The organism is Paenibacillus sp. CCS19 (genome assembly GCF_033239625.1).
Lineage (GTDB): Bacteria > Bacillota > Bacilli > Paenibacillales > Paenibacillaceae > Paenibacillus_T.
Genome location: NZ_BTCK01000037.1, coordinates 1 through 57,671, shown reverse-complemented (window position 1 = coordinate 57,671; position 57,671 = coordinate 1). Strand labels below are relative to the sequence as shown.

The following is a 57,671-nucleotide window of genomic DNA, read 5'->3' as shown; positions in this document are numbered from 1 at the left end:
GCCGTTCACGCACACGCTGTAGAACTGGTGCTCCATTGCTTCTTCGCACAGCTTATCGATGTCTGCGCTCGTGGCACCCGGCTTCAGCAGCGTATGGTCGATGAATCGAGCGATGCTTTTCTCCGGCGACCATAACTCAAGCATGACTCTCTGCCTCCAAGCCAAGCAGCCTCAAGGCGCCGGCAACAATACGGTCATTGTTGTCGTAACCCGAAGTGCGCTGCTTCCGCCAAGCCTCTTCCGGAGAGAACCAATCGACCCCGCGAATTTCTTCGACTTGAGGCTGAAGCGTTCCCCCTACCGCTTCGACGAGGTAGTAGTGCACTTCTTTGTCCACGATTCCTTTGGACTCATGCTTATATTGATATTTTATCTGATCGATTGGTGAAATGATTGTACCGATCATGCCCGTCTCTTCGACGATTTCACGAAGTGCCGTCTCCTCGACCGTCTCGCCTGGTTCCATCTTGCCTTTCGGAAGCGACACTTTGCCATAACGATCCTGAATCAACTGAATTTGCAGCACATTGTCCTCGGTGCGACGGAATACGACGCCTCCGGCCGATATTTCTTTCATGCTCGGCACTCCTCTCACGGTTATCGATTGATCTACAGCGCCTTCGCTTCCAGAGCAGGTGCGCTCGCTTCGTGGCGAACCGACGATGTGTCGGTGCCCAGTACGCGAACGAGCTGACCACGGCATTCGTTCACGCCCGCCTCGGTGATCTTCACGCGGCACAGCTGGCCAATGAGCTCTTCAGATCCTTCAAATACGATTTGCAAGTAGTTATCGGAGTAACCCATCACAAGACCTGTGCCCGGTGCACCTTTGTAGTCCCGTTCAGGAATTACGTCTACAACCTCGCCAACCCATTTCTTCGCATAATCAAGCTGCATGCTCTCAGACAGTTCGATCAGTTTGTGGACGCGTTCGTTCTTAACCTCTTCATCCACTTGATCGTCCATGCGGGCAGCCGGCGTGCCTGTACGCTTCGAATAAGGGAACACATGCATCTCGGAGAATGCGATATCCTGCATGAATCGGAAGCCTTCTTCGAACATCTCTTCCGTCTCGCCAGGGAAACCAACGATGACGTCCGTCGTAATCGCAACGCCTGGCAGCGCTTCGTGCAGACGCTTAATCTTGGCCGCGAACTCCTCGGTCGTGTACTTGCGGCGCATCCGCTTTAATACGGAGTTTTCGCCCGCTTGCAGCGGGATATGCAAATGACGGCACATTTTGCTCGAACGATTAAGCACGTCGATCATTTTCTCGTCGATTTGGCTTGCTTCGATGGAGCTGATCCGGATACGCTCCAGACCTTCCACTTTCTCCAGCTCCATGATCAGATCTGCAAGATCGAAGTTCTCCATATCGTCGCCGTATCCGCCCGTATGGATGCCCGTCAGAACGATTTCCTTGTAACCAGCCGCAACAAGCTGCTCTGCCTGCGAGATGACGCTCTTCGGATCACGGCTGCGGGACAAACCGCGGGACCATGGAATAATGCAGAAGGTGCAGAAGTTGTTGCAGCCCTCTTGAATCTTCAAGAAAGCACGCGTACGATCGGCAAAATCAGGCACGTCGAGCTCTTCGAACTCGCGCGTCTTCATAATGTTGCGCACGGCATTGACCGGAGTACGGTCTGTCTGAATCTGACCAACGAAATCAAGCAGCTTCTCGCGATCCTGTGTGCCAACGACAAGGTCGACACCTGGAATCGCCATAATCTCCGCAGGCGACGTCTGCGCGTAGCAGCCGGTTACCGCGATAACGGCATCCGGGTTGCGGCGTACAGCGCGGCGAATGATCTGGCGGCTTTTCTTGTCGCCCGTATTCGTAACGGTGCATGTATTAATGATATAGACGTCAGCTGTCTTCTCTTCGAAATCAACCTGCTCGTAGCCGGCGTTCTTGAACAGCTGCCACATCGCTTCCGTATCGTAAAAGTTAACTTTGCAGCCCAAGGTGTAAAATGCGACTGATGGCATTTCTTATAGTCCTCCCATTTCTCCGGATTCGTACAGCAGTGCCGTCAGTGCGACAATACCCGCTGTTTCCGTACGCAATATGCGCTTGCCTAACCCAACAAGTACGGCGCCGGCAGCCTGCGCCTGTGACGCCTCCTGTTCGGTGAAGCCGCCTTCCGGCCCGACGATGACGAGCGCCCGCAGGTCGCGGCGCGTAGCGAATGGCTCCACCGCACCGCGCAGACCAGTGTCGGCTCCGCTTCGTCCTTCTTCCTCATAGCAAAACAGCACCAAGTCGTATTCCTTCATGCTGCCGACGAGCTGCTTCCAGCTCAGCGGCTTGGCGATGTCAGGTATACGACTGCGATGCGCCTGTTCTGCTGCTTCTTTGGCGATTTTCTCCCAGCGCTCCAGACGCTTTGCTTCCTTCTTGGCATCATATTGAACAATCATCCGCTCGGATTCGAACGGGACGAACGCATACGCGCCAATCTCCGTTCCCTTCTGGATAATAAGCTCCATCTTGTCGCCCTTCGGCAAGCTCTGAGCGATCGTAATCTGCCAAGCCGGCTCACGATCGGAAGCAAGCAGCTCCTCGATCGTGGCATCAACGCGTCCTGCTGCGATGTCGGTAACCTTCGCGATTGCCTCGCGTCCCGCTCCATCGCTTACAATGAATGAATCGCCGACGCGCATTCGCATGACGCGTGAAGCATGATGGGCATCATCGCCCAGCAATGCGACCGCGTCATCTGCGAACTGCTCCGACGGCACAAAATATCTCTGCATATGTCATACCACTCTTTTTACTAAAGATCCAAAATACTAACCCTCATCATACCATGGAACGGTTGTGTAATCCATGTTGAACTCGTTGCCAGCTAGAGGAACCACGGCTGAATGATATCATTGAATGCAAGCATAATATCGTCAATCAAGCCGAATAACGGTCCAATCGTAATATCATGAAGCGGAGGAATGAACACTAGCAGCAAGAAGAAGATCATGCCCCAATGCAAGTTTTGCTCCAGCTTCATCTGCACGCGCAGCGGCAGCAGGTTCGCAATAATCCGGTAGCCGTCAAGCGGCGGCAACGGGATAAGATTGAACAGGAACAACAAAATGTTGATCCAGACGAAATATTTGATCAGGAAAATATATAAAGCCTTTTGCACCCCGATGGAGCTTGAATCCAGCACACCTGTGCTAAACAGAAGATGAAACACTACCAACCCGATAAACGCCATGATCAAATTACTGATCGGACCCGCTGCCGTCACGATAATGCTCATCAGCCTTGGCCGTTTGAATCGGTTCGGGTTGACTGGAACAGGCTTCGCCCAACCGAAGCCTGCCAGCAGAATAAGTATCGTACCGAGCACATCCAGATGGACGCGCGGGTTAAGCGTGACGCGGCCGGCGTTGTAAGCCGTCATGTCACCGAATTTGTATGCCGAGTAGGCATGCGCGAACTCATGCACGGTGAAAGCAATAACGAACGTCAGGACGACAAAAGGAAACTCGTCAAGCGGAAACCAGAGAAGACTCTCCATTCCGGCCTATTCACCTGCTTTCGGTTTGCTCGCGACGAAGGCGATCCAATCATCTTCGCGGCGGCGATCTACAATCTCAAAGCCTGCCTGCAGCAGACCCTGCTCCACGACTTCCTCTTTGTTCTTCCAAATGCCCGAAGCGATGTAGAACCCACCAGGTTTAAGCGCATCGTAAACATCACCGATAAACAGCATAATGATTTCTGCAAGAATGTTCGCCACGACGACGTCTACCGGTACGTTGACGTTGATCGGGCCTGCATCCGCGCCGCTCTCATCCTTCGTCTCGCCCTTCAGTACGCCGAGCAGATCGCTCAGACGAACGTCAATTTGCTCGGACAAGCCATTCAGACGCGTGTTTTCCTTCGCGCTTGATACCGCAACAGGATCAAGGTCAACGGCGAGGACTGCTTTTGCTCCCAGTTTCATAGCGCCGATGGCAAGAATGCCTGAGCCCGTACCAACGTCGATGACTTCTTCGCCGCCTCGGATAACCGAATCGAGCGTACGCAGGCACAAAGCCGTAGTTGGGTGCGTGCCGGTACCGAATGCCATGCCTGGATCGAGATCGATCACACGCTCGTTAGGACCCGCTTCGTACTCCTCCCACGTCGGACGTATCGTCAAACGTTCGGATACGCGAATCGGTTTGAAATATTTCTTCCACGAATCCGCCCAGTCCTCTTCGTCCACCATCTTGTAAGACAGTTTGAAGTCGCCAGGATCCAGATCAAATTCACGCAGACCCGCGATAAACGGCTCGATTGCTGCAATGAGCGGCTCCATTTCGGTTTCTTCTGCAAAATAGCCTTGTATAACCGCATCGCCAAGCGGAATGTTATTCAGCGGCCGATCATACCACTGGCCAAGCTTCGTGTCGCGAGGACGCTCCAACGAGCCTGACTCTTCAATCGCAACGCCGCCCGCGCCTGCTTCATGCAAATAATCCGAGATCGCCTCGACGACTTCCTCGCGTGTCGAGATCGTTAGTTCATGCCATTTCAATGTCTTTATCCTCCTAGAACTTCTTGTACTACTACTTAAGAATGCGCTTTAACCCAATATCGGAAGCATGCGCTTCCTTGTACTGCCTGATAGCGACTATTGTAGCATAAATCAGCCCATAAAATCTTCCTGACCCCTCTCAACCGGCAATCCAAGCCCAAATTCATAAAGAGACAAGCCCCGCCTATTGACACTCAGGTTCATCGGTTGTATGGTTAGTTACATGAGTAATTAACCAACACGGTGGTGAACGCAAATGGGTCCTGCAATGGACGATACAAGGCCGATTTTCTTGCAGATTGCGGAACGGATCGAAGACGACATTATCGAAGGCGTGCTTGAGGAAGAAACGCAGGCGCCATCTACAACACAAATTGCGGCCTTCTACCACATCAACCCTGCAACGGCGGCGAAAGGCGTCAATCTGCTCGTTGACGAAGGGATTTTGTACAAGAAAAGAGGGATTGGCATGTTCGTGGCGACAGGCGCACGCGAAATTGCACTGACGAAACGCAAGGAGCTTTTCTACGAGCAGTACATTGTCAACTTGGTGAGAGAAGCTAGCCGGCTTGGCATTACGGCCGAGCAATTGAACGACATGATAAAGAAAGGGGCTGCGCAGCAATGACCTACGTAGTAGAAGTGAACGGTTTAACGAAAGCCTACGGCGATGTGAAAGCTGTCAATAACGTTAGCTTCAAGCTTGAACCCGACAAAATCTACGGCCTGCTCGGCAGCAACGGCGCCGGCAAAACGACGATCATGCACATGCTGACGGCTCAACAATTCGAAACGAGCGGAACGCTTCGCGTATTTGGCGAGCACCCCTATGAGAATAACCATGTCCTTCAGCAGGTTTGCTTCATTAAAGAAAGCCAGAAGTATCCGGATAACTATAACGTTCGCGATGTGCTGGAAATAGCAGCTGACTTATACCCGAACTGGAGCCGGGAATCTGCGATGTCGCTCGCGGAGGATTTTCAGCTGCCGCTTAAGCGGAACATGAAGAAGCTGTCGCGCGGCATGCTCTCCTCTGTCGGCATATTGATTGGCTTAGCAAGCCGGGCGCCGCTAACCATATTCGACGAGCCTTATCTCGGACTTGATGCGGAGAAACGCCAACTGTTCTACGACCGTCTGCTGGAGGATTATGCCGAGCATCCAAGAACGATCCTGCTGTCCACTCACCTGATCGACGAAGTAGGAACCATGCTCGAGCACGTGCTGCTTATCAATCGCGGGCAGCTGCTGCTCGATGAAGAAACGGATTCGCTTCGCGGACGTGCATTCTCCGTATCGGGCCCTGCAGCAGTCGTCGACCGCTTCGCGACGGGTCGTACCGTTATCGATCGCCAGCAGCTTGGAGGACTAGTGACCGCATCGATTCTGAATGACGCAAGCTCGTCGTCGGGTCAATCCGAAGCGGAAACGCTTGGTCTCACAGTCGCGCCTGTCACCCTGCAGCAACTGACGGTCTACTACACACGCCTGCAGAATCGTGACGCAAGTAAGCATAAGGGGGCAAAATAATGAATCGTACATCTGCTGTCGTGCGCTTGCATTTGCGTAAAAAGCTGCACTGGCTTCTCGTTCCGGTTGCCGTTCTTATGTCTAGCTTTATCATTAACGTGCTCATCGGCGCATTCGCCGAGGATCCTATCTACACAGGCGGCCTATCCTCGATCTTTGTCTACATGATGGCCATGGGAATTGTCACGTTCACCCAAACGTTTCCGTTCTCGCTCGGCATGGGCATTCGGAGACTGGACTATTATAGAGGAACCTTCGCTACAGGCCTTCTAACCGTTTTCGTCTTCGCTGTATTCCTGTTCCTCATGTCGATGACAGAAAGCAAGTGGACGGATTACTGGGGCGTACGACTTCATTTCTTCGAGCTGCCATACTGGAGCGATGGTCCGATTATTAACCGGCTGTGGATCCCTTTCTTGCTGTTGCTCAACATGTTCGCTTCTGGCTTTCTGATCGGCACGTACTACCGTCGATTTAACAAGACCGGTCTGCTCATCGGGGCGCTTGTCATCGTTCTTCTCGGTACGGTCGTCTCGTTCGTTATTGGTTTAAATGACTATTGGGCGAATATCTTCAACTGGCTGCAAGATCAAACGATGGCTGGCCTTGCACTCTGGACGCTGCCGATTACGCTGCTGTTCGCAGTAGTCTCTTACCTACTGCTTCGCCGCTGCACCTAATCAATGTCTTCTTTATAAGAAGGAAAAGCGCCTCATCGACCTGATTGACAGGTTGACGAGGCGCTTTGTTGTCGAAGAGTCAGTCGACTCGAGTTATAGCGGATGGATCGTAAACGAAAACGACAACGATTGGTTCGCCTTAATCAGATACTCGTCATGAACCGGAGCACCCCAGCTGTCATCGCCGCCGACGCCCATCTGACGTCCAGCCACGGTAACAACCGTATAGTGCACCTTCGGCAGCTCATAATGATGAGCGGCATTCTCCAGCTCAAACGCTGTGTATGGAGAGATATTGCATTCTACAGGCTGCTTCGCAGGCGCAGTAATCCGGATGCCGCGATGGTGCTCATCCGCGATGTCAACACGACGGACGCCGGTACGATTACCCGATTCCTGCGGCACTACATAGGCCGCTACGTTGTCGGACGCCTGATTGCGGAACACGCCAAGACGAGCGCCGAATGCGCGGTCAATGTAGTTCTCATCCGGTCCCAATGCGTAATATTCAAGGTTCGAATAGTCTGCCGGAACTTTGAACGACAAGGCGAAGATCGGCAGATCCGGAAGCCCCTCTGTACCGTCGTAACGGGTCTGAACGTTCACGCTGCCATCTGCATAGACCGTGTAGCTGACCGTAACCTCAATATCCTTGCTGATGCTAAGCGCATAGCGATAAGATACCGTTACGCTGCCAGGCTGCTCGTCAAGATCGATAGCAATGCACTTCCGCGTCAAGCTTGCCGCGTACCAGCCAGCCGCTTCGAAGCCTTGTGCATATCCTTTATCGTTGTCCGTCGTCGCACGCCAGAACAATGGCGCCGGAGGTGCAGCGATCATCTCGCGAGCGCCGTAGCGCAGCGAGGTCAAGCTGCCAGCCTGCTTCGAGAACATGACGGTGAAATCGCGTCCATGTACGCCAATGTTGACGTCGCCATTCGCAACGCGCAGCGGCCCTGCCGGCAGCGCTGCTTGCTGCTTGCTCTCGACTACGAATACGTATTGTCCGAATGCAACCTCATGGCCAGCATCCGCCCACACTTCCGCCTGCTTCAGCGCGAGCGATACATGAAGCGCATATTCGCCGGCTTGCTGGGCCGTATCTGGCAGCTGCAGCGGGATATAAGCTTCCGATTGCGCTGCTACCTGAATATCGAGTGCACCAGCGAACACTTGGACGCCTTCGAGATAAAGCGTGTACTTCAGCGCGTAACCGTCCGTACCGATGAACAGGTTCTCGTTGCTGACATGGACGCCTTGCGCATCCGGCCGCAGCTTGATGTTCTGATACAGGTATTTCACTTCCTGCATCTTCGGAGAGACACGGCGATCCGCATATACAATGCCATCTGTACAGAAGTTGTAATCTGTTGCGCGATCATCGAAGTCGCCGCCGTACGCGAGGAACGTTTCCCCATAACGGTTCTGCTTCGCAAGCACCTGGTCTATGAAGTCCCAGATGAAGCCGCCTTGATACTTCGGATACTTGTTCTCCAGCTCTGTATACTTGTGCATGCCGCCAACCGAGTTGCCCATCGCGTGCATATATTCGCAGCTGATGTATGGCTTCTGCGGGTTGTCGTTCAAGTACTCCTCGATCGTCGCCGGTCTAGCGTACATCCGGCTCTCCATGTCGCTCGTAGCATCATAATCGCGATTGTGGAACACGCCTTCATAATGAACAAGGCGGCTGCTATCCCGCTCGCGGAAGTAGTTGGATACGCTGAGGATGACCTCGCCCGCATACGACTCATTGCCGCATGACCAGATGAGAATCGATGGATGGTTTTTATCGCGCTCCACCATCGAGACGGCGCGATCCATCACGATATCATGCCATTCCGGCTTGTTACCTGGAATGTTCCAAGAAGGCTCGACCGCCCCCATCTTCTGCCAGGAACCGTGCGTCTCCAGATTCATTTCATCAATAAGATAGATGCCATACTCGTCGCACAACTCGTACCATCTCGTCTGGTTCGGATAGTGGGACGTGCGAACGGCGTTCATGTTGTTCTGCTTGATCGTCTTAATGTCCCAAAGCATATCCGCTTCCGTAATGACTCTGCCGCTGCGGTGATTAAACTCGTGGCGATTTACGCCCTTGAATACGATGCGCTCGCCATTGATCTTCATAATGCCATCAACCATTGCGAAGCGGCGGAAGCCAACCTTCTGCGGTACAACAGCAACGAGAGCACCGGATGCATCAAATACCTGTATATACAATGTGTAGAGATAAGGACGCTCCGCGCTCCACAGCTGCACAGCACCTGCATCTACGGACACCGAAGCTTGCTCGCCTGGCGATTGCACTTCACCGACCGCCGCTTGCTGCCCCGATGCATCCTGCAGTTCGAATACGATCTTGCTTGCTGCAGCGCCGATCAGCTTCGCGTCTACATGCAGCGTACCTTGGCTGAACGAATCATCCAGCTCCGTGCGCACGAACAGATCACGGACATGAACATCCGGTATCGTATACAGATAGACGTCGCGGAAAATGCCCGAGAACCGCCAGAAATCCTGGTCCTCCAGCCAGCCGCCCGTACTGCGCTGATACACTTCGACTGCAAGCTTGTTCTCGCCAGCCTGCACGTAAGGCGTCAGATCGAACTCGGATGGCGTGAAGCTGTCCTCGGCATAACCGACGAATTGTCCGTTCAGCCATACATAGAAGGCGGATTCGACGCCTTGGAACGAAATAAACACTGGACGACCTTCCATCGCTTGCGGAAGGTCGAACACTTTGACATAGCTGCCGACTGGATTGTCGTTCTCGGGAATAGCCGGCGGACGCAAATCATGGTGTCCATCCCACGGGTACATCGTGTTAACGTATTGAGGTTTGCCATAGCCCTGCAGCTGAATATGGCCTGGCACTTCGATAATGTCCCAGCCGCCGCAATCGTAGTCGAGTTGATAGAACGACTGCGCTCTCGCTGCCGGATGAACAGCGTAGCTGAACTTCCAGCTGCCGCCTAGGCTGTGACGCATCGCCATCGGCGCAAGCGCCTTTGCCTCGTCCATCGTTCCATAGTAACGATGATCCGAATGAGCGGGAAGCCGGTTTACAGCGAACACGGTTGGATCGGCGAGCCAATGAAGACTCGGTTTTGTTACGTTAGTCATTGCACTTTCTCCTGCCTTCCTATTTCAAAACCGTTATTTCACGGAACCTGTCATACCGGCTACAAAATGTTTCTGCATCAAGAAGAACACGAGCGCAGTCGGAATCGTCGAGATGACGACTGCCGTCATAATGACGCCGTAGTCAGGCGAATAGCTGGAGCCTAAGTTCGAGATCAGCAGCGGAATCGTCTTTTTCTCTGGCGTTTGAAGTACGATCAGCGGCCACAGGTAGCTGTTCCAGCTCGACATGAATGTAATGATGCCGGCTGCTGCATATGTGGTCTTCATCGTCGGCATGTAAATGCGGAAGAACAAACCAAGCTCGCGGAGACCGTCGATACGGCCTGCCTCGAGAAGCTCCCTCGGAAACATCTTCGTGCTCTGACGGAAGAAGAAAATCAGGAACGCCGTCGTGAACGTCGGCAGAATGACCGCAGGCAGCGTATTCACGCCAAGACCAGGGAAGGTGCCCGCGATCGATGCGAACATTTTGAACAATGGAACCATCAATGCCGCGAACGGGATCATCATCGACATGAGCAGAATATTGAACACGATATCCTTCGACTTGGTGCGGAAAATTTCAAAACCATAACCTGCAAGCGAAGCAACCAGCAATGCCAGAACCGTCGTAATAATCGAGATCTTCGCCGAGTTCCAGAAAGCCGTTCCCAGATCGATCGTATCGCTCAACTTCTTGAAGTTATCAATCAAATACGTACCGAACGTCAGCTTGCCCTTCGTGACATCGACGGATTTGTTCGTCGCGCTGACGAGCATCCATAGAAACGGGAAAATCGAGACGAGCGATACAACGCTCAAGAATACATAAGTAAACGTTCGTTTCAGCTTGCCCATTATTTATCACCTGCCGCTTTAAACTGAACGATCGACAAGATGACGATCATGATGACGATGGAATACGAGACAGTCGCCGCATAGCCGAAGTCCGGCGAATATTTGAACGACAAGTTATAAATGTACTGGGAAATCGACATCGTTGCGTTGCCCGGTCCGCCCTTCGTAATGTTCACGATTTCATCGAACAACTGAAGCGTACCGATCGTCGACGTAATGGACGTAAACAGGATAATAGGCTTGAGCAGCGGAACCGTAATGCTGAAAAATTGTCTAACAGCTGAAGCGCCATCGATCCGTGCAGCCTCGTAGATCGAGTTATCGATATTTTGAAGCGCGGAGAGGTAGAAAATCATGTTATAGCCCGTCCAACGCCATGTGATCGCGATAATAATGGTAACCTTCGCCCAGAAGGGATCCGTAATCCATTGAATCGGCGCTGAAATCAAATGCAGCTTCGTGAGCAGCATGTTGACAAGGCCGTCTGCACCAAACAAATATTTGAATACAATCGAATAAGCAACTAACGATGTAACGCATGGAAGGAAAATCGCTGTACGGAAGAAACCTTTGAATTTCAGCTTGCTGTCGTTAAGTAATACCGAGATGAACATGGCGAGCACGATCATTACCGGCACTTGAATAATTAGGTAAATAAAGGTGTTCTTAACTGCCGTCAGAAATGTCTTATCGCTGAAAAGCCGCTTATAGTTGTCAAGACCCGTGAAATGCAGATTTGCACCTTTGCCTGTCTTGAACGACAAGAGCAGCGCTTGAATCATCGGGTAGAAATAAAAGGCTGCAATCATGATGACTGCGATTGCGATGAACCACCAACCGGTAAGTCGGCCTTTGTTCATGAGATTAATGCCGGGCTTTGCCGTTTTCACGTCAGTAACCCCTTTCTGTCTTGAAATTCGTGTACCTCGGGAAAATAAAAACCTTGGGCTCGCTGCACCGCCATGTATGAATCGGCAGGCGGAGCTGCGAATTGCCCAAGGTTTCATGCCGTATTACTGGATTTGCGTTTCTGCCTGCGACTGCGCGTCAGCCAGCACCTTATCCAGCGCTTTGCCGTTCAAGTAGTTTTGCACTTCCACGGCAAGAAGGTCTTCGATCTCATACGTATGCATGCCGTAGTTAACGCGCGGGATTTGCTCCGTCCATTTTGCGAAATCCGAAGTAATCTTCTGACCGCCGAAGAATTCGTCCGCCGCGCTGTAAGCTTCGCCGTTTGCAGCTGCCTTCAGCGTTCCGATTGCACCAATCTCCTTGTTTAAGGTCTGGTACAGATCCGCATTCGATCCGAACGTTTGCTTCAGGAAATCGGCTGCTGCTTCTTTGCCGTCAATGTTAAGCACGTACCACGAGCTGCCGCCAAGGTTCGAGGCATGAACCGAGCTAGGCGTATTCGGCAGCGTTGGGAACGGTACAACTGCCCATTGGCCGGATTGCGAAGCTTCTGCTTTGACCGATGCCGTGATCCAGTTACCCGTCGGTACCGTTGCAACGTCGCCGCTGTTGAACGCGCCAACGAATTGGCTCCAGTCGGACGTTACTTTTACGATGTCGGATTCCATCAGCTTCTTGTACGTTTCAAGCGCTTGTTTCAGAGCTGCGTTATCTTTCAGGTCAGGTGTCGTGCCATCCTCTTTCGTGTACCAAGAACCAGCCGTTTGAATCATCATGCGGATCAGGCCAAGATCGTTAGGGTCCTGCGTCAGAAGCGCTTTACCCGTTTTCGCCTTCACTGCTTTACCGATTTCAATGATTTTGTCCCAGTCAACGTTTTGAAGATCTTCTACTTTGTAGCCTGCTTGCTCGAGCAAGTCTTTACGAACATACAAGCCTGCTACACCGGAGTCGAACGGAACGCCGTATTGTTTGCCGTCCAAGCTCGTTGGCCCGATTTTGTAATCCGCAAAGTCGGAAGCGTTGATTACGCTCGACAGATCATAGAACGCATCCGGGTAAGCTTGCAAGAAGCTTTGTGCGCGGTAGTCTTCGATAAGAACGATGTTCGGCAGACCTTTCGTCGTGCCGGAGTTGAGTCCCGTGTTCAGCTTCTGAACAATGTCGGCTTGCGCGTTTTCCTGAACATCGATTTTTACATCAGCATTTTGAGTTGCGTACACATCCTTCGCAATATTGAGAGCTTTGACATTGAAATTAGCGTCCCAAGCCCAAGCGGTCAATTGCTTCGTTCCTGTCGAAGTGTTGTTCGTACCTTCAGAAGTCGATGTGTCGTTGTCTGATTTGCTCGAGCATGCCGTCAGCAGAACGAAGCTGGCAAGTAGCAATACGAGTAATTTTTTCAAGCGTAACAACCCCTTTTCTTCATACGATGCTTATGTTTGGTGTACCTATGAAACCTGATTTGAAAGCGTTTGCCGGCTAACAACATCATCATAGCATTCTGCGAAAACCGGTCGTTAGCAATAAATTTGCCTTCCGCTTGTCATTCTGTTGTCCTTTGTAAAGCGCTTTAATTCTATCTTTGTAAACGTTTTAGCTTTTGGTACTTTTGTTAGATCGCTTGCCAATCGTTCTGCTACAGAAGCGGCATTCGAATTCTAACCTTCGTTCCTTCGCCAGGCTTACCGTCGATCTCTACCCCATAGGCTTCCCCATACAACAAAACGATACGATCATGGACATTGCGGATGCCGATGCCGGAGAACAGCTGTCTGCCGCCTTTGGGATCAGGCAGCCTGCCGCTATTCGACAGCCCCTCGATCCCGGAGCCGTTGTCGACGATTTCGCATAGCAATGCGCCTGCCTCTGCCGACACGAGCACGTAAATATAACCATCGGGCTTATCGTTGAAGGCGTGGAAGAACGCATTCTCCATGAAAGGCTGCAAGATCAGCTTAGGTACACGAACGTCCATGCAATCCGGCGCGACAAAATAACTCACCTTGATTCGCTCGCCGTAGCGCATGTGGTTGATGAACACATAATGCTTCAGGTTCTCAATCTCATCGCTGACCGTGACGGTCTCGCTGACGTTGCCGATCGTATTTTGCAGAAGCGAAATTAACGCATTGATCGTATCCGACGCCTTTTCCTTGCTTCCCTGCTGTACTAGTATTTTGATGGAGGCCAGTGTGTTATACAGGAAATGCGGATTAATTTGCATCTGCAAAGCGGCAAGTTCTGCATTATGCTGCTCCCGCTGCGTTTCCACTAGGCGTTTGACGTAATCGTTAAGCTCATCCAGCATGTAGTTATAAGCATGGCCTAGCTCCTTCACTTCGAAGCTGCCTTTGACGCTTATATAGTTATGGAAATTTTTCTTCGTGACATTGGACATTTGCCTGACGAGCAGGGACAACGAACGCGTCAGTCTTTTCGAAATGACGAATACGATCAAGAGAGCTACCACAACGATTGCAGCACAAATGAGCGCAACCGCCCGCGTATTGACAAGCTGCTTCAGCGCTGTCTCTTTATCGATCAAGTTGACAAGATAAAAGTCGTATGTAGGCAAATATTCGGCCAGCAGCACATAATCGCCGCTCATGACCGATGCGTTCTTATACGGCAGACCGTCCTCCACAATCTCCTTCGCATCGCCCAGCAGCCCGACATTCAGCTTCCCGATCAGATCGTCGCGATTGCTCGATACGATGACGCCTGATCGATCTAGAATGACAACGTCGTTCCCGTCGCTCGTGAAATTCGTATAGAAGCGCTTGAAGGCCGTCTCGCGTATCGCGATATACAGGTCGCCGTACAAGTTGCCGGACGTCCGTTCATACAACGCTTTGGTCGCCACTATAACCGGATTCAGCGAATCCGGCGTTCCTCCGCTGTATTGATACATGACCCGTTTGGGCTCTGCATTCGTATTGATGGTGATGGGATGCGTGCGAAGCTGGTTTTTCGGAATGGGCCAAATCGTGTTATCGCTCGTATAGCTTCTCCCATTGGCACCTGTAATGGTCATTCCGACATCATAAACATCCAAATTGGCTTGATACTGCTTCATCAGCTGAATAGCGGTGAAGTATATTTTGTTCGTTGCGATTGTGCCGCTGTCCCCGTCCCCTTGGGAGAGGAAGCCCTTGATTGAACCACTCTGGAGAACGTTGTTTGCAGCGGTAATAATCGCGTAATTGAATGACTCGAAATTCGTCTTAATCTGTGTAATAACCTTCGAGTTCGTGATGCTGAACGTATTCATGAACAAACGCTCGGACATCCGAATCGTCACCCAAGACGTTAAGATCGTCACCGAGATGATGCTTACGACCATGATGACGAACATTTTGACGAACAGCCCGTTATATTTTAACCGCTCGAGAATCGCACGCATCGCATTAGTCCTTTCGCTGCTTCTGCAGCTGCTGTACTCGGTATTGGCTTGGCGACAGACCGGTCCGTTTCTTGAACACCTTCGTGAAATAGCTGTGGTCCGAATAGCCGACCATTCCGCTTATTTCCGAGATCGATGCCTCTCCGTCCCGAAGCAGCTCGCTCGCCTTCTCCACTCGGATTTTGTTGAGATACTCATTGAACCCTTCCGGATTATGCGATGCGAAGAACGTCGACAAGTAGGAGGGGTTAAAATGGAATACTTTCGCGACCTCCGTGAGCGTCAACGATTCGGTGAAATGGGTATGGATATAGTCCAGCAGCAGCTGCATATTCGGATTTGCTGTCTGGTGCTTCGCTCCTATCAGTTCTTCCGCTTCGCCAATAAATGCATTAAGCTGCCGGGCCACATCAGCAGCGTACCTCGCCTCCTCGATCGATTTGAAATACGCATACTTGTGCTCTTCTAGAGTTTTCACTTCGACTTCCATATTGCCGAGCAGCACAATCATATTGAATATGATGTTGCTCAGGAACGATTTGAATTCGAATATGTCCATTCGGTAGTCGCCGCTCATCGCAGTCACATGCTCACGCAAATAGTCGATGGCATGTCCGAATTGTTTGCGGCGAAGCTGATCGGCAAAGTCATTCAACTGGAACTGGCCGACTGGCTTAACGGGAGCCGGCAGGCGGTCCATCGCCAATAGATGCTGCTCAGGCAAGTAGAACCGATAGCCAAGCAGCTTATGCAGCTCGCTTCGGTAGATTTCGCCCAGAAGGTTGAAATCATCAAATGCACGGCTGAGCATCCAGCCCAGCTCGTAGGCAGTCGTGCTGCTGGCCATCGCTTCTGCTGCCAAATCGATCGTGGTTCTCGCATTGATGGACGCGTTCAACACCATGATCCAATGTTGATTCTCGGTCACCGTAATTCGGAATGCGATAGGGTGCTCCTTCAGCAGCCGTTCGGCCTGCTCTTGCAGCATCGTTGCAATTCCTTCGAACTGCTGCGCAGCATGCCTCAAATCCGCTCCAAGCAGCCAATAATGATCATAGGGAAATGCTTCTTGCACCGTGCCATCGGACTCGACCGTATCGTAGCCCGAGAGCAGCTTGTTCATCTTCGTCTCTATGGATGACGGAGCGCTCCTACTGGATTGCTCTAATTGCAGCGTCGGAATTCGGCTAGCCGTCTTCCGCAGAATCGCCAGCAGCTCCTGCGCATCAAGCTTTGGCTTCAGAATGTAATCGGCCACCCCGCTCTGAAAGGTAGAACGCACGTAATGAAACTCACTGAAACTGCTTAGCACAATCACTTCAATCTCAGGATGACTCGCTTTGAGCATTCGGATCATTTCCTCGCCATCCATGATCGGCATGACAATATCCGTTAATACGATATGCGGTTTGGTCTGCTCGATCAACTCAAGCGCTTCCTTTCCGTTGGAAGCTTCACCAACGATCTGAAACCCTTCCTGCTCCCAATTCAAATAATGCTTGATTCCCTGCCGAATCAATATTTCATCGTCAACGATGACGACACGGCATAGCAACGTACCAGTCATTCTCGGATTCCCCATTCGCCATTCGAAGTTAATTCGTTCTATTATACCCGATTCCATATTGCGGGCAATACAACAAACGGGCATTCCTCATCGGCGTCGATTGCGCTTCGCCGAAGGGGATGCCCGTTTCTATTCAAAAAAAATATGGATGATTTAAACTTACGCACGATCGCTAAGCCACTGTTCGAACCCAACTGTCGATAACCATTGTTCAGCCAGCAAAGTATGTCCAGCCGTTGTTGGATGAACGCCGTCCCACATCCAATAGGACGCGTCTGCGCGCTTGCAGGCATCGTTGAAAATTTGCTGCAGCGGTACGAAGCTCGCTCCGTATTCCTCAGCTATCGCACGAGCTGTACGCTGCTTCTCGATCAGCCTTGGCTCCCAGTCCTGCTCCCACCGTTCGGCCGTCATTCCGGTACGCAGCGCGAACGGCTCGCACACGACGAGCGTAACGGAAGGATCGTTCTCTCTCGCCTCTTCCAGCAGTCTGCGCAGCGAGCGCTCGTAACGATCGAAGTGAGCCTCGCCTTCGCCGATGCCGCGAAGAACATCGTTGATGCCGACCAGAATGCTGATTAAGTTAGGACGGTATGCGAGCGCTTCGGACTCCCATCTTGCGTATAGATCAACCGCCCGATTGCCGCTGATTCCTCGATTGATGAATTCTAGTCCCTGTTCGGGGTACTTGGCACCCATGCGGCTGGCAATAAGATAAACATAACCATGGCCATGAATATGATTAGGGTCTTCGCTGCGTCCCCGATTGCCGTCTGTAATCGAGTCCCCTTGGAACAGAATCGTGCATTTGTCGTCGCTCATAATGACCTCTCACCTTCTATATGTAAATGATGTTGAATGAATTCTCCGATCTGACGAATGGATTCGACGCCCTCCGGCATAACGCCAGCCATCAGTTGAAATGCACACCACATATGGTCCCAAACCACGAGTTCTGCAGCTCCCCCGGCTGTCTGTATGTTATGTGCGAGCTGTTGACACTCCCCGAGTAATACCTCATCGCTGCCGACATGCACAAGAAGTGGCGGCAGTCCTTGCAAATCCGCCTCGACAGGACAAAGCTGCGGATCATTCGAACGTTCCATTCCCGTATATATTGCTGCACATAGACGAGAAGATTCGCGGCTGCCAAGCGGATCAACAGCTGCGTTCAACTCGTAAGTCGCGTTATCAAAATGGAGGAGATCAGTATGCGGCGACAGTAAGAAAGCTGCAGCCGGCAAAGGTTCATTCGCATCCCGCAGCGATAGCAGAGTAGCGATAGCCAGATAGCCGCCTACCGATTCGCCTCCCAGCACAATGTGCTCAGAGGTAATGCCTTCCTGCAGCAGCCACCGATATGCAGCTAGACAGTCTTCATTCGCAGCGGGGAAAAGATGCTCCGGCGCCAGCCGATATTCGAAAATAAGCACCCGTTTGCCCGATGCTTGTGCGATGCGAGCAGCCAGATCGCGATGCGTCTCGCATGATCCGGTCATGAAGGCACCACCATGCATATAGAGCACCACGCCAGGCTCATCGGCTGACACATTAGGCATACTGACCCATTCCGCGCGCATGCCGGCAGCATGAACGGGTTGGACGATCGTTTCCTTGAGTCTCGGCAGTGAGGCTAATGCAGCTGCTTGCTGCTCCCGTGCTTCTTCGACACTCGCGGGTTGAACAGACCCCATCTGGCGAAGAAACTGTTTAACGCCTTCGATATGCTCCATGGTTGAACGCTGCATGCGAATTCATCTCCTCTAATGGAATTGGATGATCGCGGCGACTTATGTCTGCTGCTGCCCACCGCGGGCGAGATGATAACTGCTATGAGCGGATGAGAATATGTCCATGAACAGCTTATCGAACATGTTACGGTCCATGTCATAACTGCGAGTCCACGAGTCAGCGAAACAAATATAACCGAACAATGGAAGGACGCCGGTGAAAAATTCGCCAATCATCCGCTCCTTCCGATTCGCATCGTCCGCAGCTGTCTCGGAATCAACAAGCACCTCTACTACCCGATACATAATCGGTTTGTCCGTGTTCTTCTTAAGCGACTCCATGAACATGACACGAATCAAATCCGCATTCGCCATTGCAAAAGAATAATAATGGCTCATCCGCTGCTTTGTTGCATGCTCATCACTGTGATTCTGCGCGGCCGAACCGGAATGAAGCAGCGATTCATAGGCTGTTATGAATTCGCTGAGAAGCACGTCAAGCATCTCGTCCTTGCTTTTAAAGTGGTAATAGATCAGCGACTTCGGTACGTTCGCCTCCTTCGCAATATCATCGATCCTCGCACCTTCAAAGCTCTTCTCTGCAAACATGCGCACGGACGTCTGCAAAATCCGTTCACGTGCATTGGGTACGTTCGTCTTCCCCATGGCCGACCTCTCCCCTTATTTAGTACTGAATGGTCAGTTTTAATCATAACTGCGCAACCCACATTTTGTAAACTGTTTTCTAACAAAAAAAAAGCATAAGCCGCTCGTCATGAGCTGCTTATGCTTTCCTATTGTTGAGAAATTCGAGTCACCCAAGCGCATCCGCCACGGGCTCGCCGCCGGTCTGACGAATCAGATGGAGCGCGCGATCAAGAACATCAGGGTTCACTGTCGCAGACAGGAAGCCGCCGTCGCCGGTGACCCCTTCGGCCCGAAGTAGCAGGAGCTTCATCGCTGCTTCACGGGCGCCTGCTTCGTCCGCGTAAGAGGCTTGTATGGCGATGCCTTCAGCCTCTTCAGACGAACCCTCCATCATGACTGTTCGCCTTTAGCCCGCTTGTCAGCAGCCGCCGCGCGCTGCTGTGCCACACGGTCCGCTTCGTCTGCGAGCTCTTCGGAAAACTCGACGTCTTCGTTCTCTGCAATCGGCAAATCACCGAAGTTCACTTTTTCCATATCGGATTTCTTCAAGTTCACCATGCCAATACGCCTCCTAGAAAGTAATTTGCTTACTTCTGCGTACTTACTGCCTGCAAGCAAATTGCTTGCTTCGTAAGCATTCGCTTCGTAATTTGCTTACTTTTCGCTTTATCGGTCCTGTAACCGATAATAGGATGAGCGCTCGGACCGTAAACTATGCATGCGTTGCGGGCGAGTAATGCTTCCTACTCACCGCGGAACGCCTTCTTCATCCGTTCGAAGATCGACTCATGATGCTCCTGCTCAGGCTCCTGCTGCGTACCGCCGGACAAGCCTCCTAGCTGGCGGAGAAGGTCCTTCTGCTCATCGGTCAGCTTCGTCGGCGTAACGATTGTCACCTTAACGTGCTGATCGCCAGAGCCGCTGCCGCGCAGACGCGGAACGCCCTTGCCTTTCAAGCGGAACGATGTGCCCGTCTGCGTGCCTGCCGGCACCTTCAGCTTCACTTTCTCCGTCAGCGTCGGCACCTCGATCTCGTCGCCAAGCGCAGCCTGCGCGAACGTTAGCGGCACCTCGCAGAAGATATCGTCGTTCACACGCTCGAAGAATTCATGACGTTTGACGCGGAGAACGATATATAGATCGCCTGCAGGACCGCCGCGAAGACCGCCTTCGCCTTCGCCAGACAAACGAATTTGAGCGCCGTCGTCCACACCCGCCGGGATGCGAACGTTTATTTTGCGCTGCTTCTTCACTTTGCCCGCGCCATGGCATGTACCGCATTTTTCTTTAATGATTTTACCTTGACCGCCGCAAGTCGAACATGCTCTGCGGTTAACCATTCGACCGAACGGCGTATTCTGTACAACCTCTTGCTGACCTGTGCCTCGGCAAGTCGAGCAAGTTTCCGGCTTCGTGCCTGCCTTCGCGCCGGAACCATGACACGTATCGCAAGATTCCGTACGAGGAATCGTAATTTCCGTTTCTTTACCAAACACAGCTTCTTTGAACTCAATGGTCATCGAGTACTGCAGGTCGTTGCCGCGTTGTGGTGCGTTCGGATCACGACGACCGCCGCCTCCACCGCCGAAGAACATATCGAAGATGTCGCCGAAACCGCCGAAATCTCCTGCTCCTCCGCCCATACCGCCGAATTGGTTCGGATCGACATGACCATGACGGTCATACGTATCACGTTTGCCGGCATCGCTGAGTACGTCATACGCTTCCTTTACTTCCTTGAACTTGGCTTCTGCATCAGACGCCTTGTTCACGTCTGGATGGTATTGACGCGCCATCTTGCGGTACGCCTTCTTAATCTCTTCATCGTTAGCGTTCTTCTCAACGCCAAGCACTTCATAATAATCGCGCTTATCAGCCAATTCCTCTCACCCCCACGTTGTTCCCATCCGCGAACGCATAGACACAAGGATAGGTCAAAGCCAGGCCACGCCTGACTTTGACCTATCTTCTGCATTCGCAAACGGTCGATTCTTAAAATTTATTTCTTGTCGTCGACAACTTCGTAATCAGCGTCTACAACATTATCTTTGGAAGGGCCTGCATCGCCAGCTGCGCCTTCTGGACCTTCTGGGCCGCCTTGTGCGCCAGCTTGCTCATACAGCTTCACGGAAAGTGCTTGAACGACTTGCGTAAGCTCTTCAACTGCAGCATTGATTTGCTCCAGATCTTCGCTTTCAAGCGCCTGTTTCACTTTCTCTTTCGCTTCTTCGGCTTTCGCGATTTCACCTGCATCGACTTTGTCGCCAAGATCTTTCAGCGTTTTGTCTACCGAGTAAACGAGCTGGTCTGCATTGTTCTTCGCTTCGACGAGGTCGCGGCGCTTTTTGTCTTCTTCCGCATGCAGTTCAGCATCTTTCATCATACGTTCAACTTCCTCATCGCTCAAGCCGCTCGACGATGTGATCGTAATCTTCTGGCTCTTGCCCGTACCTTTGTCGAGCGCGGATACGTTAACGATACCGTTGGCATCGATGTCGAACGTAACTTCGATTTGCGGCACCCCGCGTGGAGCAAGCGGAATGTCACCCAGCGTGAAGCGGCCGAGCGTTTTGTTGCCAGCAGCCATTTGACGCTCGCCTTGCAGAACGTGGATTTCTACGCTTGGCTGGCTGTCTGCATACGTCGAGAACACTTGCGATTTGCTCGTAGGAATCGTCGTGTTGCGGTCGATCATCTTCGTGAATACGCCGCCAGCCGTCTCGATTCCGAGCGACAATGGTGTTACGTCGAGCAGGACAACGTCTTTAACGTCACCTGTCAGTACGCCTGCTTGAACAGCAGCTCCGAGTGCAACAACTTCGTCTGGGTTAACGCCTTTGTGCGGCTCTTTGCCGATCAGCTTCTTGATCGCTTCTTGAACGGCTGGAATACGCGTCGAACCACCCACGAGTACAACTTTATCGATGCCAGCGGCCGTGAGGCCTGCGTCGCTGAGTGCTTGGCGTGTAGGTGCCAGCGTACGCTCAACGAGGTTAGCCGAGATTTCTTCGAATTTCGCACGAGTAAGGTTAAGCTCCAAGTGCTGCGGAACGCCGTCAACCATCGTGATGAACGGAAGCGAGATCGTCGTCGTCAGAACGCCGGAGAGCTCTTTCTTCGCTTTCTCAGCAGCATCTTTCAGACGTTGTACAGCGCCTTTGTCCTTGGACAGGTCCGTACCGTGCTCTTTGCGGAATTCCGCTACGAGATAATCGATGATGACTTGGTCGAAGTCGTCGCCGCCGAGCTTGTTGTCGCCGCTCGTTGCTTTAACTTCGAAGAAACCGTCGCCAAGCTCGAGAATCGATACGTCGAACGTACCGCCGCCGAGGTCATAGACGAGAATCGTTTGGTCTTCTGTTTTCTCAAGGCCGTATGCAAGCGCGGCAGCCGTCGGCTCGTTCACGATACGAAGAACTTCGAGACCTGCGATTTTGCCTGCATCCTTCGTCGCTTGACGTTGGCTGTCGTTGAAGTAAGCGGGAACCGTAATGACGGCTTGCGTTACCGATTGGCCAAGGTATGCTTCAGCGTCGGATTTCAGCTTCTGCAGAATGATCGCCGAAATTTCTTGTGCCGTATATTCTTTGCCTTCGATTACTTCTTTATGGTTCGTACCCATGTGGCGCTTGATCGACATGATCGTACGGTCCGGGTTCGTGATTGCTTGACGTTTAGCCGTTTCGCCGACGATACGCTCGCCGTCTTTCTTGAAGCCGACGACCGAAGGCGTCGTGCGGTTGCCTTCCGGGTTAGGGATAACGACGGCTTCGCCGCCCTCCATTACCGCTACGCAGGAGTTTGTCGTACCAAGGTCAATACCGATTACTTTACTCATCGAAATAGCCTCCTCATTATTCTTATCCATATATTCAAGCTTATCGCCGCCGATGACAAACAAGCATTAGCCGCTTACTTTCACCATTGCTGGACGAAGCACTTTATCTTTCAGCATGTAGCCCTTCTGCAGCTCTTCGAGAACGATGCCCTCTTCATGATCCGCAGATTGCTCTTGCATGACAGCTTGATGATACTCGGGATTGAATGGTTCTCCAACCGATACCATTGGCTTCAGGCCCTCTTGCTCGAGAATTTGGTTGAACTGGCGCGATACCATATCGACGCCCTTGGACAATGCCTCGAAGTCGTTGTTCTGCTTCGCAGCAGAGGTCGCACGCTCGAAGTTGTCGACAACCGGCAGAAGCTGTGTAATGAGCTTCATTGTTGCATATTGTGCAAGCTCTTCGCGTTCTTTCGTCGTCCGACGACGGAAGTTGTCAAAGTCTGCTTGAGCTCTTAAGTATCGTTGTTGGTGCTCCTCAACCTGACGTTCGAGCTCCGCGATGCGCGCATCGCTGGCCGATTGTGCTGCCTGCTCTTGGCCTGCTTGCTCAGAAGCAGATTCTGTCGTATGTGATTGCTGTTCTTCATTATCGATGTTCGTCACAGTTGGTTGTTCCTCCATCGTTTGATCGTTCGCACTCATCTTGCTCACCTCCTTAAAGCAACACTTAACAATTTGTTTCTTCTTCGAAGTAACTACTTATTAGCCTACGCTTAACTTGCCCGTCTCGGATAAATCGATGTGCACCTAGGCTGACCGCAGATCATCGATCATAAGTACCAGCGGGACAGCAATGCCGCCATATCTCTCGACACAACATCCAGCAATCCGATAACCTTCGCATAGTCCATACGAGTCGGACCTAGGATTCCTATGGTGCCTAATGATTGTCCGTTCACGGCATAAGTAGCTGTAATGACGCTGCAATCATTAATCGCAGCATGCTCGTTCTCCGTACCGATTCGCACCTGAATGCCTGACTGTGTGGACGACAGCATCTTGGACAGCGTTGGCGTCTCATCCAATAGATCAAGAATCGTCTTCACTTTATCGACGTCCTTGAACTCCGGCTGCGTCAGCATATTCGTCGCACCGCCGAGGAACACGCGATGTTCATGTTCATCGCCAACAGGGAGCGCATGCTCAAGCAAGCTCATAACCTGTTCGTAGTGGTCGACGTATCGCCTCAGCTCATCGCCAATCTCCGAATACAACTTCGACGTCACGCGCATCATCGGGATACCAGCCAGCTTAGCATTCAAGATATTAACCGTCTTCTCCAGATCTGTAACACTTACGCCAGGCGGCAGCGAAATCATCCGATTCTCAACATGACCCGTGCTCGTTACAACGATTGCAACAGCCGTCTCAGCATTGAGCGGAACGAGTTGAAAATGCTTCAAAGAATGACTGATCGATTCAGGTCCTAATGCGATCGACGTGTAGTTCGTCATGTTCGCCAAAATGTTCGCAGCTTGTTGCAAGATTTGCTCGCGTTCTGTCATTCGCTCAACGAAATAAGAACGAAATTTCGTTACTTCACCAGGGCTGACGCCGCCTAATTGAATCAGATGATCAACATAGTAGCGGTAGCCTTTAATCGAGGGGACACGTCCTGCAGACGTATGCGGCTGCTCCAGAAAACCAAGCTCTTCAAGATCCGACATTTCGTTGCGGATTGTCGCCGGACTAAAGCCGACATCGCTGCGCTTCGAAATGCTGCGTGACCCAACGGGCTCGGCAGAACGTATATAATCGTCTACTATGGCGTTCAATATCATGCGTTGTCGATCCGTTAACATAACCGAAACCCTCCTCTTGATTTTCCGGCAGATTGTTCGCTGCCCGCCCGACCGTTAGCACTCATTGTCGTCGAGTGCTAATCGTCAATACAAAAATACCAAACCAACTTGACGATTGTCAAGTCAGTTCAGTACTTTGAGTACAGCTATTTCGTCGCAATTGTGCTGCTTCGGACAGTTGACACAATCGGCCCATACTTTTTCGGGAAAAATCTCTTTATCCACGACCTGGAACCCGTTCTTCACGAAGAATGAATCTGCATACGTTAGCGCCATCACTCTCGTAAGTCCCTGTTCTCGTGCCATCTCCATTAACTTATCAACGATCTTGCTGCCGATTCCGAGTCCCTTATATCCATCCGTCATGCCCAGCGAACGAATCTCCACGAGATCCTTGCCCAACTGGCACAATGACCCGCATCCGACTACCTCATCGTCTACCTCTGCGATAACGAAGGTGCCGATCGCTCTAGCGAGCGCTTCGCGGCTTCGCGGCAGCATAATTCCTTTCTCTGCGTAGCCTTGAATAAGATGATACAGTACGTCAACATCCTCTGCAGCCGCCGGTCTGCAAACTACAACTGCTTGCTTCACGTTCGTCCCTCCGTTTCGCGATATCCTAAACAATATGAATAAATATACATCGAAACGAATGAATGTTCAATAGCAAAAATGATTGTTTTTTAACTATTCGGAACCGACAGGCAGTACACCGATAAAGGCGCCGAAAACCTCGTTGCCAAGCGGAATACCTTTCTCCGTCAGACGGTAGCCGCCGTTGCTCGGAATCGCCTCTAGAAGGCCGTCGCGCACAAGACGATTCAACTGCTCGCCGAATACTTCTTCCATCGTATGACCCGGGAACTGAAGGTTGAATGCATCTCCGCTGACGCCTTGCAGAAGGCGCAGCCCGACCATCATGAAGTCTTCCATCGCTTCGGCATCCGAGATCGCATTCGTCTCCAGACGCGGCAGACGCTTGTTCGCTGCATCAATATAAGGTTGAACACCTTTAATGTTGAGATGCCGTTCACCGCGCGCGTAACCGTGTGCGCCTGCTCCGAGTCCATAGTATGGCTCATTGCGCCAATAAGTAGAGTTATGACGGCTTTCCTTGCCTGGCAATGCGAAGTTGCTGATCTCATAATGCTTGTAGCCGGCGGCATTCAGCTTATTCATGACGACCATGAACATCGCCAGTTCCTCGTCTTCGGTCGGCAGAGGCAGCTCATTGCGTTCGTATAGCTTGTGGAACAACGTATTCTCTTCGACCTTCAGGCTGTACAGCGAATAGTGGGTCAGATCAAGCTGAAGTGCTTTATCGACACTGTCGGACAGCTGCTCGACGGTCTGCTTCGGCAATCCGAACATCAGGTCGATCGACAGGTTCGTAAAACCAGCCTTCTTCGCATTCTCGATGCTGCGATAGACGTCATCCGTATTATGAATGCGGCCGATTCGCTCCAACAATCCGTTATCGAACGATTGCACGCCGAAGCTGATTCGATTGACTCCGCCTTCATACATCGCAGTAAGCTTATCAAGATCCGTCGTACCTGGGTTCGCCTCCATCGAGAACTCCACATTCGGAGACAGCGGGAAGTGACGATGCACCGAATCCAGGAATCGCTTCATCTGCGGCGGTGTCAGAACCGTCGGCGTACCTCCGCCTACGAATACCGTATCGATCGTCTCTGGCGGCAGCGCGGCTACCGTCAGCTTCATCTCCGACTCCAATGCATCGAGATAAGCATCGACTGGCTGCCCCTTCAATACGAAGGAGTTGAAATCGCAGTAATGACATTTGTTCGTACAGAAAGGGATATGGATGTAAAGCGCTCTTGGCGCGTGCATAAGCATTGGGCGTTTGCCCTCCTTGCCGGACCTTCCTTACATCAGGCGGTCGCCTGCTTGAATGGCCCTCTAATATGTGAAAAGACAGGAAGAGCAGCGCCCTCCCTGTCCGTGCATTGACACAAGTTAAAACAGATGTCGTCGTCCTATAGCGGCACAGTACGTTTCATTCCGGAGAAATATAAGCCTACGTATAAGTGGTAACTTAATAAAGTCTTATATTTTGAGCAAACCTCTATCGAGGCCTGTCGGTGATGACCGGCTGCGAGCAGCCGGCTTAGTCCTCGTCGATCTTCAGTACCGCCATGAATGCTTCTTGCGGAACTTCGACGCTGCCGACCTGCTTCATCCGCTTCTTGCCTTCCTTCTGCTTCTCGAGCAGCTTCCGCTTACGGCTAATGTCACCGCCGTAGCACTTGGCAAGTACGTTCTTTCGCATCGCCTTAACAGTCTCGCGAGCGATAACCTTCGTACCGATCGATGCCTGAATCGGCACCTCGAACATCTGGCGAGGGATCAGCTCCCGCATCTTCTCACAAATGATTCGGCCGCGGTTATAAGCGCGCTCGCGGTGAACGATAATCGACAAGGCGTCGACCTGCTCCCCGTTGAGCATGATGTCCATCTTCACGAGGTTCGATTGACGGTATCCAAGCATCTCGTAATCGAATGACGCATAGCCCTTCGTACGCGACTTCAACTGATCGAAGAAGTCATAGACGATCTCGGACAATGGCATTTCGTACGTGAGCGTAACGCGATTCGTATCCAAGTATTCCATGTTCACGTATTCGCCGCGTTTGCCTTGGCACAGCTCCATGATCGTACCGACATAATCGTTCGGAACAATGATGGCCGCTTTCACGTAAGGCTCCTCGACGTATTCGATCTTGCCGACTTCCGGATAGTTCGACGGGTTGTCGATCCGGAGCACTTCACCGTTGGTCAAAGTTACATGATACACAACGCTTGGTGCCGTCGTAATAAGCGGAATGTTGAATTCACGCTCAATCCGTTCCTGAATAACTTCCATGTGCAAAAGGCCAAGGAAGCCGCATCGGAAGCCGAAGCCAAGTGCTGTCGACGTCTCTGGCTCGTATTGCAGCGAGGAGTCGTTCAGTTCAAGCTTCTCGAGCGCTTCACGAAGGTCGTTATAGTCCTGCGATTCGATCGGATACAGACCGCAGAATACCATCGGGTTGATCTTGCGGTAGCCCGGCAGCGGTTCTGGTGCTGGACGTTTCGATTCTGTAATCGTATCGCCGACGCGTGTATCCTTCACGTTCTTGATGCCGGCAACAACGAAACCTACATCGCCGACTGCCAGCTCATCAACTGACGACATGCGAGGCTTGAACGCGCCAACCTCGATAACTTCGAACTCTGCGCCAGTTGCCATGAACCGGATCTTCTTGCCCGCTTTGATGCTGCCGTCCATAACGCGTACATAGACGATAACGCCCTTGTACGGATCGTAGTGCGAATCGAAGATAAGTGCCTTAAGCGGCTGGTCTGGATCGCCGGTAGGTGCTGGCACCTTCTGAACGACCTGTTCCAGAATCTCACGAATGCCGATGCCCGCCTTCGCGGATGCAAGAACGGCATCACTAGCATCGAGTCCGATAACATCCTCGATCTCCTGCTTCACCTTCTCCGGATCTGCGCTTGGAAGGTCGATCTTGTTGATGACCGGCAAAATCTCGAGGTTGCTGTCGAGAGCCAAGTATACATTGGCCAGCGTCTGTGCTTCGATCCCTTGTGCCGCGTCAACGACAAGCAGCGCGCCTTCGCAGGCCGCCATGCTTCGAGATACTTCGTACGTGAAGTCGACGTGCCCTGGCGTATCGATCAGGTTCAGAATGTACTCTTCACCATCATCGGCTTTGTAGCCGAGTCGAACAGCCTGCAGCTTAATCGTAATGCCGCGTTCCCGCTCGAGATCCATCTGATCGAGCACCTGCTCTTGCATTTCACGCGTCGAGAGTGTTCCTGTGTATTCCAATATACGATCCGCCAATGTCGACTTACCGTGGTCGATATGGGCGATAATGGAAAAGTTTCTTATTTTCTTCTGTCGTTCGCGAACGTCCGCCATGCGTAACCCCCACACTGTCTAAGTGCTAACTATATCCCGTTAATTATAGCAGTATTGAGGCCAAGCGGCAACGGATGGCTCAAGCTGAAACGCACTGCGCCGTCCTATAAACGGCGCAGTGCGTTTTATTCCGGAGAAATTCAAGGCTTAGCACGGATGAAACATAAGCTTTCTGGGATTGCACGTCAGCCGTTTGTACCGACTGCGCATGACATCTGCAGCTACCATCAATCCATAATGCCGTCGAACATGGAGACAAACAGCTTAATGCCGCCGCTCGATACAGACTGCAGCACACCCGCTGCGCCATCCGCCAACTTGTTCACCGTTGGTTCGCTTGTATCGTAGGGAACGCCAGGCAGCCTCTCGTTGCCTGCGTAGCTGTTATTCGGATTAGATTCAATCCTATTGTTGTTCTTGTTGTTATTGTTGTTGTTCTCCACGAATCCTTCATTACTTGCAGGCGTGTCCCTCTCAACAGTCGTATTTGACGTCGCTGGAGCAAACTGACTGCCGCCATTGACAGCAGGCGGTTGTACATCCGCGCCAACGGGACCATAAACATTGCGGATTCCATTATCCGCAGAATCGAGTCCATATACGATCAGCAGCGCAATGGCACCGCCTGCGAGCGCCCACTTCCATCCGTCACGCTTCATCTCGCGTACCTTCCTTCCGTATCAGCTTTCCTTCGGCGCGGATACTTTCTTCGCGTCACCCCAGTACAGATCGGCGACAACTTCTGCCAGTGCATCCGCCGTACGATACGATTCCTCCAGCGTGTTATCCACGCCGCCAATCTCGATCAAGAGACTGCCAGTCGACAACGACTGATTGTATTCCCCGTTGCCTTCCTTCGACGTCTTGCCCCAGATGCCGCGGGAGATGCCTGGATACTTCGCTTCAAGCCCTTTCTGAATCTCTGTCGCGAGCTTCTCATTCTGACGCCAGTCCGGATTCTCCTGACCGATAATGAAAAAGACCTGTGCATAATCTTTGCCGTTTATCGTTGTCGTTGTATATTTGCGTTTCTGCGAATCGCGATGAATATCGAAAATATATTTCAGCTGTTTGTTAGCGGACAGGGCCTCTTTAACAATTTGTCGTGAGTATTTGTACGATTGCACCCATTTATAATTTTTGATCATCGTCGGATAATCATAGTCGGAGTCCGATGCGCCGATTCCAAGCTCCTCCAGCTTCGTTGCCATCCGTTTGCCGACGAGCGTAATATTCTTCTTCGTCGACGTCGGATCATCGCTGTTGCCTCCAACGACAGGGAACCACGACTCGCGATTGTGAGAGTGATAAATGAATACGAGCTGCTCGTCAGTCGAATCGGCAGGCGGATTGGAATCAACGGCAGGCGGCGTCTGTGGATCATCCTTGCTGCCAGGGTTATTCGTATCGGGAACCGTCGTTTCCGGTGTATTGTCCGTTTCATCTGGAATAGGATCATGGGAATCGGGTGCCGCAACACCTTTTCCAGTACCTGCATTGCCGTTTGAACCAGAAGGGGTATTGTCAGGGATAGGCGGGTGATCTTCCGGCCCGATGGCCGTTTCATTGCCTGACCCTTTGCGGATGAGGAACGGCTCGTCCGATGAGAGACCCGGCAGCTCTCTAGCAAGCAAACTTTGTGGATTGTTAGGATTTATATCCGTCACGAGCTGAAGCAGGAACGCGCTTACCTGCTTCGTCGACAGCACGCTGCTGCCTGAATCTTGATGCTCCGACGTGAATGCCGGCACTTCCATCTCTAGCATATCCGAGAACATGCTTCCGGAAACGTTCGCCGCAAAACCTTTCATCGTTGAAACAGGCGATGCGGCCGTACGCTGATGAAGCATGTCACCGAGCCCGATTGCAACGAAGAAAGCCATGGAACTGACCGACATGATTGCGAATGTACGGCCCGTTACGAGCAGATTCCTCCATTTGCGGCTTCCTCTGCTCCAGTTGAACGTTACGATCATTCGTTTCATTGCTGTCCATCCTCCCTATCCTATCTTTCCGATCATAGCTTGTTACTAGCCTATGAGAATAAGAGAGGTGATAGAACCAAGTTTTCTACCCAGCCAAACTCTCAAGAGTTTCTACCCACCCAAACCCTCAGGAGCTCTACCCACCCAAACCCTCCCTGCAAGGGAGGGCCCCAAAGGTCATAAGCATACGCTCCCGATGTGGTTTCCATGCGGAAACCTTTACCTCTGGACTCCTCACAAGGACGCAGCTTTGTTTATTTGAGAACGTGTGCCCGCACTTGCCGCATCCGCGGCAAAGCTTTTATTCGAATACATCTAGATACGGTCTATCGTCCGCACACCTAGTTCGACCATACCCACCTGTCACCGCCCATTGAAGATTCAGTCGATTAGCTGCAGCATTCTAGACTGAGCCAAGAGAGCAGATTGAGAGACGGAGCCTCTAGAAGATTAATGTGTGCCAAGAGACACGTGCCCCTTTGGCATAGCTTTCTTTCGAGATTCCTAGTAAAAAAATAGAAGTAGAATTTGCTAGGCAAAGCTTATTTCTTGACATAAAAAAGAGAGGCGCTGGTTCGCGCCTCTCTGAGAGATCGAGATGGTTAGATGATCGTTTCGTCGTTAATGCGTATAAGCAGCTACGTTAGACGTGTCCACTGCGTCGTGCAGCGAGGCATTCAAGCCGCTCGCGATGATGTTGGCGATGTCTTCGATGAACTGATCGATTTCCTTCGGCGTCACGATCAGATCGTGGCCAAGCGGCTGAAGCACTTCGCGAACGAGCTGAAGCCGCTCGTTCTCTTCCATTTTGTGCATAAGGCCCATCACCTGTGATCCGGCGTTGTTCGCATGCTTCGCCAGATGGTCCTCCAGCAGCCGCAAGCTATCGTTCACGATATTAGATGCGAACACGACGGTCGGCACGCCGATCGCAACGACGGGCACGCCGAGAATGTCCAGCGTCAGCCCCTTGCGCTTGTTGCCAATGCCCGAGCCCGGATGAATGCCTGTATCTGCGATTTGAATCGTCGTATTGACCCGTTCCAACGCCTTAGAGGCGAGTGCGTCGATCGCAATGACCGCATCTGGTTTTGTTTTCTCGACAATCCCCAGCACGATTTCGCTCGACTCGATGCCTGTAATGCCAAGCACGCCTGGTGCCACTGCGCTCACTTGACGATAACCTGGCGCGACTTGATCTGGCATAAGCTCGAAAAATTGCCTCGTAACCATTACATTCTCGACCACAAGCGGCCCGAGCGCGTCCGGCGTTACGTTCCAGTTGCCTAGACCGACTATTAGCACTTTCGCCGTCTTGCCGATGCCGGCACGTTCGAGGAATGCCTCGAACTCTTGCGCGAATTTCGTTGCCACTTTATCTTGAAGCGTCGTGTCGCCTTTACGCAAATCCGGCACTTCGATCGTGACGTAACGCCCCGGCATTTTGCCGATCGCTCGCGAACCCTGCTCGGTCTGGACATGAACGCGAGAAATTTTGATGCCGTCCTCGTCAGCCATATCGGAGAGAACGCCTGGAATCGGGCCTCCGGTTGCTGCCTCCGCCATTTCCTTCGCTTCTAGGGCAAGATCGGTATGAACGTCATATTTACTCAAATCGAGTTGATCCATGTGCATGACCATCCCTTTCCTTCTTTGCCTTTAGTGTGCGATGGCGAAGAAGGTTCTATGCGTTTTGTGCGTAATGCGATATAATGGATGGATTGCGGAAGACAGCGATGCCAAGCGCAATACATCTTGTGTTGCTATTGCTTTTTGGGCTTGCCCGTGATAAGATATTTTAAGTTGTGTTGCAGTATTGGGTTTTTTCCCTTTTTACAGGAGGTGAATGTGATGCCAAACATTAAATCCGCTATCAAACGCGTGAAAACAAGCGAGAAACGTCGCGCTCTGAACGCTTCGCAAAAATCCGCACTTCGTACGGCCGTTAAATCTGCTGACCAAGCAATCGCTAGCACGGATGTAGCTGCTGCTAAAGCTGCTCTCATCGCTGCTACGAAGAAGCTGGACAAAGCAGCTACTAAAGGCCTGATCCATAAAAATGCGGCTGCCCGCAAGAAATCCCGTCTGGCGAAAAAGCTGAATGCCCTTTCGGCACAAGCTTAATGAACGACGGCGCTAAGTTCCTCGGAACTTAGTGCCGTTTTTTCATTTTCTATAATAGATAGCGGTCTGGCTGGTCTGTCGCTTAAATCGACCTCGCTCGCTTGATGACGTAGAACGAATTACCGCAGCTGACCGCAATAAAGAAGACTGCAAGCATAAGCTTGCAGTCTTCTTTATTGTTAGCTCCTGCTGTTCATTACGCCGAACGAAAGAAGGAACAGCTCGAGCCCCAGCGTCTTGTCTACTTGACCCGTCTTCATCCGGTAATCGAGCTCCGCCAGCTCGGACAGACTGTCTCCCAGCCGCTGTACCGACAATCGAGACGACTTCTCTGCAGCCAGCTTCACCCGGAATGGATGAATGCTAAGATGCGAAGCGATTTGCTGAGGCGAGTACTGTTGGCCTGACAGCTCCTTCACCTGAAGCATTAGACGAAGCTGCGACGCGAGAAGAGCAGCTATCTTAATCGGCTCTTCTCGCCGAAGCAGCAAATCTCGGTACAGACGCAGCGCCTTGTCTTTGTGCATGCTTGCAATGGCATCGATGAGCGAGAACACATCCTCTTCGACTGTCGAGACGGTCAGCAGTTCAACGCTCGTGACATCAATCGTCCCGCCTTCACCTGCATACAAACACAGCTTGTCCGTTTCTTGTGCGAGCTGCTGCAGCCGAGTTCCCGTTCGCGTGACGAGCAGCTCCGCTGCATCCTCTTTCATCGTACGGCCTTGTTCCGCAGCTCTGCGCACGACCCATCTACGCAGCTCCGGCCCATCCAGCTCATTGAAGCTGACGAGCGCTCCCTGCTCCTTCAGCCGCTTAACAAGCTTACGGCGCTCGTCAAGCTTGTCCGCATACACCATGAACAGTACAACCGTCGATTCCAGCGGCTGTTCGATATACTCCAGCATCCGTTCGGCACGATGCTCGATCTTGCCTTCCTTTGCTCCCGCGCCTGCAGCAGCCAGTACCGAAGCATCCCGAATAATGATGAGCTTCTTGTCGACGAAGAAAGGCAGCGTCTCCGCTTCAGCAGCAGCTTCCTCTATAGCAGACTCCGATGTATCGAACTTGACGATGCCAAGCTCCCGCTCTTCTTTGTTAAATAACTTGTCCGCCAGCTGCGCAGCGAATTGTTCCATCCGATAGCGGTCGCTGCCATAAGCGGCATAGACGGGACGGATTTTCCCGCTCTTCAGTTCCTTCAAAGCTTCTGTTGTTTCCATTGGCGCCTCCCCCTGATGAACATGAGAAAACCTCTACCGTTGCCGCGTTAAGAGGTGATGTTACCGCCAATAAGAATTCACTTGTTCCTGAAGACGATGGAAACGCACAAATTCTTACGAGCTCAACAAAGGGATGGAGCATTGATCTCCATCCCTCTGTCCCTGAACATCTATATAAACATCAGCCGTGCAGGTCCATGGCACCTGCCGCGGCGATGGTCATACGACGTCAAGGTAACGTCGCTGACGCCTTCTATATAATATACGCAAGGCCATCAGCAAGTGTGCCGATTCATCTGTTGTTTTATTGCTTCTTAACCGACCAGTCTTTCGTATCGACCTTGTATTGCGTCGTCGTTCCTTCTTGATCCTTCACGATGAAGAACAACGATACGCTGTCATCCGACCATGTCAGGCCGCTGATCTCGCCCGTCATCTTCCCGCTGTCGAGAAGCACCGTTCCTTCTTGAGCGGCGTAAACAAATACCGCCTGATCGACAACTGCTGCCGATAGGGTGCCGCTTGGCGAAACCAATACATTCGAGATATCCGCTTCCTTCGAAGCACCCGTACTCGTAATGGCCATCGGTTCACCATACTGGTCCTTCGCAATCAGTGCAGGTGCATCTTTCTTATTCAATGCTTCCTCGCCAGCCGTTCCAGCCGCCCCCGAAGTCTCAGTCGCAGTGCTTGCAGCATTGGCGTTCACATCCTGCTTCGGCGGTGCAACCTCATAATCGTTCGTTACGCTCGGATCAGCCGGAAGGTCCGTATAAGGCGACTGTACGGTGAACGTATTGGCATCAGCAGCGTCCGAACCATCATCCGATCCCCCGGTCACGCTGCGGCCATTATCCTTATTGACGCCTTTGGTCGATACCTCTGGCGACTGGATGTGAACATTCTTCTCAAAGGCGGAATCCGCTGCAGCCTCGGTCGAGCTCGCGCTGGTGTCGGCAGTTGCCGTACTCATCTCCGCAGACTTCAGTTCGGCTGAGTCATCGGACTTCGAAGGTGTAATCGGATTTGCCAATACGAGCACTAGACCGACGACGATACCAGCTGTTACAACGCCGCCGATTGCCGTCCATGATACGTTCCGCAGCCATCCGCCCTCGCGTTTTCTAGACGTTCTTCGGCTCGTTACGCCGGATTCAGCAGGCTGATCCGGTTCGGCAACAGCCGCGCTAATCTCTGGGACAAGCTGATCAAGCTGAGGCATAATGGCGTCAACCAGACTGAAGGCAGGCACAACCTTCGGCAAGCTTTCTAGTTCAAGAGACAATCGCTTTAGCCGTTCGAACGTATCCGCGCAGTCGGAGCAATGCCGTATATGTGCGAATAGCACTTCAGCTTCATGATCTTCGAGATCATGATCCAGCTGCCTCTGCATATAAGCCATCACCTCTTGACAATTCATCCGCGGACACCTCCTTGTTGATATTCGTGAAGTAGCGACTGCAGCTGTTGTCTCGCTCTAAATAGATAGGATTTGACTGTGTTGAGTGGCAAATTGAGTGAATCTGCAATCTCATTGTATGAAAAATCCTGCAGGTAGCGTAAAACGACAACAGCGCGATGATGCGACGGAAGCATCTCAATCGCCTGTCGTATATCTTGCGCAGTAAAAGTCGACAGCACTTCGTCTTCTACGTTCGACTTCTCTTGGAACACAAGATCATGCTCCTCGACTGAGACCGTCGGCTTGCTCCGTCTAAACTTATCGATACATATGTTCGTTACAATCCGCTGAATCCACGTTTTGAATTGAGCTTTCTCTTCGTATGAATTGATTTTGGTATAAATGCGGATCAGTGCTTCTTGCGCGGCGTCCATCGCGTCCTGCTCATTATTTAATATATAATAGGCCGTCCGATACACATGGGTTTCAATCTCGCGCAACAAGGTGATGAGAGCGTCGCGATCGCCCGATTGAGCCGCTCTGATGAGACTAGGCTCCACCAATGAAGGTTCCCCCTCTCATACAACCTTATCGACGTCTTAACGGTTCCAAAGGTTGCACGCTTCCTAAAATTATATTAAAGAAATCGCATTGAATTAAGTTGGCCCTATGACTTAACTACCAAACTAACTTTTAGAATAACAGAAAATGAGGTCGCCGTACATAGTAAGGGTTTACAGTATCTTACAGCCCGGATTTCCACTTATATTGACTCCAACGAATCGACATCCTTCCATCGGGCTTCACCGCAAAATCTATCTCCCCATCCCGATCGGTTCGCCATATCGCGACACCTTCCTCCGCCAATCGCTCCAGCGTCTCCGCATTCGGGTGACGATACAAATTATTGTAACCTACCGAAATAATGGCATAAGACGGATGCCAGTAAGACAACCACTCCGACGATGTGGATCCCCTACTCCCATGATGCGCGACCTTCAAGACATCGAGACAACCCCCACCACTATTACGTGTCAGTGCTGTCCAGGCTTGATTCGAATCCTCATCTGCGGCTGCGCACGCGTTCGAGCTCTTGAAACGATCAAGCAGCGCCCGCTCGGACGCCACGCCAATATCTCCTGTGAGCAGAAAAGTTCTACCATACAACGTGAGCATCATCGTTACACTGCTTTCGTTCTGGTCCTCGACCTCGCGCAGCGGCTCTACTGAAGATTCAGGCCATAGGACATCAAGCGAAGCGCTCTTATCCGGCTGCCATCGCATTCCTGCGGTCGCCTCCAACATTGGAATACCTAGCTCTAGTGCGGTTTGCATTAGCTTAACCGCGTCATCCGATTTCTTCACCGTTCCATTCCACCAGATCGTTCGAACCGGAATCGATTCAAGCACCGCCTGCAGACCCCCGATATGATCCGAATCGAGATGCGTAATGACTAGCAAGTCAATGGCATGCACCCCGCGCTGCTTCAGCAGCGGAACAAGCACCTTGCGGCCAACCTCGAATGGATCCCGTCTTTCCTGCCACGCTTCTTTCTTGCTCCCGAAAGCGACCGTACCACCGCCGTCAACCAAGACATGCTTCCCGCTTCCGGTTCGAATGAGAAGCGAGTCACCTTGACCAATATCCAGACTGCTGAATTGCGCCGTACGATCGAATGCATCCGGCATCCAAGCCGATGCTAACAGAGCTGCAATTATCATTAGCGCTGCAGCAAAGGCTGCAATTGGCCGCCGCCCTCGCGAAGCCGCGAGCATATGATCGGTGCCAGTGAGCGGCATCGTAATCGCGTCGGCTGCAGCATTCACCAATGTTGGTTCCCTCTTCGTAATATCGTGACCCGACCAGCGTCCCGCAGCGTTGAAGCCGATCCCCAAAGCCGCGTACCAGAGCACAATCCACCAGATGGGAGGTTGTGCCCATATGGTCTGCCAGCCATGCAGCTCCGCCGTATATTGTACGAGCATGAAGGTGAGCCCGTTCATCGTCTGGCCTGCCGCAGCGAGCCAATGGCCGACTAATGGCCATATTGGACCGATCGCCAGTGACGCCGCTCCAACCGGCATCACAATGAAGCTGATGAAAGGCACAAAGATGAAATTAGCCGGAATCGACAGCGGATGCCATTGATTAAAGTAATAGATGGAAATCGGAAACGAAACAAGCTGCGCCACAAGCGTCACGACAACAAGGTCAAGCAGCGCTTTCCCCCTTCTCCAGCGCGGCAGCAGTGCCCGTACCGGAGAAACACCAACGATTAATCCTGCTGTAACGAGATAGGACAGTTGAAAACCGACATTGTGTATGTAAGAAGGATTCCATAACAACATAAGAATGGCCGATGCGGACAACAGATGCAGTCCATCCTTCAATCGATTCGCGTACGCAGCGAGCAAACCGATGACCGCCATCAAACCTGCACGGACAACAGATGGCGAAGCGCCCGATAAGAGGACGTAGAGCGGTGTAAGCGCGGCCATAATAAGCAAAGAGCGTTCCCTCGCCAATCGCGCCAAACGAAGCAGCGCATGCACGACATATAGAAAAATCGCAACATGAAGTCCCGATATCGCTAATATATGCGTTAGACCGAGCGCTGAAAACTGCCTGAACACATCCGGATTCAGATCGTCGCTGCTGCCAAGCACAAGCCCTTTCATATAACCTGCTTGATCATCGGTGTACAGCTCTTCCATTCTGTCGCCAAGCCAGTCTCGTATCTCATCTATTCGGCCAAGGAATGCAGCCGCGGTATAGGGAGAACCTGGCGCTACAACAGCTGAGTCCGCCCCTTTCGCTCGAAGCAGCCAATAAATGTGATTCGTCGACTCCAAATAAGCGCGATAATTAAAGCCGCCCGCATTCGATGGACCTGCCGGACGCTGCAGCTCGCCATTCACATGAATATGCTCACCACGCCGCCATGTATAGGCATATTGCTGTTCTTCTTCGGTCAGCAGCTTCAATTGAACCTGCATCACTTCGTTCATTACCCGTGGAGAGGATTGTTTATTCAGCTGAATCGACGAGGCATGAAGCTGAAATTGCACACTGTCTCCGTCCACCGAAACGGCAGATACGATCGTACCTTCAACCTCCACATCGAACGTCACCGGCGGATAGCCGCTCTCCGCTTCTGACAACAGATCGGACAATCCAGTCGCACCTCGATGATCCGACCACGATGCCCATAAACCGCCTGCACAGAAAACGACGAAACACAGCAGCGCTGCACGGTTCGTTGATTCCTTCAACATGACGGCTGCCGCGAGCATTAACGCCAGCCCAACGCCACACAGTCCTATAATCGCTGCCGATTGATTAATTACTGCGATACCGAGTGCCCAGCATATGGCCAGCCATACAATCAGACGCCGATTGATCACGTGCCAGCTCCCCTTTCACGCAAATGGGCATAAAAACAAAAAAACTCCCGCACTTCCCCTATTAAAGGGAGGCACGAGAGGTTCTTCCTCTGCTGCTTTTTATGAAACGACCGCGCGGGATGTTTTCTCAGGCGGTTCATATTGGTCAATGGTTCGGAAGATAATGCCTTTGCTCCGCATCAACGTCTCTACCTTCTCGCTGTCTTTTGGATAAGGCCGGTGGAATACAATCTCGCGGATGCCGCTGTTCGCCAGCATATTCGCGCAAGTCCAGCACGGCTGATCGGTTACATAGACGGTGGAACCTTCTCGGTCGTTTCGATCGGTGAACAACAGCAAATTTTGCTCTGCATGGATCGTCCGAATGCAGCGCTCTTTCTTGACCATCTTCTCCACGCCATCGACAGTATCCACTGCATATTCCTCGACAATCATACAGCCGGCTTCCAAACAGTCTTCTACGCCCATCGGAGCGCCATTGTAGGCCGTGCCAAGCAGCTTCTTGCCTTGCACGAGAACTGCGCCTACATGCCGTCGGTTGCAGCGAGATCTCGTTGCTACCATATAAGCAATATCCATAAAATACGTATCCCAGTCTTTACGGGATGCATCATTGTGAACTTGAGCTTGTGTCATTCGAATCTCTTCCTTTCGCTGCAGCCTCGCTCTCCCTAGGAGCCGATGTAACTGATGATACGCGCTTCGCCGACCAGGATGGCGACAGGCGTTTCACCTTGTATTGTCGCATATTTATGGAAGAGCGACAACCGAAGCGCGCAGCTTCTCGATCATCTTCAACCCGATTCCTTTCACGCGGTCCAGATCGTCAACACTTCGGAAAGGTCCATTCGCCTCCCGATCCGCGACGATGGCTGCCGCCTTCGCCGGCCCGATGCCTGGCAGTTCGTCCAACTGCTGTGCGGTTGCATGATTAATGTCGATGCGTCCATCCGTGGATGCCACCGCGCTGTCCGCTCCAACTGCATCGGAAGTTGATTGAACCGTTTCAATTGAGCTCGAATTCGCTGAAGCTTGCGTCTCAGTCACTGGTTCGATGTTGGCAATCGCTTGGGGTGCAGTTGTTGAGGTTGGCGAAGGGGCAGTTTTCGCAGATTGTTGCACAGAAGCCGCATCGCCAGACGAAGCCTTCGATTCTGAAGATGCATTCGATACTGACTCATCGCTTAACAATGCGTTCAGATTGTCATTCAACGGCTGCCAGCTGTCCTCGGTCCCATGCTGCATCCGAAATACGCCGTACCCTGCAAGCAGCGCTCCTAGACATCCGATTATAATGGCAAGTCGCAGCCGATTCGAGCTGTGAGACGATTGTGATCGCGCAAACATATCATTAGCCTCCGTTTCGTTTCTCCGTATCGTATGAACAGGTTACAAAATATCCGTCATGCTGGCCACGCTCTCCTGCATACTATAGTAAGAGCATGAAATGGGCTTGCCGCCTAACACATGATCACAGTTGCAAGGGAGGGGTACCGATGAATGTCGGGTTTATCGGCACAGGCAGCATGGGCAGCCTGCTCATCGGCGCATTCATCACATCGGGCGCGCTGAAGCCATCACAGATCGCGGCGAGCAATCGGACAATTGCCAAGGTCGAAAGCTTGGCTATTCAATATCCGGGCTTACGTGTTAAAAGTACAAACGCTGAAGCAGCGCTGGGACGAGACATCGTCTTCCTGTGCATCAAACCACATGAGTTCCATACCGTTCTCGCCGAAATTCGCGAGAGCCTCCGTCCGGACCAGCTCGTCGTATCGATTACGAGTCCTGTCATGCTCGCTCAGCTGGAAGACTGGCTGCCATGCAAAGCTGCCAAGGTCATCCCAAGCATCACGAACCATGTCGGCAGCGGGGCTACGCTCTGTATGTACGGCAGCCGTACGAACGACCACGACCGCGAGCGTCTCGAACAGCTTCTTCGCCATATTAGCGAACCGATTCGTATCGATGAGCAGTATACGCGGATTGTATCCGACCTATCGAGCTGCGGGCCAGCTTTCTTCGCCTTCTTCGTTCAACGCTTCGTAGAGGCAGCTGTCGAAGAAACCGGCATCAGCCATGAAGATGCACTTGCCGTAACGAGCGCGATGCTGTTAGGCACAGGCAGGCTGCTGACCGAAGGCGGGATGACGCCGGAGCAGATTCAAGAGCGTGTCGCTGTCCCGGGAGGGATTACAGCAAAGGCGCTGGAGCTGTTGAATCTTGACTGCGACGGCATGTTTAATCGCCTTATCCGTACGACCCACGCCAAGTACAAAGAAGATGCGAGCAAGGTTGCATCGTCCCTATACGGCGAAGAGGTGAACGGCCAGTAACACGCTATGCTTTAGCGTGACCGGCCGCTCACCTCTTCAAGAGCGGATTTCAATTAGTTGGCTACGATGTTTACGAGCTTGCCTTTAACGGCAATCACTTTGCGAATCGTCTTGCCTTCAATCGCTTGCTTCACTTTGTCGAGTTCCTTCGCCAGACGTTCCATTTCCTCTACGTCCGTATCAGCCGCAATGCTGAGACGCTCTGCGATTTTGCCGTTCACTTGGACGACGATTTCGACCTCTTGGTCGACGGTCCAAGCTTCCTCGTAAGCTGGCCATGCCACATATGTGATGGACTCCGAGTGACCCAGCTTCTCCCACAGCTCTTCTGCGATGTGCGGTGCCAGCGGAGACAGCATTTGTGCAAAATGCTCCATCGCTTGACGCGGCAGCGATTCTGCTTTGTAAGCATCGTTGACGAAGATCATCAGCTGGCTGATCGCCGTGTTGAAGCGCAGCGCTTCGAAGTCCTCCGTCACCTTCTTGATCGTACGGTGCCACGTCCGTTTGAACGCATCGGTTCCGTCCCCATCCGTTACTTTGGCGCTCAATGTGCCATCCTCGCTGACGAACAATCGCCATACGCGGCTCAAGAAGCGGTACATGCCTTCTACGCCGCTTGTGTTCCACGGCTTCGTCGCTTCCAGCGGTCCCATGAACATTTCGTACATGCGCAGCGTGTCGCCGCCGAATTCGTTGACGATAACGTCCGGATTAATGACATTGCCGCGCGACTTGGACATTTTCTCGTTGTTCGTGCCGAGAATCATGCCCTGGTTGACCAGCTTGTAGAACGGCTCCTTCGTATCGACTACGCCGATATCATACAGCACCTTGTGCCAGAAGCGCGCATACAGCAAGTGAAGTACAGCGTGCTCAGCACCGCCGATGTACAGGTCGACCGGCAGCCATTCGCGCTGCTTCTCCTTCGAGCAAATCTCCTCGCTGTTGTGCGGATCGATGAAGCGCAGATAATACCAGCAGCTGCCCGCCCATTGCGGCATCGTGTTCGTCTCGCGGCGAGCTTTCATGCCCGTCTCTGGATCGATCGTCTCGACCCACTCCGTTACGTTCGCCAGTGGAGATTCGCCCGTACCCGACGGCTTGATCGCATCGACATCAGGCAGCAGCAGCGGCAGCTCCGATTCCGGAACCGGCTTCATCGTGCCGTCTTCGAGATGCAGAATCGGGATTGGCTCGCCCCAGTAGCGCTGACGGCTGAACAGCCAGTCTCTCAGGCGGTATGTCGTTTTGCCTTTACCTTTACCCTCTTGCTCCAGATGAGCGATCATCTTCGCGATTGCTTCTTCATTGCCCAATCCGTTCAAGAAGCCCGAGTTCACATGCTCGCCTTCGCCCGTATAAGCTTCCGCTTGCACGTCTCCGCCTTGGATAACCTCGAGGATATTCAGGTTGAACTGCTTCGCGAATTCCCAGTCGCGCGTATCGTGGCCTGGTACAGCCATAATTGCGCCAGTGCCGTAGCCAGCCAATACGTAATCAGCGATCCAGATTGGCAGCTTCTCGCCATTTACGGGGTTAACCGCATAAGCGCCCGTGAATACGCCTGTTTTCTCCTTCGCAAGGTCCGTACGCTCGAGATCGCTCTTACGTGCAGCTACCTCTTGGTAAGCCTCTACAGCCGCCTTCTGCTCAGCCGTCGTAATCTGTGCGACGAGCTCATGCTCTGGCGCCAGTACGCAGTACGTTGCGCCGAACAACGTGTCAGGACGCGTCGTGAATACGACCAGCGACTCGCTGCTGCCGTCAATCGCGAACGTTACTTCCGCACCTGTCGACTTGCCGATCCAGTTGCGCTGCATTTCTTTAATGCTTTCCGTCCAATCCAGCTCTTCGAGATCCTCGAGCAGACGTTCAGCGTATTCCGTAATTTTCAGTACCCACTGACGCATCGGCTTGCGGACGACCGGATGGCCGCCGCGCTCGCTCTTGCCGTCTATAACTTCTTCGTTCGCAAGAACGGTTCCGAGCGCTTCGCACCAGTTGACTGGCACTTCGGCTACATATGCAAGTCCTTTATTGTACAGTTGGATGAAAATCCACTGCGTCCATTTGTAATAGTCCGGATCCGTCGTGCTGAATTCGCGATCCCAATCGTACGAGAAACCAAGGGATTTGATCTGACGGCGGAAGTTGTTGATATTCTTGACCGTAATTTCACGAGGATGCTCGCCCGTATCGAGTGCGTGCTGCTCCGCAGGAAGGCCGAACGCATCCCAGCCCATTGGATGAAGCACGTTATAACCGCGCATCCGTTTGTAACGGGAAACGATATCCGTTGCCGTGTAACCTTCCGGGTGACCGACGTGGAGGCCGGCGCCTGAAGGATAAGGGAACATATCCAGCGCATAAAACTTCGGTTTATTCGGTTCTTCTTGAGTAGCAAACGTCTTGTTCGCATCCCAATAACGCTGCCACTTCGGCTCAATGACAAGCGGGTTATAGCCCTGCTGATTCTGATTGTCTTGACTCATAACGAAACTTCTCCCTTCGAAACTATCATGCATGCACAAAAAACCTCTCGCCCCAGCGTATAACGCTAGGGACGAGAGGTTGTTATTCCCGTGGTACCACCCTAGTTAGCGCGGACGTGCTTCGTCCAATCGCTCACTCAATGCCCATAACGCGGGCGATTCGTCACTATGTAACAGGAAGCCCTGCTCCATCGTGCGGCTCCGAGGCGAGATTCTTCACACGTTCGCACCGGCTTGCACCTACCGCCGGCTCTCTGCAGCGTACGACTGCGAATACTGCTCCTCATCAAGGCCTTACATATATAAAAAGATTATAGGAGAAGCCGCAGATGATGTCAACCAATGCAATGATACACCGTCGCACTTCCGCACTTATAGGTGCCGCATGAATAAAAAAGACCCATTTGCGGCAAACTGTTACGTATGACCGTTCATCATGTGAAGCCGATTATCCCACAAAAAAATCAGCTGAATGATTGACAGCAGCTATAATATCAAGCTATTCTATCGTGTAGACCTTATATAGACAGGTGGTATGTGAAATGTCATTCAATCCGGTTATTATCGACATTGCGGACTCCGGGGATTACAACAACAAAGAAAAGATCTACCAGCTCATCGTAACGCTCGATGACAAATCGCGCACCCGCTTCTTCCTGAAGAAGGATCCGGAATGGCAGTTGGTCGACGTCGCTCGCTTATTGAACATTCCGTGCCCTGTATGCCGCAAAGATTACTACTGCAGCTGTATGAAACGTCATCTGCCTAGACTCGAAGAGCAGTTCAAGGCGAAGATTGACAGCTACGCAGACCGCCTCAAATTTATTGGATAAGAATGAAGTAACGAATGCGACAAGCCCCGGCATCATTGAAGCGTCTCTTCCGTTCGGAAGATCGACGACTCAGGGATGCTGGGGCTTTTTGCTATAAAACGCGCTGAGCCATATACGGCGCAGCGCGTTTTATTTGCGGTGAAAAATATAAGTCCGTTACTTCTTATAAGCCGCGAAGAATAGACGTTCTGCTTCCTTAGGAGCCTCACCTGATAGCGGCTTGGTGCTGAAGTCCGCATAACGCTCCACTCGCGCGAATCCAACGCGCAGCAGCGAAGATACGAGCCAGTTCGTATCGTACGCCCGCTCTACATGTGTTCTTCGATGCGAACGAACCGACCGGACGGGTCCTGCGCGTCGCGTGCGAAGATCGTAAGCGAATGCTCGATCTCGTCCAGCGTTGGATCGAGCTCGCATGTCCATATGTACGCCACATCCCGCTCATCAAGCGTGAAAGGCTGCTGCTCGGCATAACGCTGCAGCTGTGACGGCGGAAGCACATCGAATAAGAATACACCGCCAGAGCGCAGTCCTTGGAACGTCGCGCGGAATGCCGCCTCCACGTCTTCTTCCTCGGTTAAATAGTTCAAACAATCGCAGAACGAGATAACCGTGTCCACCTGCTCCGGCAGCTCCCACTCCCGCATATCCTGCTGCAGCCAGCGGATCGAACCGCTGCCAAGGCCTCCAGCGCGCTGCGGCGCTTCATCCCATTTGCCGCGGCCAATCGTCAGCATATCCGCCGACAGATCGATCGCATAGACGTGAAAGCCCGACTTGGCTAGCGGAATCGATAAATTGCCCGTTCCACAGCCGAGATCGACGACCGAACGCGGCATTTCCACGTCCAGTGACCAGATCGTTCTCGCGAAGCGAAGCCAGTCTGCATATGGCATATTCTCCATAAGCCGATCGTAGACGGCAGCAAACTGTCGGTAAGACGCCATCATTGCGCCGGTCCTTTCGCCTCATCGGCTGCGCTGTCTGCGGAAGGCTTCGCAATGAGCTTCGTCCAGTTGCCTTCCTGCTCGACCAAACCTTCGCGCATCAGCTTGCCCAATGCACGCTTGAATGCGGATTTGCTAATGCCGAACCGCTGCTTCACCAGATCTGCCGGCGTCTCGTCCGAATAAGGCATTGCGCCGTTCGGGCGTTCCTTCAGGAAGGCAAGCACTCGGTCCGCATCCTCCAGCATTCCGACTTCCTTCCGTTCAACGAGCGACAGATTGACGCGTCCATCCTCACGAACGAACGTCACGCGAGCCTTCACGCGTTCACCTAGTCGGAGCGTCCGGTTGCGCTCGGAAGCCGGAATCATGCCGAATGCGCCGAATCCCAGCACGCCGCCGTCCAACAGGACGAACGAGCCCATCTGCAGCGTCTTCGTGACCCAGCCTTCGATCCAGCGGTTACGCCAGTCCGATGGCGCACGGAACACTTTGGTCATGAAGTCATCTTCGCCTGCAAGCTTAGCAATGAGCCGGCCCTGCTTATCGTTGTGCAGCACAACGAATACTTCGTCGCCAATGATCGGACGGAAGTCCTTATTCTCTGGAAGCTCCGAGAGCGGCAGCAGCAGCTGACGGCCAAGGCCGATCTCGAGGAAGCAGCCGAGCCGCGGATGAATATCCGCTACGCGAAGTCTTGCCATTTCGCCCAATGTAATGAGCGGCTTGCGCATCGTCGCCGAAATACGGTCATCCGTATCATAATAGATGAACACTTCAACGTCATCGCCCGGCTTTATTTTCTGACCAACGATCTCACTGTAATGGAGCAGCACATCCTGCGTCCCATCCGTTACGAAGAAGCCGTAGGGCGACACTTCACGTGCCACCCGCAGTCGAACAATCGTACCGGCGATCATGCGAACTCCACAACTTTCGCATCGGACCAGAGACGCTCGAGATTGTAGTAGTCGCGCTCGTCGCGATGAAAGACGTGGACAACAACATCGCCAAGGTCAATCAATACCCAGCGAGCCGAGTCCATGCCTTCGATGCCGCGCACGCGCACGCCAATCATCTCAGCCTGTTTGCGAATTTCGTTAGCAATCGCCTGAACCTGAACATCCGAGTTACCGGAGCAGATGACGAAATAGTCGGCTACGAGCGAAATTTCCTTCAAATTAAGAGCAACGATGCGCGTCGCCTTTTTCTCTTCCGCGGCAGCAACGGTTACTTCTAGCAATCGATCAGCATTTACTGTCATTCATTCAGCCTCCAATACTTGTCTTACCATATCATTACGCGCCAGCACGGTCAGCGGGAAGATTCGTTTACCCTTCTCGATAAGAAAAGTTATCGTACCATCGAATCCAGTGAGCAACGCCTTCTCCACACTATGCTCGGCTTCACTTCGAATTTTATTCACGCCAGGAAAATCGCGGCTTGGTTCCATATAATCGGCCAGGCAGACGATCTTCTCCAGCAGCGTCATTCCAACCCGGCCCGATGTATGATAACGAATGGCATCCAGCACCTCGGGATCGGTTACACCGTAATCCCGCTCCGCGATGAACGCGCCGACAGGGGCATGCCACAACTCTTTGTCGTAGTCGAGCAACTCTTCAGGGAGCTTCTCTTCACGTATAATGTTCTCCATCCGCGCAGTCGGCCAATACTTGGCGACGTCGTGCAGAATGGCTGCAAGCTCGGCACGGTCAGGATCAACCCCGAACCGCTTCGCCAGTTCAACCGACGTCGCCATCACGCCCTGGACATGCAGCCAGCGACGCTCAGGCATCTCGGCCTTAACGGATTCAATCATCGCTTCGCGGTCCATACAGCCCCTCCTTCGTAATTTCCGAATAGACCGGCTCCGTCACCATATAACGAATCGATCGGCCGTCCTTACGCCGGCGCCTGATATCAGTGGAAGAGATGCCCATCGGCGGCATCTCGATGACCGTAACACGGCACCGAAGCTGCTCAGGCAGCCGTTCCAAGTCGATCGGTTCGCCGGGGCGTTCGACTCCAATGAACCGAACTAGCGCTGCCAATTCATCGATGCGGTGCCACTTCGGCAAATCATGAATGCGGTCCGATCCGATTATATACGCGAATGTACAGTCCGGCTCTCGTTCCATCAGCTCCGTGATCGTATCGTAGGAGTAGCTGACGCCGCCGCGTTCCAATTCAATCGTATGCGCCTTGAATCGCGGTTCGCTTGCTATCGCTAACCGAACGAGGCGCAGACGCTTCTCCGCGTCTACGCCCTGTGCGCCTTCCTTCAGCGGCGGCACATTCGTCGGAATAAACCATACCTCGTCCAGCTGGCACACATCAATTGCCGTCTCTGCCGCCAACAGGTGACCGATATGAATCGGATCGAATGTACCACCCATGATGCCGATTAGCTTCATCGATTAACGAGGGAGCTCGATCGTCTTGTGATCGCGCGACTCTTTGTAGAGAACAATCGTTTTGCCGATTACTTGAACCAATTCGCAGCCTGCGCCTGCAGCCAACTCTGCGCCAACCTCGCGAGGGTCCTCCGAGCTATTGTTCAGCACGTTTACCTTAATAAGCTCACGAACTTCGATCGCTTCTTCGATATGGCGAACGAGTTGATCGTTCATGCCGCCCTTGCCGATTTGAAAAATCGGAGTCAAATGATGCGCCATCGAGCGCAAATATCGTTTCTGTTTGCCTGTCAACATGTGTTGTCCCTCTTTCCTCTTACCGTTACTCTTGCCATTAGTCGTTCTACTGCTGCAGTGCTTCCAGCACCGTCTCGCGCATCGCTGCCGCGGGGGCCGGCTGCCCTGTCCAATATTCGAATGCATACGCGCCTTGATAAATAAACATACCCAGTCCGCCGTGAATCCGGCAGCCTGCACGTTCTGCATCCATGAGAAACTTCGTCTTCATCGGATTATAAATAATATCGCTCGCTACCGCTCCCGGACGCAGCCAAGCGGCATCGATCGGCGATTCGTCCACATGCGGGAACATGCCGGTCGAAGTTGTATTAATAATAATATCAGCATTCGCGCAGGCGCGCTCCAGTTGATCGTTGCCGACGCCAACAACCGATGTCACGCCGTTCATCGATGCAGCGAGCTCGATTGCACGCTGTTCCGTCCGATTCGCAATCGTGATGGATGCCGGCGCTTCCTTCGATAAGGCATACACGATTCCACGTGCTGCACCGCCCGCGCCAAGCACCACAATGTGCTTGCCGACAAGCTGAGCTTCTGCCTCTTCCTTAAGCGAACGCACGTATCCGATGCCATCCGTATTATAGCCCGTTAACACGCCATCGTTATTCACGATCGTGTTTACCGCACCAATCGCTGCCGCAGACTCGTCGATGTGATCTAGATACTGCATAACATCAAGCTTATGCGGAATCGTCACGTTAACGCCGCGAATGCCCATTGCGCGAACGCCCGCGATGAAATCGCCCAGCTTGTCAGCTGTAATATGAAAAGCTGTATATACGCCATTAACACCGGTCTCGCGGAATGCTCGGTTCATCATAATCGGCGACTTGGAATGTCGGATCGGATCGCCGATGACGCCGAACAGAACCGTATGGCTGTCTATACGCTGAATCGCGTCTGCCGTACTTTGTGCTGCTGCAGTCATTCGAGCCACTCTCCCATGTGTTCGAACGCAACGCGGATGATCGATTAGATCAACGCGCGGCGCACGTGAACTTTTATGCCTTTCGGTGCGTAGACGTCTACCACCGCTCCTGCCGTACTGTTCGCACGCATCCAGCCGAGGCCCGATACGAACACATCATATTCGCCGCCGCGCGGAATACGGAGCGAATGGCGCGTCCAAGCCGGCAGCTCATCCAGCTCATCGACGGATGGCGGAGACAGCAGCTTGCCTTTGTGGTTGGCATACAGCTCGTCGGCACGCTCAAGCTTCGTCCGGTGCACATCCAATCCGTTCGACAGATACAGCGTAAACGACTGATGATCGCCCGATACAAAATCAAACCGTGCGAGCGCGCCAACGAACATCGATTGGCCTTCATCCAGCTGGTAAACGAGCGGTTTGATCGGCTTGTCCGGCGTAATCGCCTGCAGCACGCTGCGCGGAACAACTTCCGTCATCCGATGGTTATAGACGATGCCCGGCGTATCAATGATCGCTTTGCCGTCATCGAGCGGAATGTGGACGGCATCAAGCGTCGTGCCTGGATAACGGGACGTCGTCAACTCCGCATCCAGATCGCTGTAATCGTGAATAATCCGATTGATCAGCGTTGATTTGCCTACGTTCGTTGCGCCGACAACATAGACGTCGCGGCCACGGCGATAGTATTCGATGGCATCGACGACGCGATCGAAGCCAATGTTGCGTTTCGCACTGCACAGCACAACCTCAACGGTGCGGAGTCCCTGCTCCTTCGCCTGTTGCTGCACCCAATTGCGGAGGCGGTTATGATTGACCGCACGCGGCAGCAGATCGACTTTGTTCACGACGAGCAGCACCGGGTTGTTCCCGACAAAACGCTGCAAGCCCGAAATGACGCTGCCTTCGAAATCGAAAATATCGACGATGTGCACAACCAAGCTGTCCGTGCTGGCGATGCCGCCAAGCAGGCGCAGGAAATCATCTTGATCGATTGCGATCGACGACGCGTCATTATAATTCTTGATGCGGAAACAGCGCTGGCAAATAACTGGCGTCCGCTCCATAGCCGATGCCGGAATATACCCCGCTTTTTCCTTATTTGCCGATTGCAGCTTGACGCCGCAGCCGGCACAACCTGTGTCCTTACCCGGTTGTTCTGTTACTGTCACTTCGCTTCCTCCTCATACCATAGACCCTTTTTGCGCAGGCTTCTCAGCGCGATTCGTTCCATCAGTCGATTGACGCGGGTCATCACGCCTTCATCCTTTGGTGCGATCGGCAGAACGAGAATCGTGTACAGTCCCAATCGGTTGCCGCCGAGTACGTCCGTCATCATCTGGTCGCCAATGACAGCAGTCTGATCTTCTCTCAAGCCGAGAATTTCAAATGCTCTGCGGAACGCTTTATTGCTAGGCTTCCGAGCGAGCGGAACGTATGGAATGCCGAGCGGATCGGCAAAACGCGACACGCGCACATTATTATTATTGGAAACGATGACAATCTTGAAGCCATGCTTGTGCAGCTTGTCCAGCCATTCGATCAATCGTGGCGTGGCATGCGGTTCCTTGGCTCCGACCAGCGTATTGTCAAGATCGGTAATAATGCCTTTGATTCCGCGGCTTGCAAGCGCTTCGATGTCAAGATCGTATACAGAATTAAGGCGTAAATTCGGCAACAGCCGTTCAAACATAGTTTCGACTCCCCTGAAATGACCTGCTTGCTATACAACGAAAACTATACCATAATAGCCGAAAATGTTGCAAAAAAATACCGCACGGCGCCGAAATGGCGCCATGCGGTTCATCATCTTCCGCTACATACGATCCCGAATTGAACGAACGATCGAGAGAAAGCGGTCAACCTCCGCCTGTTCGTAGACGGTTGTGCCGTATTTGGCCCTTTCGAAGCAGTCGGCAACCGTCTTCAGGTCAGAGCGCAAATAGGTTCGTTCCTTCGACCATCTCTCCGATGCTTCTCGCACCGTTTCCCACTCTTCCCTTTGCAAGCCTTTGCGTCTTGCATAACGAACAAGCCGGTTCGTCTCGGCAACGATTCGCTCGTTGCCATTGCTTGCCCGATATCGAATCCGAGCATAGGAATCTGCCAGCTGCTGGCGACGGAACCAAACATAGATCAGTAACGCAGCAAGCAGTAAGACAGCAAACCACATGAAGGTGCGCGGCGAGAAGAACGAGCTGTTCGATTCAACGACCGGCGCATCCGTCATATCCGACATGTCGACCTCCGGAACGGTAACTTCCTGCTCGTCTTCAATCGGATAAGGGAATTGGAAGCCTGGCGTCGGTTCGAATGGAATCCAGCCGAAGCCGTCAAAATAAATTTCTACCCAAGAATGCGCATCGGCGTTGCGAACCGTATAGGTCCCTTCGCCATTCGGATTGCGTGTTGCTTCATCCGGTACAAAACCTTGATTGCGCATCTCGTCCTCATTGTACGGCAGAGTGCCTGGCGCATAGCCTTTGACCCAGCGAACGGGCAGACCCACTGTACGTCCCAATACAGCCATAGCGGTTGAGAAATAATCACAATAGCCTTCTTTTACTTCGAATAAGAAGGAATCAACAAAGTCAGGGCTAGTGCGCAGCGATGTATCCGGCTCGTTCGTGTAAGCGAAGTTATCCTTCAAGTACGTCTGAATACGCAACGCCTTCTCGTAATCATTGGTTGAACCGGCCGTAATCTGCTGCGCCAGCTTTCCGACGCGGCTCGTCACCGTCTTCGGCAAGTCATAATATTGCTGATGCTCCGCCTTTCGAGAATCGGATGTCCCCCAGCCAGCCGCAGTCTGGCTCAACGCCGCGTTATTCAACACTGGAAGCTCGGATACGACGGAATACGTCGTCGGATAAGGGTTTTGGCTGCCGCCATTAAACCAACGAAGCTCCCAACCTTCCGGATTCCAGCTCAGATCGGTCGGAATGCTGCCTGTCTTGTCATCACCAACCCAGCGAAGCTGCTTGGCAGGCGCTGCCGCGAACAATACCGGATACGAATCTTCGCGAAGCATCGTGAACGACTGTGTAATTTCGATCGTCTTCGCCTTGCTGCGATCCTCATTAATCGGCAACTGCTCATTCTGCTTTAATCCCACGATCTGATTGCCGGTATCTTCCGACTCGGCCCAACCGTTGCCTGTATAATCCGATCGAGTTTCCCCGCGCCAATAGCTGCGGTGAGAAGTGCTCACAGACATAACAGGCGAATAATCGAATTTGAATCCGCCGCCAAGCTCAAGATCATTCCGGCTGTAGCCCGAACTTGTATCCCCAGAATTGAAGTCTCCTACGCTTCCGAGCACCGGAAGATTATCCGTATACGAGCCAATGACCTTCTTGCCATGCGACTCCGCCCACATCGTGTAAGGATCCTTCATAATAGGCGCGATGCTTGGCGTAAGAATACCGAGCACCATAATGAAAGCAATAATAAAGACAACCGGAAGAAAGAAGCTGATTGGGTACTCCAGCAGCTCTGACCAACTGCTCGGATGCTCGCGCTGAAACCGATTAAAGTGATCGGCAACGAGCCACGCCAGCGATGCGAATATCGCCCATGCCGTCTCATCCCATAAATAAATCATCGTATAGGAATCGGCGATCATAAGCGAGAGCAGACTTGCAGCAGCGAAGATAATGATCCGTCTTCGCTTGGACGCCCACAGCGAGAAGAATAAGGTCAACCCCCAGGCTAATGCCGCCAGCTGAATAAATGGGCTTAGCTGAGACGCATTATCTGCAATCCATGACCACAAATTCGACAGCGACTTCATGTTCTGAAGCTCAACATAATGAAAGCCGGCCGTACGCCCCGAAGCGATGAGCAAGACGATTGCCTGCAGCATCATTCGGTATGGCAGACGCCATGGAATGATCCATTCCAACGCGACGGTGGATATGAGAACGAATCGTATGCAGCTGAACGTTTCTTCCCACCAATAACCTTCGAATACGTGCGTCAACTGCCAGACGATAATCGCTGTCATAAGCGTTGAGATTCGTCTGTACCAGCTGTCACGCAATCCGGCACCCAGCCGGGCCAATATCGAGGTTGAGCGGCTAGCCGGTCGGACTGGGCCGACTGTTCTTGCCATTGTCATGAAGCGCCGCCCCCTTCCAGCACGGATGGAAGCTCTTGCAGCTGCCTTACGCTGAGCGCAGTCCAGCCTTTGGCACGGAGCGACTGCAGCCAAGCTGTCTTAATCAGTCTGCCGAACCTCGCGTCAGACTCATCGACGCCGATATACGTCAATGATACGCCTTTGCGGGAAAGCCAGCTCATCGTGCGATACATATCCTCATTCGCAGCGCCCGAGATGATTACGACAAGCGTACCAGGCTCCCAGACCGGTTCAAGCTTCTGAATGGAGACAAATAGCGGCTGCGCAGCATCCGGCTCTACGACCGTAAGATGACGAATCATCTGCTCTCGCTGCTCGATGCCTGTCCGCGGAGGGAGTACCGTCGAGCGCTCACCAGGCGAGACGAGCCCCATTGCCGTCTCATGACGCGTGCCTAACTCGATAATCGAAGCTGTTACGGATACGGCAAGCTCGAACCGCTCTTGCTTCACGCCATACGCTTCGGAATGCCGATCAAGAATGACGATCGTTCGCGGCAGCGACTCACGCTCAAACGCTTTCGATTTCCATTCACCGGTCTTAGCGGTCGCATTCCAATGGACACGAGACAATTTATCACCATATAAATACTCCCTGACGCCGTTGATCTGCGTTGTTTCCTTCGCAGCACGCGGAGCGGAGGCGTGTGAATGCGGTCCTCGCATTCCTCGGCGAATACGGTACCAGTTACGCAGCGGCACCGCCTGCGGTACGACGCTGAATGTTCCGTTCGCTTCGAACGAACCGCTGTGCTCGAACAGGCCGAATACGTCACGCGTTGTACATTGGGTCGGAGCGAATTGATAAACGCCTCGTTTGAGAGGGGGCGTCGTATAGCTGACTTCTCCCGTGCGCTTCCAGTTCGGAACGAATGACGTCTCGAATGGAATGGATTGACCATCATGGCGAAGCAGCCTGTCCCGAACAAGAACATATGGCAGCGGATAGAAGCCTGGAACTCGAATCCCGAGCGATACTTCGACGCTCATGCCGCTGTGCATCGTCCCGTCGCCGCTGCTATTGTTCGCAACAACACGCGACCCTTGCACCAGCCGGATGCCCGACCATTGACCCAGAAAAAGATAAATAATAAGTACGTTCAGAATAACGAACAGCATCATCGGCGTTTTGCCGCCCTGGAACATGAAATACATAATATTGAACACATAAATGACCGCGACAAAAGCCCAGCGCCAGCGGTTGGACGAGCGATTGCTCCCGCGCATGATCATCGCTCCATACGGATCGGCACCTTCGTCTGTTGGAGGGCGTCCTGCACAATATCTTCAGACTTCAGGCCATTCATGCGTGCCTCTGCATGCAAAATAATCCGGTGCGGAAGCACGGTTTCCGCCATCCGTTTCACATCATCCGGCGTAACGAAGGTCCGCTCCCGCAGGAAAGCCGAAGCGCGGGATGCGCGCATCAGCGATACGGCTGCCCGCGGGCTCGCTCCGATGAGCGAAGCGCGATGGCTGCGGGTCGCCCGCACAATCGATACCGCGTACTCAGCAACGGCATTGTCCACATGCACTTCCGAAACAAGCTGCTGCAGTCGAACCAAATCTTCTATCTCAGCTACTTGCTCTATCCGATCCGAAGGATGGCTGCTGTCGCTCGCCATAATCATCCGATGCTCATCAGCAGCAGACGGATAGCCAAGTGACAGCTTCATCATGAAGCGATCCAGCTGAGCTTCCGGCAGCACGTAAGTGCCTTCGAACTCAATCGGGTTCTGCGTCGCGATCAGCAGGAATGGACGCGGCAGCTCATAGGTCTCGCCATCTACGGTTACATGGCCTTCCTCCATTGCCTCCAGCAGTGCAGACTGCGTCTTCGTTGTCGCACGGTTAATCTCGTCGGCAAGCAGCAGATGGCACATGATCGGACCTGCCCGGAACAAGAATGTTTCCTGTTTCGGATGATAAATCGATACGCCTGTAATATCAGTAGGAAGTAAGTCCGGATTACATTGAATACGTCGGAATTGACCGCCGATTGACTTCGCAAGCGCTTTCACAAGCTGCGTTTTGCCAGTTCCCGGCACGTCCTCCAACAGAATATGACCACCTGAAAGCACAGCTGTCAGCATGCGCTCAATTTCGTCTTGCTTTCCCAGGATACAGCTCTCTAAATTAGCACGAATCGCAGAGCACAATTGCAGATCTGACTGGCGCAGTTCCATCGTAACGTTCCTCCCGGTTTACAAGTTTGAGGTTGTTAGGCATAGGTAAAAATACATACAATCTTATCCTATTTTACTAGAAATATCGTGAAGCGTACATCTGTGAACACGCCAAAAAAAATTGGAGGATTCCACAGCGGAACCCTCCAAAATGTTTCGTATATCCCATCCATACCGTCGTGATGTTGTGCTCAGCCTTTCGGCCGAATAACAACGGACGCAAGGAAGGAGAAAATGATCGCAGCGGATATGCCGGCGCTCGTCAGCTTGAAAATGCCTGTAATGACACCAATCCAGCCATCTTCTCGAAGCGAGGTCAACGCGCCGTGCACGAGCGCATTGCCGAAGCTCGTAATCGGCACCGTTGCCCCCGCCCCGGCAAAGTCGACCAGCGGATCATACAACCCTATGCCGTCCAGCAACGCACCGGCGACGACCAATGTCGCCATCGTATGCGCTGGCGTTAATTTGAACACATCGAACATCAGCTGTCCAATGACACAGATTGCTCCGCCTACGAGAAATGCCCATAGAAATACCATGATCACACCCCCTTGGCGCTAATGGAAACCGCATGCGCAATGCAAGGGATCGATTCCCCTTGCTGGAAGGACAGCGGCGATAACAGTGCGCCTGTTGCTGCGACAAGAATACGTTTGATCTCGCCGCGATCAATTCTTTTGAGCAGATGACCGTAGGTAACGACGGCCGAACAACCGCAGCCGCTCCCCCCTGCTTGTACCTTCTGCTTGCTTATGTCAAAAACCATTAAGCCGCAGTCATTGAATACCGTATCGTTCATCGGCACACCGTCACGGAGCAGCAGCTCCTTCGCAATGGGGTGGCCGACCGAAGCAAGGTCGCCGGTCACGATAATATCGTAATCGGAAGGCGACCGGCCGGTATCGTTAAAATGTGCCGTAAGCGTATCAACAGCCGCCGGAGCCATGGCCGCCCCCATGTTGAAGGGATCGGTAATGCCAAGATCCATCACTTTGCCAATAGTAGCACACTCCACTATGGGTCCATTGCCAGTTGCAGCTAAGACGGCAGCCCCCGCACCGGTAACGGTATACTGCGCAGTCGGAGGCTTCTGCGAGCCATATTCGGTCGGATAGCGGAACTGCTTCTCCGCCGTGCAGTTATGGCTGACCGTACCTGCCATCGCATGTTGTGCATTGCCTGAATCGATTAGCTGCGCGGCGAGTGCCAGCGTCTCCATCGAAGTGGAGCAGGCGCCGAACATGCCGATATATGGCGCACCAAGCGAACGGGCAGCGAAGCTGTTGCTGATGATTTGGTTAAGCAAATCGCCGCCAATATAAAACTGGATATCGTCTTTTTTCAAGCCTGCGTGCTGTACAGCGAAGTCGGTTGCCTGCTCCAGCAGCAGCCGTTCGGCTTTCTCCCAGCTCTTCTGCTGCATGTCCAGTTCAGGGTGAATAAGATCGAAATCGGATGCAAGAGGTCCTTCGCCTTCGTCCGGTCCCACAACGGTCGCAGCCCCGATAATGACAGGCTTGTTCTCAAACCACCAGGTCTGCTTGCCCTTCAGCATATTAGTGATTCCCTCCTGTCCCGAAGATCAAGTGCCCGATCCCGACGAAAAAGGCTGCGACCGTTCCATAGACGATAACGGAGCCAGCCAGCTTGAACATGTTAGCGCCAACGCCAAGCACAAGCCCTTCGGAGCGGTGCTCAAGCGCCGCGGAGCACATCGAGTTCGCGAACCCGGTTACGGGCACTGCCGTACCGGCGCCCGCCCATTGCCCGATTTTGTCATAAATGCCTAGGGATGTGAGCACGACCGAAATGAAGATCAACGTGGCGACTGTTGGATTGCTCGCCGCTTTCTTATCCATCCCCGCCAAGTTAATGTAAAGCTCCTGAATAAACTGACCTAACACACAAATCAGGCCGCCAATAACGAATGCTTTGATGCAGTTAGTCAAAACGGAACGCGACGGCTCCCGCATTTTAGCGAAATCCTGATACTCCTTCGGGGACATGCTCATTTTCTTATAAGGGCGTCCGCCCGCGCTGCTCGTGGACAACTTGGTCATCTCCCTTGCGCCATAGTTGGTTTCATTATTTGTTAAAGCTCCCTCACTTATGCTCCGCGAGTGAATGTGACGAGTGGGGCATAAGTGAGGACAGGTAAATACTCTTTCATTCGCTTGGTGCTCCGACTCCGCAGGTGAATGTTCTTACGATCGCTGCAGCATGAACCGCTTCGCAGACAAATGTTCTTTCGAAAAGTAGTTGGTGTGAGCACACTCCGCCTCCGCAGGTGAATGTTCTTCCGATCGCTGATATGAACGAAACTTGTCAACCCTACGCTATAACTGGTGTTTCAGAATACAAAA

Annotated in this window: 54 protein-coding genes, 1 pseudogene and 1 other annotated feature (1 of these 56 running past the window's edge); of the genes and pseudogenes, 6 read left to right on the top strand and 49 right to left on the bottom strand. The window is 52.5% G+C overall.

Going from position 1 to position 57,671, the window contains the following annotated elements; genetic code table 11:
* From deoC to prmA, 6 genes are all read right to left on the bottom strand, one after another.
* A protein-coding gene (gene deoC / locus SBI19_RS21960; RefSeq protein ID WP_317971661.1) for a deoxyribose-phosphate aldolase crosses the window boundary here: on the bottom strand, window positions 1-144 show its start. The gene continues 594 nt to the left of window position 1, outside the view; only the first 144 of its 738 coding nucleotides appear in the window; it begins with the start codon at window positions 142-144; its stop codon lies off the left edge, out of view.
* The gene (locus SBI19_RS21955; protein WP_317971660.1) at window positions 137-577 is read right to left on the bottom strand and encodes an NUDIX hydrolase; all 441 of its coding nucleotides are present in this window, start codon (window positions 575-577) and stop codon (window positions 137-139) included. Before SBI19_RS21955 ends, deoC begins: the two co-directional genes overlap by 8 nt.
* A gap of 32 nt (window positions 578-609) precedes the next feature.
* Window positions 610-1,992: a tRNA (N(6)-L-threonylcarbamoyladenosine(37)-C(2))-methylthiotransferase MtaB gene (mtaB, locus tag SBI19_RS21950; RefSeq protein WP_317971659.1), complete on the bottom strand. Its 1,383-nt coding sequence runs from the start codon at window positions 1,990-1,992 to the stop codon at window positions 610-612.
* A 3-nt stretch (window positions 1,993-1,995) separates the two neighbouring features.
* Window positions 1,996-2,760: a 16S rRNA (uracil(1498)-N(3))-methyltransferase gene (locus SBI19_RS21945; RefSeq protein ID WP_317971658.1), complete on the bottom strand. Its 765-nt coding sequence runs from the start codon at window positions 2,758-2,760 to the stop codon at window positions 1,996-1,998.
* Window positions 2,761-2,852: 92 nt separating this feature from the next.
* Window positions 2,853-3,524, bottom strand: a complete 672-nt coding sequence (locus tag SBI19_RS21940; RefSeq protein ID WP_317971657.1) for a site-2 protease family protein — start codon at window positions 3,522-3,524, stop codon at window positions 2,853-2,855.
* Window positions 3,525-3,530: 6 nt separating this feature from the next.
* The gene (prmA, locus tag SBI19_RS21935; RefSeq protein WP_317971656.1) at window positions 3,531-4,529 is read right to left on the bottom strand and encodes a 50S ribosomal protein L11 methyltransferase; all 999 of its coding nucleotides are present in this window, start codon (window positions 4,527-4,529) and stop codon (window positions 3,531-3,533) included.
* Between the two features lie 256 nt (window positions 4,530-4,785).
* On the opposite strand from prmA, the gene SBI19_RS21930 reads away from it, so the two are divergent.
* Genes SBI19_RS21930 through SBI19_RS21920 form a run of 3 tightly spaced genes read left to right on the top strand, consistent with a single transcriptional unit; the run spans window position 4,786 to window position 6,739 of the window.
* On the top strand, window positions 4,786-5,157 hold the full coding sequence (locus tag SBI19_RS21930; protein WP_317971655.1) for a GntR family transcriptional regulator: 372 nt from the start codon (window positions 4,786-4,788) through the stop codon (window positions 5,155-5,157).
* A complete protein-coding gene (locus tag SBI19_RS21925; protein ID WP_317971654.1) occupies window positions 5,154-6,059 on the top strand; it encodes an ABC transporter ATP-binding protein in 906 nt (301 codons plus the stop codon). Before SBI19_RS21930 ends, SBI19_RS21925 begins: the two co-directional genes overlap by 4 nt.
* Entirely contained in the window at window positions 6,059-6,739 is a 681-nt protein-coding gene (locus SBI19_RS21920; RefSeq protein WP_317971653.1) for a hypothetical protein, read from the top strand. The genes SBI19_RS21925 and SBI19_RS21920 overlap by 1 nt, the downstream gene beginning before the upstream one ends.
* 93 nt (window positions 6,740-6,832) lie before the next feature.
* Here SBI19_RS21920 and lacZ read toward each other — a convergent pair whose 3' ends face one another.
* The 21 genes from lacZ to gpr all read right to left on the bottom strand — a co-directional run bounded on the left by lacZ (window position 6,833) and on the right by gpr (window position 32,198).
* Window positions 6,833-9,868: a beta-galactosidase, LacZ type gene (gene lacZ, locus SBI19_RS21915; protein WP_317971652.1), complete on the bottom strand. Its 3,036-nt coding sequence runs from the start codon at window positions 9,866-9,868 to the stop codon at window positions 6,833-6,835.
* Between the two features lie 33 nt (window positions 9,869-9,901).
* Entirely contained in the window at window positions 9,902-10,726 is an 825-nt protein-coding gene (locus tag SBI19_RS21910) for a carbohydrate ABC transporter permease (RefSeq protein ID WP_317971651.1), read from the bottom strand.
* The gene (locus tag SBI19_RS21905) at window positions 10,726-11,586 is read right to left on the bottom strand and encodes a carbohydrate ABC transporter permease (RefSeq protein ID WP_317971667.1); all 861 of its coding nucleotides are present in this window, start codon (window positions 11,584-11,586) and stop codon (window positions 10,726-10,728) included. The genes SBI19_RS21910 and SBI19_RS21905 overlap by 1 nt, the downstream gene beginning before the upstream one ends.
* A gap of 153 nt (window positions 11,587-11,739) precedes the next feature.
* The gene (locus tag SBI19_RS21900) at window positions 11,740-13,044 is read right to left on the bottom strand and encodes an ABC transporter substrate-binding protein (RefSeq protein ID WP_317971650.1); all 1,305 of its coding nucleotides are present in this window, start codon (window positions 13,042-13,044) and stop codon (window positions 11,740-11,742) included.
* Between the two features lie 233 nt (window positions 13,045-13,277).
* The gene (locus tag SBI19_RS21895; protein ID WP_317971649.1) at window positions 13,278-15,044 is read right to left on the bottom strand and encodes a cache domain-containing sensor histidine kinase; all 1,767 of its coding nucleotides are present in this window, start codon (window positions 15,042-15,044) and stop codon (window positions 13,278-13,280) included.
* A 4-nt stretch (window positions 15,045-15,048) separates the two neighbouring features.
* Window positions 15,049-16,611 carry a response regulator transcription factor gene (locus tag SBI19_RS21890; RefSeq protein WP_317971648.1) on the bottom strand — a complete coding sequence of 521 codons (1,563 nt, stop codon included), beginning with the start codon at window positions 16,609-16,611 and terminating at the stop codon, window positions 15,049-15,051.
* Between the two features lie 159 nt (window positions 16,612-16,770).
* Window positions 16,771-17,433: an SGNH/GDSL hydrolase family protein gene (locus SBI19_RS21885; protein ID WP_317971647.1), complete on the bottom strand. Its 663-nt coding sequence runs from the start codon at window positions 17,431-17,433 to the stop codon at window positions 16,771-16,773.
* The gene (locus tag SBI19_RS21880) at window positions 17,430-18,359 is read right to left on the bottom strand and encodes an alpha/beta hydrolase (RefSeq protein ID WP_317971646.1); all 930 of its coding nucleotides are present in this window, start codon (window positions 18,357-18,359) and stop codon (window positions 17,430-17,432) included. The genes SBI19_RS21885 and SBI19_RS21880 overlap by 4 nt, the downstream gene beginning before the upstream one ends.
* A gap of 42 nt (window positions 18,360-18,401) precedes the next feature.
* A complete protein-coding gene (locus tag SBI19_RS21875) occupies window positions 18,402-19,007 on the bottom strand; it encodes a TetR/AcrR family transcriptional regulator (protein WP_317971645.1) in 606 nt (201 codons plus the stop codon).
* Window positions 19,008-19,155: 148 nt separating this feature from the next.
* Window positions 19,156-19,383 (bottom strand): hypothetical protein, encoded by a 228-nt coding sequence (locus SBI19_RS21870; protein ID WP_317971644.1) that lies wholly within the window; start codon window positions 19,381-19,383, stop codon window positions 19,156-19,158.
* Window positions 19,380-19,547 (bottom strand): YfhD family protein, encoded by a 168-nt coding sequence (locus SBI19_RS21865; RefSeq protein WP_317971643.1) that lies wholly within the window; start codon window positions 19,545-19,547, stop codon window positions 19,380-19,382. Before SBI19_RS21865 ends, SBI19_RS21870 begins: the two co-directional genes overlap by 4 nt.
* Before the next feature lie 185 nt (window positions 19,548-19,732).
* Window positions 19,733-20,869: a molecular chaperone DnaJ gene (gene dnaJ, locus SBI19_RS21860; protein WP_317971642.1), complete on the bottom strand. Its 1,137-nt coding sequence runs from the start codon at window positions 20,867-20,869 to the stop codon at window positions 19,733-19,735.
* A 119-nt stretch (window positions 20,870-20,988) separates the two neighbouring features.
* Window positions 20,989-22,827, bottom strand: coding sequence for a molecular chaperone DnaK (gene dnaK / locus SBI19_RS21855; RefSeq protein ID WP_317971641.1), 1,839 nt, complete (start codon window positions 22,825-22,827; stop codon window positions 20,989-20,991).
* Window positions 22,828-22,893: 66 nt separating this feature from the next.
* Complete coding sequence (gene grpE, locus SBI19_RS21850) at window positions 22,894-23,475, bottom strand: nucleotide exchange factor GrpE (protein ID WP_317971640.1); 582 nt, start codon at window positions 23,473-23,475, stop codon at window positions 22,894-22,896.
* Window positions 23,476-23,603: 128 nt separating this feature from the next.
* Complete coding sequence (gene hrcA, locus SBI19_RS21845; RefSeq protein ID WP_317971639.1) at window positions 23,604-24,635, bottom strand: heat-inducible transcriptional repressor HrcA; 1,032 nt, start codon at window positions 24,633-24,635, stop codon at window positions 23,604-23,606.
* A gap of 123 nt (window positions 24,636-24,758) precedes the next feature.
* Window positions 24,759-25,229, bottom strand: coding sequence for an N-acetyltransferase (locus SBI19_RS21840; RefSeq protein ID WP_317971638.1), 471 nt, complete (start codon window positions 25,227-25,229; stop codon window positions 24,759-24,761).
* A gap of 93 nt (window positions 25,230-25,322) precedes the next feature.
* Entirely contained in the window at window positions 25,323-26,495 is a 1,173-nt protein-coding gene (gene hemW / locus SBI19_RS21835; protein WP_317971637.1) for a radical SAM family heme chaperone HemW, read from the bottom strand.
* Between the two features lie 271 nt (window positions 26,496-26,766).
* Window positions 26,767-28,584 (bottom strand): translation elongation factor 4, encoded by a 1,818-nt coding sequence (gene lepA / locus SBI19_RS21830; protein ID WP_317971636.1) that lies wholly within the window; start codon window positions 28,582-28,584, stop codon window positions 26,767-26,769.
* 227 nt (window positions 28,585-28,811) lie between these two features.
* Window positions 28,812-29,243: a hypothetical protein gene (locus SBI19_RS21825; protein WP_317971635.1), complete on the bottom strand. Its 432-nt coding sequence runs from the start codon at window positions 29,241-29,243 to the stop codon at window positions 28,812-28,814.
* 21 nt (window positions 29,244-29,264) lie between these two features.
* The gene (spoIIP, locus tag SBI19_RS21820) at window positions 29,265-30,569 is read right to left on the bottom strand and encodes a stage II sporulation protein P (protein WP_317971634.1); all 1,305 of its coding nucleotides are present in this window, start codon (window positions 30,567-30,569) and stop codon (window positions 29,265-29,267) included.
* A 621-nt stretch (window positions 30,570-31,190) separates the two neighbouring features.
* Window positions 31,191-32,198 carry a GPR endopeptidase gene (gene gpr / locus SBI19_RS21815; protein ID WP_317971633.1) on the bottom strand — a complete coding sequence of 336 codons (1,008 nt, stop codon included), beginning with the start codon at window positions 32,196-32,198 and terminating at the stop codon, window positions 31,191-31,193.
* Between the two features lie 222 nt (window positions 32,199-32,420).
* Between gpr and rpsT the strand changes: the two genes are divergently transcribed.
* Window positions 32,421-32,693, top strand: a complete 273-nt coding sequence (gene rpsT, locus SBI19_RS21810; RefSeq protein WP_317971632.1) for a 30S ribosomal protein S20 — start codon at window positions 32,421-32,423, stop codon at window positions 32,691-32,693.
* A 179-nt stretch (window positions 32,694-32,872) separates the two neighbouring features.
* On the opposite strand, the gene holA is transcribed toward rpsT, so the two are convergent.
* The 6 genes from holA to SBI19_RS21780 form a co-directional block, all read right to left on the bottom strand.
* Window positions 32,873-33,916 carry a DNA polymerase III subunit delta gene (gene holA / locus SBI19_RS21805; protein ID WP_317971631.1) on the bottom strand — a complete coding sequence of 348 codons (1,044 nt, stop codon included), beginning with the start codon at window positions 33,914-33,916 and terminating at the stop codon, window positions 32,873-32,875.
* 304 nt (window positions 33,917-34,220) lie between these two features.
* Complete coding sequence (locus tag SBI19_RS21800) at window positions 34,221-35,336, bottom strand: anti-sigma factor family protein (protein ID WP_317971630.1); 1,116 nt, start codon at window positions 35,334-35,336, stop codon at window positions 34,221-34,223.
* Entirely contained in the window at window positions 35,333-35,881 is a 549-nt protein-coding gene (locus SBI19_RS21795) for an RNA polymerase sigma factor (protein WP_317971629.1), read from the bottom strand. The genes SBI19_RS21800 and SBI19_RS21795 overlap by 4 nt, the downstream gene beginning before the upstream one ends.
* A 181-nt stretch (window positions 35,882-36,062) precedes the next feature.
* On the bottom strand, window positions 36,063-38,723 hold the full coding sequence (locus tag SBI19_RS21790) for a DNA internalization-related competence protein ComEC/Rec2 (protein ID WP_317971628.1): 2,661 nt from the start codon (window positions 38,721-38,723) through the stop codon (window positions 36,063-36,065).
* A gap of 99 nt (window positions 38,724-38,822) precedes the next feature.
* A complete protein-coding gene (locus tag SBI19_RS21785) occupies window positions 38,823-39,359 on the bottom strand; it encodes a deoxycytidylate deaminase (protein WP_317971627.1) in 537 nt (178 codons plus the stop codon).
* A gap of 114 nt (window positions 39,360-39,473) precedes the next feature.
* A complete protein-coding gene (locus tag SBI19_RS21780) occupies window positions 39,474-40,070 on the bottom strand; it encodes a ComEA family DNA-binding protein (protein ID WP_317971626.1) in 597 nt (198 codons plus the stop codon).
* 149 nt (window positions 40,071-40,219) lie between these two features.
* Here SBI19_RS21780 and comER point away from each other — a divergent pair, with 149 nt between their 5' ends.
* Entirely contained in the window at window positions 40,220-41,059 is an 840-nt protein-coding gene (gene comER, locus SBI19_RS21775; protein WP_317971625.1) for a late competence protein ComER, read from the top strand.
* 53 nt (window positions 41,060-41,112) lie between these two features.
* On the opposite strand, the gene leuS is transcribed toward comER, so the two are convergent.
* A complete protein-coding gene (leuS, locus tag SBI19_RS21770) occupies window positions 41,113-43,554 on the bottom strand; it encodes a leucine--tRNA ligase (RefSeq protein ID WP_317971624.1) in 2,442 nt (813 codons plus the stop codon).
* A gap of 64 nt (window positions 43,555-43,618) precedes the next feature.
* Window positions 43,619-43,853: a binding site (T-box leader), on the bottom strand.
* 243 nt (window positions 43,854-44,096) lie between these two features.
* Here leuS and SBI19_RS21765 point away from each other — a divergent pair.
* A complete protein-coding gene (locus tag SBI19_RS21765) occupies window positions 44,097-44,387 on the top strand; it encodes a hypothetical protein (protein ID WP_317971623.1) in 291 nt (96 codons plus the stop codon).
* Between the two features lie 156 nt (window positions 44,388-44,543).
* Here the strand turns inward: SBI19_RS21765 and SBI19_RS21760 are convergent.
* From SBI19_RS21760 to spoVAC, 15 genes and pseudogenes are all read right to left on the bottom strand, one after another.
* Window positions 44,544-45,334 (bottom strand): annotated as a pseudogene (locus SBI19_RS21760) (class I SAM-dependent DNA methyltransferase).
* Window positions 45,334-46,254 carry a CvfB family protein gene (locus tag SBI19_RS21755; protein WP_317971622.1) on the bottom strand — a complete coding sequence of 307 codons (921 nt, stop codon included), beginning with the start codon at window positions 46,252-46,254 and terminating at the stop codon, window positions 45,334-45,336. The pseudogene SBI19_RS21760 and the gene SBI19_RS21755 overlap by 1 nt, the downstream one beginning before the upstream one ends.
* On the bottom strand, window positions 46,251-46,598 hold the full coding sequence (gene rsfS, locus SBI19_RS21750; RefSeq protein ID WP_317971621.1) for a ribosome silencing factor: 348 nt from the start codon (window positions 46,596-46,598) through the stop codon (window positions 46,251-46,253). Before rsfS ends, SBI19_RS21755 begins: the two co-directional genes overlap by 4 nt.
* Window positions 46,599-47,171, bottom strand: coding sequence for a bis(5'-nucleosyl)-tetraphosphatase (symmetrical) YqeK (yqeK, locus tag SBI19_RS21745; RefSeq protein WP_317971620.1), 573 nt, complete (start codon window positions 47,169-47,171; stop codon window positions 46,599-46,601). It lies immediately after the preceding gene.
* Window positions 47,149-47,733 (bottom strand): nicotinate-nucleotide adenylyltransferase, encoded by a 585-nt coding sequence (gene nadD, locus SBI19_RS21740; RefSeq protein ID WP_317971619.1) that lies wholly within the window; start codon window positions 47,731-47,733, stop codon window positions 47,149-47,151. Before nadD ends, yqeK begins: the two co-directional genes overlap by 23 nt.
* Before the next feature lie 21 nt (window positions 47,734-47,754).
* On the bottom strand, window positions 47,755-48,048 hold the full coding sequence (yhbY, locus tag SBI19_RS21735; protein WP_110045632.1) for a ribosome assembly RNA-binding protein YhbY: 294 nt from the start codon (window positions 48,046-48,048) through the stop codon (window positions 47,755-47,757).
* Window positions 48,049-48,094: 46 nt separating this feature from the next.
* The gene (gene aroE, locus SBI19_RS21730; RefSeq protein ID WP_317971618.1) at window positions 48,095-48,979 is read right to left on the bottom strand and encodes a shikimate dehydrogenase; all 885 of its coding nucleotides are present in this window, start codon (window positions 48,977-48,979) and stop codon (window positions 48,095-48,097) included.
* 44 nt (window positions 48,980-49,023) lie between these two features.
* Entirely contained in the window at window positions 49,024-50,151 is a 1,128-nt protein-coding gene (gene yqeH, locus SBI19_RS21725) for a ribosome biogenesis GTPase YqeH (RefSeq protein WP_317971617.1), read from the bottom strand.
* Window positions 50,148-50,672 (bottom strand): YqeG family HAD IIIA-type phosphatase, encoded by a 525-nt coding sequence (locus SBI19_RS21720; protein ID WP_317971616.1) that lies wholly within the window; start codon window positions 50,670-50,672, stop codon window positions 50,148-50,150. Before SBI19_RS21720 ends, yqeH begins: the two co-directional genes overlap by 4 nt.
* Before the next feature lie 123 nt (window positions 50,673-50,795).
* Window positions 50,796-53,099: a DUF4129 domain-containing transglutaminase family protein gene (locus tag SBI19_RS21715; RefSeq protein WP_317971615.1), complete on the bottom strand. Its 2,304-nt coding sequence runs from the start codon at window positions 53,097-53,099 to the stop codon at window positions 50,796-50,798.
* Window positions 53,096-54,346, bottom strand: coding sequence for a DUF58 domain-containing protein (locus tag SBI19_RS21710; RefSeq protein ID WP_317971614.1), 1,251 nt, complete (start codon window positions 54,344-54,346; stop codon window positions 53,096-53,098). Before SBI19_RS21710 ends, SBI19_RS21715 begins: the two co-directional genes overlap by 4 nt.
* A gap of 2 nt (window positions 54,347-54,348) precedes the next feature.
* Window positions 54,349-55,305 carry an AAA family ATPase gene (locus tag SBI19_RS21705; RefSeq protein WP_317971613.1) on the bottom strand — a complete coding sequence of 319 codons (957 nt, stop codon included), beginning with the start codon at window positions 55,303-55,305 and terminating at the stop codon, window positions 54,349-54,351.
* 191 nt (window positions 55,306-55,496) lie between these two features.
* Window positions 55,497-55,847: a stage V sporulation protein AE gene (spoVAE, locus tag SBI19_RS21700; RefSeq protein WP_317971612.1), complete on the bottom strand. Its 351-nt coding sequence runs from the start codon at window positions 55,845-55,847 to the stop codon at window positions 55,497-55,499.
* A gap of 2 nt (window positions 55,848-55,849) precedes the next feature.
* On the bottom strand, window positions 55,850-56,863 hold the full coding sequence (gene spoVAD, locus SBI19_RS21695) for a stage V sporulation protein AD (protein ID WP_317971611.1): 1,014 nt from the start codon (window positions 56,861-56,863) through the stop codon (window positions 55,850-55,852).
* Window position 56,864: 1 nt separating this feature from the next.
* Window positions 56,865-57,359: a stage V sporulation protein AC gene (gene spoVAC / locus SBI19_RS21690; RefSeq protein WP_483312322.1), complete on the bottom strand. Its 495-nt coding sequence runs from the start codon at window positions 57,357-57,359 to the stop codon at window positions 56,865-56,867.
* Window positions 57,360-57,671 lie beyond the last annotated feature (312 nt).

Coding starts and splice junctions, on each gene's coding strand:
- SBI19_RS21955 (WP_317971660.1), bottom strand. CDS start 577: ATGAAAGAAATATCGGCCGGAGGCGTCGTATTCCGTCGCACCGAGGAC.
- mtaB (WP_317971659.1), bottom strand. CDS start 1,992: ATGCCATCAGTCGCATTTTACACCTTGGGCTGCAAAGTTAACTTTTAC.
- SBI19_RS21945 (WP_317971658.1), bottom strand. CDS start 2,760: ATGCAGAGATATTTTGTGCCGTCGGAGCAGTTCGCAGATGACGCGGTC.
- SBI19_RS21940 (WP_317971657.1), bottom strand. CDS start 3,524: ATGGAGAGTCTTCTCTGGTTTCCGCTTGACGAGTTTCCTTTTGTCGTC.
- SBI19_RS21930 (WP_317971655.1), top strand. CDS start 4,786: ATGGGTCCTGCAATGGACGATACAAGGCCGATTTTCTTGCAGATTGCG.
- SBI19_RS21925 (WP_317971654.1), top strand. CDS start 5,154: ATGACCTACGTAGTAGAAGTGAACGGTTTAACGAAAGCCTACGGCGAT.
- SBI19_RS21920 (WP_317971653.1), top strand. CDS start 6,059: ATGAATCGTACATCTGCTGTCGTGCGCTTGCATTTGCGTAAAAAGCTG.
- lacZ (WP_317971652.1), bottom strand. CDS start 9,868: ATGACTAACGTAACAAAACCGAGTCTTCATTGGCTCGCCGATCCAACC.
- SBI19_RS21910 (WP_317971651.1), bottom strand. CDS start 10,726: ATGGGCAAGCTGAAACGAACGTTTACTTATGTATTCTTGAGCGTTGTA.
- SBI19_RS21905 (WP_317971667.1), bottom strand. CDS start 11,586: ATGAACAAAGGCCGACTTACCGGTTGGTGGTTCATCGCAATCGCAGTC.
- SBI19_RS21895 (WP_317971649.1), bottom strand. CDS start 15,044: ATGCGTGCGATTCTCGAGCGGTTAAAATATAACGGGCTGTTCGTCAAA.
- SBI19_RS21890 (WP_317971648.1), bottom strand. CDS start 16,611: ATGACTGGTACGTTGCTATGCCGTGTCGTCATCGTTGACGATGAAATA.
- SBI19_RS21885 (WP_317971647.1), bottom strand. CDS start 17,433: ATGAGCGACGACAAATGCACGATTCTGTTCCAAGGGGACTCGATTACA.
- SBI19_RS21880 (WP_317971646.1), bottom strand. CDS start 18,359: ATGCAGCGTTCAACCATGGAGCATATCGAAGGCGTTAAACAGTTTCTT.
- SBI19_RS21875 (WP_317971645.1), bottom strand. CDS start 19,007: ATGGGGAAGACGAACGTACCCAATGCACGTGAACGGATTTTGCAGACG.
- SBI19_RS21870 (WP_317971644.1), bottom strand. CDS start 19,383: ATGATGGAGGGTTCGTCTGAAGAGGCTGAAGGCATCGCCATACAAGCC.
- SBI19_RS21865 (WP_317971643.1), bottom strand. CDS start 19,547: ATGGTGAACTTGAAGAAATCCGATATGGAAAAAGTGAACTTCGGTGAT.
- dnaK (WP_317971641.1), bottom strand. CDS start 22,827: ATGAGTAAAGTAATCGGTATTGACCTTGGTACGACAAACTCCTGCGTA.
- grpE (WP_317971640.1), bottom strand. CDS start 23,475: ATGAGTGCGAACGATCAAACGATGGAGGAACAACCAACTGTGACGAAC.
- hrcA (WP_317971639.1), bottom strand. CDS start 24,635: ATGTTAACGGATCGACAACGCATGATATTGAACGCCATAGTAGACGAT.
- hemW (WP_317971637.1), bottom strand. CDS start 26,495: ATGCTTATGCACGCGCCAAGAGCGCTTTACATCCATATCCCTTTCTGT.
- lepA (WP_317971636.1), bottom strand. CDS start 28,584: ATGGCGGACGTTCGCGAACGACAGAAGAAAATAAGAAACTTTTCCATT.
- SBI19_RS21825 (WP_317971635.1), bottom strand. CDS start 29,243: ATGAAGCGTGACGGATGGAAGTGGGCGCTCGCAGGCGGTGCCATTGCG.
- spoIIP (WP_317971634.1), bottom strand. CDS start 30,569: ATGAAACGAATGATCGTAACGTTCAACTGGAGCAGAGGAAGCCGCAAA.
- gpr (WP_317971633.1), bottom strand. CDS start 32,198: ATGGATCAACTCGATTTGAGTAAATATGACGTTCATACCGATCTTGCC.
- rpsT (WP_317971632.1), top strand. CDS start 32,421: ATGCCAAACATTAAATCCGCTATCAAACGCGTGAAAACAAGCGAGAAA.
- holA (WP_317971631.1), bottom strand. CDS start 33,916: ATGGAAACAACAGAAGCTTTGAAGGAACTGAAGAGCGGGAAAATCCGT.
- SBI19_RS21800 (WP_317971630.1), bottom strand. CDS start 35,336: ATGAATTGTCAAGAGGTGATGGCTTATATGCAGAGGCAGCTGGATCAT.
- SBI19_RS21785 (WP_317971627.1), bottom strand. CDS start 39,359: ATGACACAAGCTCAAGTTCACAATGATGCATCCCGTAAAGACTGGGAT.
- SBI19_RS21780 (WP_317971626.1), bottom strand. CDS start 40,070: ATGTTTGCGCGATCACAATCGTCTCACAGCTCGAATCGGCTGCGACTT.
- comER (WP_317971625.1), top strand. CDS start 40,220: ATGAATGTCGGGTTTATCGGCACAGGCAGCATGGGCAGCCTGCTCATC.
- leuS (WP_317971624.1), bottom strand. CDS start 43,554: ATGAGTCAAGACAATCAGAATCAGCAGGGCTATAACCCGCTTGTCATT.
- SBI19_RS21765 (WP_317971623.1), top strand. CDS start 44,097: ATGTCATTCAATCCGGTTATTATCGACATTGCGGACTCCGGGGATTAC.
- SBI19_RS21755 (WP_317971622.1), bottom strand. CDS start 46,254: ATGATCGCCGGTACGATTGTTCGACTGCGGGTGGCACGTGAAGTGTCG.
- rsfS (WP_317971621.1), bottom strand. CDS start 46,598: ATGACAGTAAATGCTGATCGATTGCTAGAAGTAACCGTTGCTGCCGCG.
- yqeK (WP_317971620.1), bottom strand. CDS start 47,171: ATGGACCGCGAAGCGATGATTGAATCCGTTAAGGCCGAGATGCCTGAG.
- nadD (WP_317971619.1), bottom strand. CDS start 47,733: ATGGGTGGTACATTCGATCCGATTCATATCGGTCACCTGTTGGCGGCA.
- yhbY (WP_110045632.1), bottom strand. CDS start 48,048: ATGTTGACAGGCAAACAGAAACGATATTTGCGCTCGATGGCGCATCAT.
- aroE (WP_317971618.1), bottom strand. CDS start 48,979: ATGACTGCAGCAGCACAAAGTACGGCAGACGCGATTCAGCGTATAGAC.
- SBI19_RS21720 (WP_317971616.1), bottom strand. CDS start 50,672: ATGTTTGAACGGCTGTTGCCGAATTTACGCCTTAATTCTGTATACGAT.
- SBI19_RS21715 (WP_317971615.1), bottom strand. CDS start 53,099: ATGACAATGGCAAGAACAGTCGGCCCAGTCCGACCGGCTAGCCGCTCA.
- SBI19_RS21710 (WP_317971614.1), bottom strand. CDS start 54,346: ATGCGCGGGAGCAATCGCTCGTCCAACCGCTGGCGCTGGGCTTTTGTC.
- SBI19_RS21705 (WP_317971613.1), bottom strand. CDS start 55,305: ATGGAACTGCGCCAGTCAGATCTGCAATTGTGCTCTGCGATTCGTGCT.
- spoVAE (WP_317971612.1), bottom strand. CDS start 55,847: ATGGTATTTCTATGGGCATTTCTCGTAGGCGGAGCAATCTGTGTCATT.
- spoVAD (WP_317971611.1), bottom strand. CDS start 56,863: ATGCTGAAGGGCAAGCAGACCTGGTGGTTTGAGAACAAGCCTGTCATT.